The sequence below is a fragment of the Streptomyces montanisoli genome (assembly GCF_017813245.1).
In the GTDB taxonomy this organism is placed as follows: domain Bacteria; phylum Actinomycetota; class Actinomycetes; order Streptomycetales; family Streptomycetaceae; genus Streptomyces; species Streptomyces montanisoli.
Map to the genome: position 1 here is coordinate 1 of NZ_JAGIQL010000029.1, position 55436 is coordinate 55436.

Annotated in this window: 55 protein-coding genes, 3 tRNA genes and 1 pseudogene; 30 read left to right on the forward strand and 29 right to left on the reverse strand. The window is 72.7% G+C overall.

Features of this window, described 5'->3' with window-relative positions:
• The 6 genes from JFN87_RS09900 to JFN87_RS09925 all read left to right on the forward strand — a co-directional run.
• A partial coding sequence (locus JFN87_RS09900) for an acetate--CoA ligase family protein (RefSeq protein ID WP_209339577.1) occupies positions 1 to 1122 on the forward strand: 1122 nt, incomplete at its 5' end.
• 127 nt (positions 1123 to 1249) lie between these two features.
• Complete coding sequence (locus tag JFN87_RS09905; RefSeq protein ID WP_209339578.1) at positions 1250 to 1846, forward strand: DUF5998 family protein; 597 nt, start codon at positions 1250 to 1252, stop codon at positions 1844 to 1846.
• Positions 1843 to 3090, forward strand: coding sequence for an alkaline phosphatase family protein (locus JFN87_RS09910; protein WP_209339579.1), 1248 nt, complete (start codon positions 1843 to 1845; stop codon positions 3088 to 3090). Before JFN87_RS09905 ends, JFN87_RS09910 begins: the two co-directional genes overlap by 4 nt.
• A gap of 70 nt (positions 3091 to 3160) precedes the next feature.
• A complete protein-coding gene (locus JFN87_RS09915) occupies positions 3161 to 3811 on the forward strand; it encodes a thymidine kinase (protein ID WP_209339580.1) in 651 nt (216 codons plus the stop codon).
• A gap of 127 nt (positions 3812 to 3938) precedes the next feature.
• On the forward strand, positions 3939 to 4508 hold the full coding sequence (locus tag JFN87_RS09920) for an NADPH-dependent FMN reductase (RefSeq protein WP_209339581.1): 570 nt from the start codon (positions 3939 to 3941) through the stop codon (positions 4506 to 4508).
• A gap of 27 nt (positions 4509 to 4535) precedes the next feature.
• Entirely contained in the window at positions 4536 to 5387 is an 852-nt protein-coding gene (locus tag JFN87_RS09925) for a sulfurtransferase (RefSeq protein ID WP_209339582.1), read from the forward strand.
• A gap of 76 nt (positions 5388 to 5463) precedes the next feature.
• Here the strand turns inward: JFN87_RS09925 and JFN87_RS09930 are convergent, their stop codons facing one another.
• The 3 genes from JFN87_RS09930 to sepH all read right to left on the reverse strand — a co-directional run bounded on the left by JFN87_RS09930 (position 5464) and on the right by sepH (position 8796).
• On the reverse strand, positions 5464 to 6972 hold the full coding sequence (locus tag JFN87_RS09930) for a DHA2 family efflux MFS transporter permease subunit (RefSeq protein ID WP_307865381.1): 1509 nt from the start codon (positions 6970 to 6972) through the stop codon (positions 5464 to 5466).
• Complete coding sequence (locus JFN87_RS09935) at positions 6945 to 7481, reverse strand: PadR family transcriptional regulator (RefSeq protein WP_209339583.1); 537 nt, start codon at positions 7479 to 7481, stop codon at positions 6945 to 6947. Before JFN87_RS09935 ends, JFN87_RS09930 begins: the two co-directional genes overlap by 28 nt.
• A gap of 214 nt (positions 7482 to 7695) precedes the next feature.
• A complete protein-coding gene (gene sepH / locus JFN87_RS09940) occupies positions 7696 to 8796 on the reverse strand; it encodes a septation protein SepH (RefSeq protein WP_209339584.1) in 1101 nt (366 codons plus the stop codon).
• A 476-nt stretch (positions 8797 to 9272) separates the two neighbouring features.
• On the opposite strand from sepH, the gene JFN87_RS34090 reads away from it, so the two are divergent.
• Positions 9273 to 10205: a hypothetical protein gene (locus JFN87_RS34090; RefSeq protein ID WP_209339585.1), complete on the forward strand. Its 933-nt coding sequence runs from the start codon at positions 9273 to 9275 to the stop codon at positions 10203 to 10205.
• Between the two features lie 26 nt (positions 10206 to 10231).
• Here the strand turns inward: JFN87_RS34090 and JFN87_RS09950 are convergent, their stop codons facing one another.
• Entirely contained in the window at positions 10232 to 11644 is a 1413-nt protein-coding gene (locus tag JFN87_RS09950; protein ID WP_209339586.1) for a D-arabinono-1,4-lactone oxidase, read from the reverse strand.
• The gene (locus JFN87_RS09955; protein ID WP_209339587.1) at positions 11538 to 12857 is read right to left on the reverse strand and encodes an MFS transporter; all 1320 of its coding nucleotides are present in this window, start codon (positions 12855 to 12857) and stop codon (positions 11538 to 11540) included. Before JFN87_RS09955 ends, JFN87_RS09950 begins: the two co-directional genes overlap by 107 nt.
• Positions 12858 to 12991: 134 nt before the next feature.
• Here JFN87_RS09955 and JFN87_RS09960 point away from each other — a divergent pair, with 134 nt between their 5' ends.
• Both JFN87_RS09960 and JFN87_RS09965 read left to right on the forward strand, forming a co-directional pair.
• A complete protein-coding gene (locus JFN87_RS09960; RefSeq protein WP_209339588.1) occupies positions 12992 to 14119 on the forward strand; it encodes a ferrochelatase in 1128 nt (375 codons plus the stop codon).
• 20 nt (positions 14120 to 14139) lie between these two features.
• Complete coding sequence (locus JFN87_RS09965; protein WP_209339620.1) at positions 14140 to 14964, forward strand: inositol monophosphatase family protein; 825 nt, start codon at positions 14140 to 14142, stop codon at positions 14962 to 14964.
• Positions 14965 to 15102: 138 nt separating this feature from the next.
• Here the strand turns inward: JFN87_RS09965 and JFN87_RS09970 are convergent, their stop codons facing one another.
• Positions 15103 to 15276 (reverse strand): hypothetical protein, encoded by a 174-nt coding sequence (locus JFN87_RS09970; RefSeq protein WP_199809937.1) that lies wholly within the window; start codon positions 15274 to 15276, stop codon positions 15103 to 15105.
• Between the two features lie 408 nt (positions 15277 to 15684).
• Between JFN87_RS09970 and JFN87_RS09975 the strand changes: the two genes are divergently transcribed.
• The 4 genes from JFN87_RS09975 to JFN87_RS09990 all read left to right on the forward strand — a co-directional run bounded on the left by JFN87_RS09975 (position 15685) and on the right by JFN87_RS09990 (position 19145).
• Entirely contained in the window at positions 15685 to 16338 is a 654-nt protein-coding gene (locus tag JFN87_RS09975; protein ID WP_209339621.1) for a response regulator transcription factor, read from the forward strand.
• A gap of 5 nt (positions 16339 to 16343) precedes the next feature.
• Positions 16344 to 17579 carry a sensor histidine kinase gene (locus tag JFN87_RS09980; protein ID WP_209339589.1) on the forward strand — a complete coding sequence of 412 codons (1236 nt, stop codon included), beginning with the start codon at positions 16344 to 16346 and terminating at the stop codon, positions 17577 to 17579.
• Positions 17580 to 17985: 406 nt separating this feature from the next.
• Entirely contained in the window at positions 17986 to 18282 is a 297-nt protein-coding gene (locus JFN87_RS09985) for a DUF4193 domain-containing protein (protein WP_030902691.1), read from the forward strand.
• 11 nt (positions 18283 to 18293) lie between these two features.
• Entirely contained in the window at positions 18294 to 19145 is an 852-nt protein-coding gene (locus JFN87_RS09990) for an EcsC family protein (RefSeq protein WP_245179103.1), read from the forward strand.
• A 53-nt stretch (positions 19146 to 19198) separates the two neighbouring features.
• On the opposite strand, the gene JFN87_RS09995 is transcribed toward JFN87_RS09990, so the two are convergent.
• Entirely contained in the window at positions 19199 to 19657 is a 459-nt protein-coding gene (locus JFN87_RS09995) for a DUF3093 domain-containing protein (RefSeq protein ID WP_209339590.1), read from the reverse strand.
• A 57-nt stretch (positions 19658 to 19714) separates the two neighbouring features.
• Here JFN87_RS09995 and dut point away from each other — a divergent pair, with 57 nt between their 5' ends.
• From dut to JFN87_RS10050, 11 genes are all read left to right on the forward strand, one after another.
• Positions 19715 to 20242, forward strand: coding sequence for a dUTP diphosphatase (dut, locus tag JFN87_RS10000; protein WP_209339591.1), 528 nt, complete (start codon positions 19715 to 19717; stop codon positions 20240 to 20242).
• Position 20243: 1 nt separating this feature from the next.
• The gene (locus tag JFN87_RS10005; RefSeq protein ID WP_209339592.1) at positions 20244 to 21050 is read left to right on the forward strand and encodes a DUF3710 domain-containing protein; all 807 of its coding nucleotides are present in this window, start codon (positions 20244 to 20246) and stop codon (positions 21048 to 21050) included.
• A 327-nt stretch (positions 21051 to 21377) separates the two neighbouring features.
• Positions 21378 to 21494 (forward strand): potassium-transporting ATPase subunit F, encoded by a 117-nt coding sequence (locus JFN87_RS34315; RefSeq protein WP_307865382.1) that lies wholly within the window; start codon positions 21378 to 21380, stop codon positions 21492 to 21494.
• A 4-nt stretch (positions 21495 to 21498) separates the two neighbouring features.
• Positions 21499 to 23190 carry a potassium-transporting ATPase subunit KdpA gene (gene kdpA / locus JFN87_RS10015; protein ID WP_209339593.1) on the forward strand — a complete coding sequence of 564 codons (1692 nt, stop codon included), beginning with the start codon at positions 21499 to 21501 and terminating at the stop codon, positions 23188 to 23190.
• Between the two features lie 50 nt (positions 23191 to 23240).
• The gene (gene kdpB / locus JFN87_RS10020; RefSeq protein WP_372449211.1) at positions 23241 to 25370 is read left to right on the forward strand and encodes a potassium-transporting ATPase subunit KdpB; all 2130 of its coding nucleotides are present in this window, start codon (positions 23241 to 23243) and stop codon (positions 25368 to 25370) included.
• A gap of 5 nt (positions 25371 to 25375) precedes the next feature.
• The gene (kdpC, locus tag JFN87_RS10025) at positions 25376 to 26068 is read left to right on the forward strand and encodes a K(+)-transporting ATPase subunit C (RefSeq protein WP_209339595.1); all 693 of its coding nucleotides are present in this window, start codon (positions 25376 to 25378) and stop codon (positions 26066 to 26068) included.
• An 84-nt stretch (positions 26069 to 26152) separates the two neighbouring features.
• Positions 26153 to 26890, forward strand: a complete 738-nt coding sequence (locus tag JFN87_RS10030; RefSeq protein WP_209339596.1) for an ABC transporter ATP-binding protein — start codon at positions 26153 to 26155, stop codon at positions 26888 to 26890.
• A gap of 199 nt (positions 26891 to 27089) precedes the next feature.
• Entirely contained in the window at positions 27090 to 29633 is a 2544-nt protein-coding gene (locus tag JFN87_RS10035; RefSeq protein ID WP_209339597.1) for a sensor histidine kinase, read from the forward strand.
• 26 nt (positions 29634 to 29659) lie between these two features.
• Positions 29660 to 30382, forward strand: a complete 723-nt coding sequence (locus JFN87_RS10040) for a response regulator (RefSeq protein WP_209339598.1) — start codon at positions 29660 to 29662, stop codon at positions 30380 to 30382.
• Positions 30383 to 30439: 57 nt separating this feature from the next.
• Positions 30440 to 30826: an OB-fold nucleic acid binding domain-containing protein gene (locus JFN87_RS10045; protein WP_199809938.1), complete on the forward strand. Its 387-nt coding sequence runs from the start codon at positions 30440 to 30442 to the stop codon at positions 30824 to 30826.
• A 6-nt stretch (positions 30827 to 30832) separates the two neighbouring features.
• The gene (locus tag JFN87_RS10050; protein ID WP_209339599.1) at positions 30833 to 31657 is read left to right on the forward strand and encodes a DUF3159 domain-containing protein; all 825 of its coding nucleotides are present in this window, start codon (positions 30833 to 30835) and stop codon (positions 31655 to 31657) included.
• Positions 31658 to 32460: 803 nt separating this feature from the next.
• On the opposite strand, the gene JFN87_RS10055 is transcribed toward JFN87_RS10050, so the two are convergent.
• From JFN87_RS10055 to JFN87_RS10085, 7 genes are all read right to left on the reverse strand, one after another.
• A complete protein-coding gene (locus JFN87_RS10055; protein ID WP_307865383.1) occupies positions 32461 to 33951 on the reverse strand; it encodes a DHA2 family efflux MFS transporter permease subunit in 1491 nt (496 codons plus the stop codon).
• A 116-nt stretch (positions 33952 to 34067) separates the two neighbouring features.
• Entirely contained in the window at positions 34068 to 34625 is a 558-nt protein-coding gene (locus tag JFN87_RS10060; RefSeq protein WP_209339600.1) for a TetR/AcrR family transcriptional regulator, read from the reverse strand.
• Between the two features lie 175 nt (positions 34626 to 34800).
• Positions 34801 to 35229, reverse strand: coding sequence for a MaoC family dehydratase (locus JFN87_RS10065; RefSeq protein ID WP_209339601.1), 429 nt, complete (start codon positions 35227 to 35229; stop codon positions 34801 to 34803).
• A 4-nt stretch (positions 35230 to 35233) separates the two neighbouring features.
• Positions 35234 to 35698: a MaoC family dehydratase N-terminal domain-containing protein gene (locus JFN87_RS10070; RefSeq protein WP_209339625.1), complete on the reverse strand. Its 465-nt coding sequence runs from the start codon at positions 35696 to 35698 to the stop codon at positions 35234 to 35236.
• Between the two features lie 142 nt (positions 35699 to 35840).
• Positions 35841 to 36005 carry a 50S ribosomal protein L33 gene (rpmG, locus tag JFN87_RS10075; RefSeq protein WP_006347275.1) on the reverse strand — a complete coding sequence of 55 codons (165 nt, stop codon included), beginning with the start codon at positions 36003 to 36005 and terminating at the stop codon, positions 35841 to 35843.
• Between the two features lie 114 nt (positions 36006 to 36119).
• Positions 36120 to 36192: transfer RNA gene (locus JFN87_RS10080), tRNA-Met, on the reverse strand.
• 47 nt (positions 36193 to 36239) lie between these two features.
• A tRNA-Thr gene (locus JFN87_RS10085) sits at positions 36240 to 36312 on the reverse strand.
• 383 nt (positions 36313 to 36695) lie between these two features.
• Here JFN87_RS10085 and JFN87_RS34625 point away from each other — a divergent pair.
• Positions 36696 to 37946 (forward strand): amidohydrolase family protein, encoded by a 1251-nt coding sequence (locus JFN87_RS34625; protein ID WP_209339602.1) that lies wholly within the window; start codon positions 36696 to 36698, stop codon positions 37944 to 37946.
• Between the two features lie 91 nt (positions 37947 to 38037).
• Positions 38038 to 38697: an SDR family oxidoreductase gene (locus JFN87_RS10095; RefSeq protein WP_209339603.1), complete on the forward strand. Its 660-nt coding sequence runs from the start codon at positions 38038 to 38040 to the stop codon at positions 38695 to 38697.
• Between the two features lie 150 nt (positions 38698 to 38847).
• Here the strand turns inward: JFN87_RS10095 and JFN87_RS10100 are convergent, their stop codons facing one another.
• A complete protein-coding gene (locus tag JFN87_RS10100; RefSeq protein ID WP_209339604.1) occupies positions 38848 to 39834 on the reverse strand; it encodes a glycoside hydrolase family 64 protein in 987 nt (328 codons plus the stop codon).
• A 498-nt stretch (positions 39835 to 40332) separates the two neighbouring features.
• Between JFN87_RS10100 and JFN87_RS10105 the strand changes: the two genes are divergently transcribed.
• Positions 40333 to 41415 (forward strand): M48 family metalloprotease, encoded by a 1083-nt coding sequence (locus tag JFN87_RS10105; RefSeq protein ID WP_307865384.1) that lies wholly within the window; start codon positions 40333 to 40335, stop codon positions 41413 to 41415.
• Positions 41416 to 41548: 133 nt separating this feature from the next.
• Here JFN87_RS10105 and JFN87_RS10110 read toward each other — a convergent pair.
• Positions 41549 to 41630 (reverse strand) — tRNA-Tyr (locus tag JFN87_RS10110).
• Between the two features lie 211 nt (positions 41631 to 41841).
• On the opposite strand from JFN87_RS10110, the gene JFN87_RS10115 reads away from it, so the two are divergent.
• From JFN87_RS10115 to JFN87_RS10125, 3 genes are all read left to right on the forward strand, one after another.
• A complete protein-coding gene (locus JFN87_RS10115; protein WP_209339606.1) occupies positions 41842 to 42330 on the forward strand; it encodes a YajQ family cyclic di-GMP-binding protein in 489 nt (162 codons plus the stop codon).
• 84 nt (positions 42331 to 42414) lie between these two features.
• A complete protein-coding gene (locus tag JFN87_RS10120) occupies positions 42415 to 42930 on the forward strand; it encodes a methylated-DNA--[protein]-cysteine S-methyltransferase (RefSeq protein WP_209339607.1) in 516 nt (171 codons plus the stop codon).
• Positions 42927 to 43598, forward strand: a complete 672-nt coding sequence (locus JFN87_RS10125) for an alpha-ketoglutarate-dependent dioxygenase AlkB family protein (RefSeq protein WP_209339608.1) — start codon at positions 42927 to 42929, stop codon at positions 43596 to 43598. The genes JFN87_RS10120 and JFN87_RS10125 overlap by 4 nt, the downstream gene beginning before the upstream one ends.
• 25 nt (positions 43599 to 43623) lie before the next feature.
• Here JFN87_RS10125 and JFN87_RS10130 read toward each other — a convergent pair whose 3' ends face one another.
• The 13 genes and pseudogenes from JFN87_RS10130 to JFN87_RS10190 form a co-directional block, all read right to left on the reverse strand.
• Complete coding sequence (locus tag JFN87_RS10130; protein ID WP_209339609.1) at positions 43624 to 43896, reverse strand: GlsB/YeaQ/YmgE family stress response membrane protein; 273 nt, start codon at positions 43894 to 43896, stop codon at positions 43624 to 43626.
• Positions 43897 to 44061: 165 nt separating this feature from the next.
• Positions 44062 to 44460, reverse strand: a complete 399-nt coding sequence (locus tag JFN87_RS10135; RefSeq protein ID WP_209339610.1) for a YccF domain-containing protein — start codon at positions 44458 to 44460, stop codon at positions 44062 to 44064.
• Positions 44457 to 45320: a zinc metalloprotease HtpX gene (htpX, locus tag JFN87_RS10140; RefSeq protein WP_209339611.1), complete on the reverse strand. Its 864-nt coding sequence runs from the start codon at positions 45318 to 45320 to the stop codon at positions 44457 to 44459. The genes JFN87_RS10135 and htpX overlap by 4 nt, the downstream gene beginning before the upstream one ends.
• Positions 45321 to 45476: 156 nt before the next feature.
• The gene (locus JFN87_RS10145; RefSeq protein ID WP_209339612.1) at positions 45477 to 46091 is read right to left on the reverse strand and encodes a TetR/AcrR family transcriptional regulator; all 615 of its coding nucleotides are present in this window, start codon (positions 46089 to 46091) and stop codon (positions 45477 to 45479) included.
• On the reverse strand, positions 46091 to 46936 hold the full coding sequence (locus tag JFN87_RS10150) for an oxidoreductase (protein WP_209339613.1): 846 nt from the start codon (positions 46934 to 46936) through the stop codon (positions 46091 to 46093). Before JFN87_RS10150 ends, JFN87_RS10145 begins: the two co-directional genes overlap by 1 nt.
• Before the next feature lie 112 nt (positions 46937 to 47048).
• Positions 47049 to 48638 (reverse strand): NADH-quinone oxidoreductase subunit N, encoded by a 1590-nt coding sequence (locus JFN87_RS10155; RefSeq protein ID WP_307865385.1) that lies wholly within the window; start codon positions 48636 to 48638, stop codon positions 47049 to 47051.
• A complete protein-coding gene (locus JFN87_RS10160) occupies positions 48635 to 50365 on the reverse strand; it encodes a complex I subunit 4 family protein (protein ID WP_209339626.1) in 1731 nt (576 codons plus the stop codon). The genes JFN87_RS10155 and JFN87_RS10160 overlap by 4 nt, the downstream gene beginning before the upstream one ends.
• Positions 50366 to 50392: 27 nt before the next feature.
• On the reverse strand, positions 50393 to 52465 hold the full coding sequence (locus tag JFN87_RS10165) for an NADH-quinone oxidoreductase subunit 5 family protein (protein WP_209339614.1): 2073 nt from the start codon (positions 52463 to 52465) through the stop codon (positions 50393 to 50395).
• Complete coding sequence (gene nuoK / locus JFN87_RS10170; RefSeq protein ID WP_209339615.1) at positions 52462 to 52887, reverse strand: NADH-quinone oxidoreductase subunit NuoK; 426 nt, start codon at positions 52885 to 52887, stop codon at positions 52462 to 52464. The genes JFN87_RS10165 and nuoK overlap by 4 nt, the downstream gene beginning before the upstream one ends.
• Entirely contained in the window at positions 52887 to 53528 is a 642-nt protein-coding gene (locus tag JFN87_RS10175; RefSeq protein ID WP_209339616.1) for an NADH-quinone oxidoreductase subunit J family protein, read from the reverse strand. Before JFN87_RS10175 ends, nuoK begins: the two co-directional genes overlap by 1 nt.
• Positions 53525 to 54109 carry a NuoI/complex I 23 kDa subunit family protein gene (locus JFN87_RS10180; protein ID WP_209339617.1) on the reverse strand — a complete coding sequence of 195 codons (585 nt, stop codon included), beginning with the start codon at positions 54107 to 54109 and terminating at the stop codon, positions 53525 to 53527. Before JFN87_RS10180 ends, JFN87_RS10175 begins: the two co-directional genes overlap by 4 nt.
• Complete coding sequence (locus JFN87_RS10185; RefSeq protein ID WP_209339618.1) at positions 54109 to 55077, reverse strand: complex I subunit 1/NuoH family protein; 969 nt, start codon at positions 55075 to 55077, stop codon at positions 54109 to 54111. Before JFN87_RS10185 ends, JFN87_RS10180 begins: the two co-directional genes overlap by 1 nt.
• Positions 55074 to 55436: pseudogene (locus tag JFN87_RS10190) on the reverse strand (hypothetical protein); the annotation flags it as partial. The gene JFN87_RS10185 and the pseudogene JFN87_RS10190, both read right to left, overlap by 4 nt.

Sequence of the window (55436 nt, forward strand, 5' to 3'; positions counted from 1 at the left end):
CGGGTGGTCGGACCGGCCCCTGACGGCGGTGCACCCGCGCGCGTCAGGGACCCCGGGTTCCCCACCGGGCGCCGAACATGCAGGCGCGCCGACCGGGCCGCGACAGGCGCCGTAGGGAACAGCGGTGCACCGGCCGGCCCAGGCCGCGCACCTCGGGTGGTCGGACCGGCCCCTGACGGCGGTGCACCCGCGGGCGGCGACGGGGGCCCCGGAGGGGCCAAAGACCGGCGGGAGGCCGCGCGCGCGGAGCGCGCGCGGATCCCCGCCTACCCCGCCGCGGAGCGCGCCGTGCGCGCGCTCGCCGTGGCCGTGGAGTACGGGCGGTGGCGGCGCGAGGCTGCCGAGATCGGGCGCGTGCCCGCGTACGAGGACATCGACGAGGCGGCCGCCGGCGCCCTCGTCGAGCGCGTCCTCGGCCGGGCGGCCAAGCCGCACGGCGTCGCCCTGACCGACGCCGAGTGCCGCGCGCTCCTCGGCCACTACGGCATCCACGTGCCGGCCACCCGCCCCGCGCCGGGCGCCGACGAGGCCGCCGAGGCGGCACGCGAGCTCGGCTACCCCGTGGCGCTCAAGACGACCGCGCCCCACCTGCGCCACCGCGCCGACCTCGGCGGCGTACGGCTCGGCCTCGGCGACGAGGCGCAGCTGCGCGCCGCGTACCGGGAGCTGACCGGCGCGCTCGGCGGGCCCGCCGAACTGCGCCCCGTCGTGCAGTCGATGGTGCCGCGCGGCGTCGACACGGTCGTCAGGGCCGCGATCGACCCCGCCGCGGGAGCCGTGCTCTCCTTCGGCCTCGCCGGCGCACCGTCCGAGCTGCTCGGCGACCTGGGCCACCGCCTCGTCCCCGCGACCGACCGCGACGTCGCCGGGCTGATCCGCTCCATCAGGGCCGCGCCGCTCCTGTTCGGCTGGCGCGGCGCCGACCCGGCGGACACCGGTGCGCTCGCGGAGCTGCTGCTGCGCGTGTCACGCCTGGTGGACGACCACCCGGAGATCGTCGCGCTCTCCCTGGAGCCGGTCGTGGTGGCCACGCGCGGCCTGTCCGTACTCGACGCGCAGGTGCGCCTCGCGCCGCCGCCCGCCCTCGACGACCTCGGCCCGAGGCGGCTGCCCACCTACTGATCCGGCTCCTGCTCCGGCCTCCGCTCCGGCCCCCGCCCCGGCTCCTGCTCCGGCGCGGGCGAGCCACGCGGTCCGGGCCGTCGCGCGGGTGCCCGGGCGCCTCTCCCGCCCCCGTAGGATGGGCGCCATGGCGAAGAGCGGCATCACGACCCAGGGCCTGCGTACGGCGATCGAGCGCAGTGGCTACTACCCCGCGCTCGTGGCCGAGGCGGTCGAGGCCGCCGTCGGCGGTGAGCGGATCGCGTCGTACCTGGTGCACCAGGAGACCACGTTCGACGCCAACGAGGTCCGCCGCCATGTCACCGTCCTCGTCCTGACCGAGCACCGCTTCATCGTCAGCCACACCGACGAGCAGGCCGCCGACTCCGGCTCGCCCACGCCGTACGCGACGACGTCGACCGAGTCCGTCAAGCGTGACCGGATCTCGTCCGTCGTGGTCAGCCGCGTCGTCGCCAACCCCGAGTCGTACACGCCCGGCGCCCTGCCCCGCGAGGTCGTCCTCACGATCGGCTGGGGCGCGGTCTCCCGCATCGACCTGGAGCCCGCCGCCTGCGGTGACCCCGACTGCGAGGCCGACCACGGCTACACGGGCAACTCCACCGCCGACGACCTCAGCCTCAGGGTCAGCGAGGCGGGCGACGGGATCGACGCCGTCCGGGAGACCCTCAGCTTCGCGCAGGCGCTCTCGGAGGCCACGGCGACCCCGTCGGCCGGCCGCGCATGACCGACGGCGCCGACTGGTACGGGGCCGCGCCCTCACGCCTCGACGCGGACAGCCTCGACGGGGAGCGCCTCGACGGGGGCCGCCTAGACCCGGCCCGCGCCCCCGTCCCCGAGTACGGCAAGGGCTCGCTGGCCGACCTGCTGCCCACCCTCGCGGCCGGCCAGGGCGTGCCCGGCTTCGCCGCCGCCATACCCGAACTCGCCCCGGCCGACCGCAACTGTGTCTTCCTGATCGACGGCCTCGGCTGGGAGCAGATCAGGGCGCACGCCGACGAGGCGCCGTTCCTCGCCTCCCTGCTGGGCTCCTCCAGGGGCGGCACGGGCCGCCCCATCACGGCGGGCTTCCCCTCCACGACCGCCACCTCCCTCGCCTCCGTCGGCACCGGCACCGTGCCCGCCGACCACGGCCTGCTCGGATACACGGTGCGCGACCCGGCCACCGGCGCGCTGATGAACCAGCTGCGCTGGAAGCCCTGGACGGACCCGCACGCGTGGCAGCCGCACGCCACGGTCTTCCGGCTGGCGCACGAGGCCGGCGTGCACACCGCCCAGGTGTCCTCCCCGGCGTTCGCCGACACGCCCCTCACCCGGGTCGCCCTGAGCGGCGGCACGTTCCACGGCAGGCTGAGCGGCGAGGACAGGATGGACCTCGCGGCCGAGCAACTCGCCGCGGGCGACAGGTCGCTGGTCTACACGTACTACAGCGAGGTCGACGGCAACGGCCACCGCTTCGGCGTCGACTCCGACGCGTGGCGCGGCCAGCTGATGTACGCCGACCGCCTCGCGCAGCGCCTCGCCGAGCAACTCCCGCCGCGCTGCGCGCTGTACGTCACGGCCGACCACGGCATGATCGACATCCCGTTCGACGAGGAGTCCCGCATCGACTTCGACGAGGACTGGGCGCTGCGCGCGGGGGTCGCCCTGCTCGGCGGCGAGGGCAGAGCGCGTCACGTGTACGCGGTGCCGGGCGCGGCGGCCGACGTCCTCGCCGTCTGGCAGGACGTGCTGGGCGAGCAGTTCTGGGTGGCGAGCCGCGAGGAGGCCGTCGCCGCCGGCTGGTTCGGCCCGCCCGGCGCGGTGGACCCGCGCACGCACGGGCGGATCGGCGACGTGGTCGCGGCCGCGCGTGACGACGTGGTGGTCACGGCGTCCGTGGCCGAGCCGCGCGAGTCGGTGATGGTCGGCATGCACGGCTCGATGACCCCCGTCGAACAGCTCGTGCCCCTCATCGAAGTACGCTCCTAGCGCCCGCCGCACACGCCGTCCGCGTACCCTCACCCGCGTCCGCACCCGATTGAAAGGGTTCCGTCCCGTCATGCCTGAGCTGGTGTTCTTCTGCGGAACGATGGACTGCGGCAAGAGCACGCTGGCTCTCCAGATCATGCACAACCGCTCCGCGCGCGGCCTGCAGGGCGTGGTCTTCGCGCGGGACGACCGGGCGGGGCAGGGCAAGATCTCCTCCAGGCTCGGCCTCGTCGCGGACGCGGTGGAGGCGATCGCGGAGCTCGACCTGTACGGGCACGTCGTCGACGTGATCACGAAGGGCGGCCGGGCCGACTACGTCGTCGTGGACGAGGCCCAGTTCCTGCTGCCCGGCCAGATCGACCAGCTGGCACGCGTCGTGGACGACCTGGAGATCGACGTCTTCGCGTTCGGCATCACCACCGACTTCCGCACCCGGCTCTTCCCCGGCTCGCAGCGGCTGATCGAGCTCGCGGACCGGATAGAGGCGCTCCAGGTGGAGGCGATGTGCTGGTGCGGGGCTCGCGCCACTCACAACGCCCGCACGGTGGGCGGCGAGATGGTGGTGGAAGGCGAGCAGGTCGTCGTCGGTGACGTGAACGGCCACGCCGCGGAGGTCGGCTACGAGGTGCTCTGCCGACGCCACCACCGCCGCCGCACGACGAGCGCCACCGCCCGAGCCGGCGCGCTCTCACCGGACGTCCTGCCTCTTGCCTCGAATTGACCACGGCGGCCCGAGCCGGGGTGGCCTCTGCCGTGCCGTGTCGGGCGCGTAGGCTCGTTGAACGCGAAATCAAAGTGGCCGCTTGAGCGTTACCCGTACGGAGACCGTACGTATCGAAGGAGCACGCATGCCGAAGCTGGGGATCATCATCGCGAGCACCCGCCCTGGGAGGGTCGGCCTGCCCGTCGCCCAGTGGATCGACAAGGAGGCCCGCGCGCACGGCGGTTTCGACGAGGTCGACCTGATCGACCTGGCCGAGGTCGGCCTGCCGTTCATGGACGAGCCCAACCACCCGAGGCTCGGGCAGTACACGCACCAGCACACGCGTGACTGGAGCGCGCGGATCGACGCCTGCGACGCGTTCGTGTTCGTCATGCCCGAGTACAACTACGGCTACAACGCCGAGTTGAAGAACGCGCTCGACTTCCTGCACAGGGAGTGGCGCTACAAGCCGGTCGGTCTGGCGAGCTACGGCGGCGTGGCGGCGGGCACACGCGCCGCGCAGATGATCAAGCAGGTCGTCACGACGCTCAAGATGACCCCGGTCTTCGAGGCGGTGTCCATACCCTTCGTCCAGCAGTTCCTCGACGACGAGGCGGTGTTCACGCCGAACGAGATGCTCGAGGGCGCGGCCAAGTCGATGTTCGACGAACTGGTGCGCAACGAGGAGACGCTGAGGCCGCTGCGCTCGGCCTGATCGTCACGCGTGGGTGATGATGGCCGCATGACAGCCATCATCACCGCGCGCGAACTCGAGCAGGCCCTGGCGGGGGAGCGCCCGCCCGTCCTGCTCGACGTCCGCTGGCAGCTGAGCACGGCCGCGGCGGCCGGTGCGCCGCCCTTCGACGGGCGCTCGGAGTACGCGGCGGGGCACATCCCGGGCGCCGTCTTCGTCGACCTCGACCGCGAACTCGCGGCCCCGCCGGGGCCGCGCGGCCGCCACCCCCTGCCCGACGTGGCCGAGTTCGGCGCCGCGATGCGCCGCGCCGGGGTGCGCGCCGGCGCCCCGGTCGTCACGTACGACGGCGGGCAGGGCTGGGCCGCGGCACGCGCGTGGTGGCTGCTGCGCTGGACGGGCCACGAGGACGTGCGCGTGCTGGACGGCGGCCTCGCCGCGTGGCGCGGCCCGCTCTCCACCGGCGTCGAGGAAGCGGCCGAGGGCGACTTCCTGCCCGTGCCCGGCGCGATCGGCCTGCTCGACGCGGACGGCGCCGCCGCGCTCGCCCGCGAGGGCCTGTTGCTCGACGCGCGCGCGGCGGAGCGCTACCGGGGCGACGTGGAGCCCGTCGACCGCGTCGGCGGGCACATCCCCGGCGCGGTCTCGGCGCCCACGACGGACAACGTGGCCGAGGACGGCACCTTCCGCCCCGCCGCCGAACTGGCCGCGCGGTTCGAGAAGCTGGGTGCGGCGCGCGCCTCCCGGGTGGGCGGCGTGGGCGTCTACTGCGGCTCGGGCGTCTCCGCGGCGCACGAGGTGCTCGCGCTGGAACTCGCGGGCGTCCCCGCCGCACTGTACGCGGGCTCCTGGTCGGAGTGGTCGCGCGACGAGGAGCGCCCCGTGGAGCGCGGCGCGTAGGCCGCGCCCGGCACGAGACGCGCGGCACGGGGCGTCCGCACGGAGCCGCCAGGCACAGGGCCCCCGGCCGCGCGCGTCACCTGCTCGCGGGGGCGGGCTCCTCCTCCTTGACGTGCGTCTGGCTCATGTGGCGCGGGGTCGCGAAGCAGACCACCGCGATCAGGCCGATCACCAGAACAGCCGCCGGCAGCAGCAGGGAGTTGCCCATGGCCGTGCTGAATCCGGCCCCCAGGGCGGCCGGGAGCTTGCCCGACGCGCCGGCGAACGACTCGGCGGAGCCGCCGGCCGCCTTGCCCAGGTGCGAGACGAGCTGGGCCTGCATCAGGGCGGCGATGCTCGCGCTGCCCAGCACGGCGCCGACCTGCCGGGTCGTGTTGTAGACGCCCGCGCCCGCGCCCGCCTGGTGGATGGGCAGGTTCCGGTTGGCGGTGGTGCCGATCGGTGACCACATGAACGCGTTGGCGATGCCCAGCAGCGCGACCGGCAGCAGGAACTGCCAGATGGGCACGGACGGCGACATGACACGGCTGAGCCACAGCAGCGACACCGGGAACGCCGTCATGCCGATGCCGGCGAGCAGCCGCGGGTGCACCCGGTCGGTGAGGCGTCCCGTCCAGGGGGCCAGGACGCCGGAGAGCACGGCCATCGGCACGAGCAGCAGCGCCGCGCGCGTCGGGGAGAAGCCCCGTACGACCTGCGCCCACAGCATCAGCGGGAACGACATGGCGGTGATGGAGAACCCGACGGTGGTGATGGCGACGTTGGCGAGGCTGAAGTTGCGGTCCTTGAACAGGCCGAGCGGCACCAGCGGCTCGCCCTTGTTGCGGGACTGCCAGACCACGAAGGCGGCCATCACGACGACACCGGCGATGATCAGCCGCCACACGGTGATCGGTCCCGCCAGGGTGCCCCAGTGGTAGGTCTGGCCCTCCTGGATGCCGAACACGATCAGGAACATGCCGAGGCCGCTGAGCGCCACGCCCACCAGGTCGAAGCGGTGCGTGTGCGTCGGCAGCCTCGGCACCAGGCGGACCGCCAGGACGAACGCCACGACGCCCACCGGCACGTTGATGAAGAAGATCCACGCCCAGCCCAGCGAGTCGACCAGGACGCCGCCCACGATCGGTCCCACCAGCGTCGCGATCCCCGCGACGGCTCCCCACAGGCTCATGGCGCGGCCGCGCTGGTGCGCGGGGAAGGTGCGCGTGATGACGGCCATGGTCTGCGGCGTCATCATGGACGCGCCGAGACCCTGGACCACCCTTGCGATGATCAGCCCGGAGATGGTGTGGCTCAGCCCGCACCACAAGGACGCGCCGGTGAAGAGCACGAGGCCGGTCAGGTAGATGTTCTTGGGCCCGAACCTGTCACCGAGCCGTCCGGTCAGCAGCAGCGGCACGGCGAAGGCGAGCAGGTAGGCGCTGGTCACCCAGACCACGTTGTTGACGTCCGCCGAAAGGCCCTTCATCAGGGCGGGGGTGGCGACGGAGACGATCGTCTGGTCGACAAGGATCATGAAGAAGCCCACCACCAGCGCCCACAGCGCCGGCCACGGGCTCACTGGTCGGTCGTCCGGTACGGCCACGGAAGCTCCTCGTTGTGCAGTCGGATGATGAGGGCGCGCAGCCAGTCCCGTTCGGCGGCCTGGATGGTGCGCAGATAGTCGGCGACGAACCAGTACGCCTCGGGCACGTCGCTCTCGCGGAGCCCGGCCAGATAGCGGTCGGCCTCGTCGACCATCTCCGTCAGCCGCTCGGCCCGGTGCGTGAGGTGCCCGACGACCTGGTCGCGCGGGAGGTTGTGCGACTCTCCCAGCGCCAGCGGGAACCTCGGGTACTCGTTGACGGGCGAGTCGAGCATCACGCTGACCTGCTCCGACAGCACGGCCCTGCCGACCTGGGTGATCTCGTACGTCGTACGCTCCGGCCGGTTGCCCGCCTTCGCGGTGCCGCACGAGACGGCCAGGCCGTCCCGGGCCAGCCGCTCCACCGTGTGGTAGAGCGAGCCGGGCCTGACCTTGACGATGTGGTCCTCGTGCCGCTCCTTGAGCAGGGAGAACATCTCGTACGGATGCATCGGCCGTTCGACGAGCACCGCGAGACAGGCGACGGCGAGTGGGGTGAGCGGGGAGATGGCTGCGTTCCCTCAATCCAAGTGAAATATTCCTACTGGAATATTAACCCACTCAGAGGGGCGCGAAGACCCGGGCACACGGGGAGGCCTGGGCACAGGGGAGGCCTGGGCGCACGGGGAAGGGCCCGCCGGTGCCTGCGCACCGACGGGCCCTTCCGCGAGTCCCTGCCCGGTCCTACTCCTTCTTCTTGCGGCGCGTGCCGAAGACGATCTCGTCCCAGCTCGGCACCGCCGCGCGCCGGCCGGGCCGCACGCCGTCGGCCTCCGCCTGACGGTCCGTCGTGCCCGTCAGCCTGTCGCGGTGTCCCGACACGGACCGCGGCATCAGCACGTCCGCGTACGCGGACCCCGCTGAGGCCGCGGGGGCCACCGGCTCCTCGGCCTCCGGCTCCTGAGCGGGCTCGGGCGGCACCGGCTCCGAGGGGGCCGTCCTGTCCGGGACCACCAGATCGCCGCGGAAGCTCGGCACGGCCTCCAGCAGGCTGGTCAGCGAGTCGCGCTCGCGCGGGTCGCGCGCCTCGGCGCCGTCCGCGTCCGGCTCGTCGGACGTGACCGCGGGACGCTCGGGCGCGCGGTCGAGCGCACGCTCCAGCGAGCGGTCGGGGCGCTCGCGCGGCAGCCGGGCGATACGCGGCACGAACGGGAAGCTCGGCTCCTGCGCCGTGACCGTGTCGTCCGTGTCGCCGATCAGCGCGCGCGCCTCGTCGTCCACGGCCTGGACGAGCCGCCGCGGCGGGTCGTACGTCCAGCTCGCCGAGTGCGGTTCGCCGGCGACGCGGTAGACGAGCAGCACCTCCCAGGTGCCGTCGTCGCGCCGCCACGAGTCCCACTGCACGGTGTCCTTCTCGGCGCCGCGCAGCAGCAGCCGCTCCTGCACCGCCTCGCCCAGCTGGGGGCCCGCGTTCTCGCCGGGACGCCGCACGGGGGTCTTCCGCGCGCGCTCGGCCATGAAGGCGCGCTCCGCGAGCACGGGGCCCTCGAAGCGGCGCACCCGGTCCACGGGAATGCCCGCGAGCTGCGCCACCTCTTCGGCCGAGGCGCCCGCTCGTATACGCGCCTGGATGTCGCGGGGGCGGAGATGGCTCTCCACCTCGATCTCGATCTGGCCCAGGCGCGCACGGTCGTTGCGGACGGCGGCGCGCAGCCGCTCGTCGATGGGAAGGGTGTATTCCGTGCTGTCGGCAGCCTTGAGCACCAGTCGTGTGCCGTCGTTGGAGACGGCCACGACACGCAGTTCGGGCATGGGAACCTCCCGGGTGGTGCCTGCCGACGTCACGTGCGTCGCTGCTTCCGCTGGTCGAGTGTGGCCTGCCCGGGTGCAGCCTGCCACAACCTTGCCGTGTTGCCCGGCGTGTCGGGCAGTAGCCCTGGATCGCCGTTATGGCACGGTTACCTGTTTGCGACGCAGAGTGACGTACCTGGTCACTCTGTGCAGCAGGCGCCCGTGCGGTGCAACGGCCCCGCCGGATCGAGTGCCACGTGCGGCCCCCTTCCGAAGGTCCCGGACAACCGCGAGGAGGTCCGGCCCCAGGGCTCCAAACAGTACTCCATTCGGGCCATCGGGGTGGAGGGACGCGCCGCCCGGGTCCGCCGTCGCGCCGCTGCCTCGCCGCCGCCGCGCCGCTGCCTCACCCCGTTCGCTCCGCCCGCTCGGTGGCACTGTTCACACAATCCGCCGAATCGGAACTCCTCGCTTCGCCCATCTGTCCCTATCTGGTGCAAGCCGTGACAGTCGTTCAAGCAGGGGCCGGGATGGATCAGAAGCTGGACAGCGCCGCGAAACGCTACGACAGCGGGACGAACAGCACGGAACCCAGTCAGAGGCGCATCGACCTGAGCCTCCCGCAGGTGGCGGGCAGCGCGCTCGCGGCCATCGCCGCGGCGATCCTGGCGTCGCAGCTCAACGTGTACGGAACGATCATCGGCGCCGGCGTGGTCAGCGTGATCGCCACCTGCGGCGGCTCGGTATTCCACTACCTGTTCCGGCGCACGGGCCACCACCTGCGCGGCGCGGCCGACGGCGTGCGGCCGAGGTCGCGCCAGGTCCCGGTGGTGGACGACCGGACGCTCGCCATCCGCAAGGCGGCCGGGCACCACCCCGGGCCGGGCCATGACGGGCTGCCCGACACCGACGGACTGCCCGACACCCTGGACGTACTGGGCGCGGAGTACGGCGAAGCCACCACGCACGGGAAGCGGCGCCGCGGCTGGAAGCGCCCGGTGCTCACGGCCGTCGCCGTCTTCGCCGTCGCCATGGTCTGCATCACCGGCTACGAGCTGGCCGCGGGGCACGACCTCGCCGGGGACGCCCGCACGACCATCGGGTCCGTTGTCGGCGGCGGTGGCGGGGGAGGGGGCGACGGCAAGCAGACGCCGTCCACGCCCGCCGCGACCCCCTCGGACTCCACCGGATCGGGCGACGCGGGCCGGGGTTCAGCCGGCACGGGCGGCGGGACCGACCCGGCCACGTCACCCGGCACCGGCGGCGCCGGCCAGGGCTCGGCCGACCCGAACGGGCACGCCCCGTCGGGCGACCCGTCGCCCGGCACCTCCCAGCAGGGGTCCACCGGGCAGACGCCCTCCGCGCCCGCGCCCACCCCGTCCACGTCCGCCACGGGCAGCGGCGGTACGCAACAGGCCCCGGACACCGCGCCGAGCGGTGGCGGCGCCGCGGCGGGCAACTGACGCGGGGCCCCGCCCGGCGCCGGTCGTCACTCGCCCAGCACGCGCCGCAGGTAGTCGTTGGCGAAGACCCGGTCAGGGTCGAGACGGTCCCTCAGGGCCGTGAACTCGCCGAACCGCGGGTAGGCGCCCGACAGGTACTCAGCGTCCCGCGAGTGGATCTTTCCCCAGTGCGGTCTGCCGCCGTGCGCCACCATGATCTTCTCGACGGCCCCGAAGTACGCCTGGTGCGGGGTGCCCCGGTACAGGTGCACGGCGATGTACGCGCTGTCCCTGCCCGACGCCGTCGACAGGGCGATGTCGTCCGCCGGGGCCGTCCGCACCTCCACGGGGAAGCTCACCCGCAGCGGCGACGCGTCCACCATTCGCCTCACCTCGCGCAGCGCCGCGGGCGCCGCCGCCCTGGGCAGCGCGTACTCCATCTCCACGAACCGCACCCGGCGCGGTGACGTGAACACCTTGTAGGGGACGTCCGTGTACGTGCGCGCCGACAGGGCGCGGCTCGACACCCGGGCGATCGCGGGTATGGCCATCGGCGCCGCGCGGCCCACCGAACAGGCGACCTTGAACGCCCCGTTGGACAGCAGCTCGTCGTCCAGCCAGCCGCGCAGCAGGCCGGGAGGCGCGGCGGGCCCCTCGCTGCGGTTGTTGCGCTTGGTGTTGCAGTTGTCCGTGTGGGGGAACCAGTAGAACTCGAAGTGCTCGTTGCCCGAGACGAGCTCGTCGAACTCCGCCAGCACGCGATCCAGCGGCATCGGCTCCTCGCGCGCCGTCAGCAGGAAGACCGGCTCCACGGCGAACGTGACCGAGGTGAGCACGCCGAGCGCGCCCAGGCCGATGCGCGCGCAGGCGAACACGTCCGCGTTCTCCTGCGCCGAGCAGCGCAGCGTCGAGCCGTCGGCCGTGACCAGCTGCAAGGCGGTGACCTGCGCGGCGATCGACGCGGACGCCCTGCCGGTGCCGTGCGTGCCGGTGGAGATCGCGCCCGCCGCCGTCTGCGCCATGATGTCGCCCATGTTCGTGAGCGAGAGCCCCGCGCGGGCGAGCGCCGCGTTCAGCAGCCTGAGCGGGGTGCCCGCCGCCACCGTGACCGTGCCGGCCGCGCGGTCCAGCGCCAGGATGCCGGTCAGCCGGTCGGGCCGCACCAGCACGCCGTCGGTGGCCGCGGCGGCCGTGAACGAGTGACCCGTGCCGACCGCCTTCACCCTGAGGCCGTCCTCCGCCGCCCTGCGCACGACGTCCGCCAACTCGTCGGGCCCGCCGGGGGTGACGGTGCGCGCGGGGCGCGCAGACACGTTCCCCGCCCAGTTGCGCCAGGGCGCGGGGGCGGCGGAATCACGCCACGGGCCGCGGGGCCTCCTGCCCGCCCTGCCCTTCGCGCCCGTCGAGCCCGGGCCGCCCCGCGCCGCCGGGGTGCTCGTGGGGGTTCTGCGGGACTCCATCGGCCTCACGCCCTTTCCGCCGGGACACGGTGGCCGGCCTGCGCAGCCGGCGGTAGCCGGCGACCGCCACCACGGCCGCGACCGCACCCGCCACGCCGGGCACCGCGTACCCCGCCCGCGCGCCCGCCGCGTCGACCACCCATCCCGCGGCCGACGAGCCGAGCGCGACGCCGACACAGATCCCGGTGCTCGTCCAGGTCATGCCCTCGGTCAGCGCGCTGCGCGGTACGTGCGCCTCGACCAGGGCCACGGTGGTCACCATGGTCGGTGCCACCGCCAGCCCCGCGACGAAGAGCGCCGCGGCCAGGAGCGGCAGGCTCCCGGCCAGTTGGAGCGGGATCATACTCACGGCCATCGCGCCGACGCCCACGAGCCAGCGCCGCGCGGCCGGCCCCTCCATCCGCAGCAGGCCGAAAACCGCCCCCGCGAGGCAGGAGCCGAGCGCGTACACGGCGAGCACCAGGCTCGCGCTGCTCTTGTGCCCCACCTCGTCGGCGAAGGCGACCGTCACCACGTCGACGGAGCCGAAGATCGCCCCGGTCGCGACGAACGTCACCACCAGCACCTGGAGTCCCCGGGAGCGCAGCGCCGAGCCGCCGGTGAGCTCCCCGGGCGGATGCGGCACCGGCTCCGTCCCGCGCTGGGCGGTCAGCCAGCCCACGCCCGCGAGCAGGAAGACCCCCGAGACGAGCGGGCCCGCCTCGGGGAACCAGGACGTGGACAGGCCGATGGCCACGATCGGCCCGGCGATGAAGCAGACCTCGTCGACGACCGACTCCCACGCGTACGCCGAGTGCAGCCTGCCGGGCGCGTCCTGGTGCAGCGCCGCCCACCTGGCCCGCACCATCGCCCCGAGCCCCGGGACGCAGCCGCTCGCGGCCGCGAAGACGAACAGCGTCCAGTCGGGAGCGCCTTGCTGCGTGCACACCAGCAGCCCGGCCAGGGCGGCGACCGAGACCAGCGTGGCGGGCCGCAGCGTCCTGCGCTGCCCGTACCGGTCCACGAGACGCGACACCTGGGGGCCGAGCGCCGCCTTCGAGAGCGCCATCACGGCGGACAGCGCGCCGGCGAGCCCGTAGCGGCCGGTCAGCTGCGAGACCATCGTCACGACGCCGATGCCGGTCATGGACAACGGCATCCTGCCGAGCAGCCCCGCGGCGCTGAACTTCCAGGCACCCGGCGAGGCGAAGATCTCGCGGTACGACACGGCCACGTCCTCGTGGGATGACTCGTCAGGGACGACTCGGCAGGAACACGACTTGTAAGGGATGAGAGGCGTCCGTACAGGCTACGGTCCCGGCGGTGCCGGTCGCTCCTGAATATCCGCGCGGTGGCAGGATCGAGGCCATGCCCGACGAGTCAGCCACATCCCCCTACGACGCCCTCCTCCTGCTGTCCTTCGGCGGCCCCGAAGGCCCGGACGACGTCATCCCGTTCCTGGAGAACGTGACGCGCGGCCGCGGCATCCCGCGGGAGCGCCTCAAGGAGGTCGGGCGCCACTACTACCTCTTCGACGGGGTCAGCCCCATCAACGAGCAGAACCGCGTCCTCCTCGCCGCCCTGCGCGAGGACTTCGCCGGGCACGGCGTCGACCTGCCCGTCTACTGGGGCAACAGGAACTGGGCGCCGTACCTGACCGACACGCTCCGGCAGCTGACCGCCGACGGCCGCCGGCGCGTGGCCGTCCTGGCGACCAGCGCCTACGCCTCCTACTCGGGCTGCCGCCAATACCGGGAGAACCTCGCCGACGCGCTCGCCACCCTCACGGAGGAGGGGCTCACACCGCCGAAGGTCGACAAGCTGCGGCACTACTTCAACCACCCCGGCTTCGTGCGGCCCATGGCCGACGGTGTCGTCGCCGCGCTGGCAGACCTGCCCGAGGACGTACGCGCGGGCGCGCACATCGCCTTCACCACGCACTCCATCCCGACGGCCGCCGCCGACACCTCGGGCCCCGAGCCCGCGCACGGCGACGGCGGCGCCTACGTGGCCGAGCACCTCGACGTCGCCCGCCTGGTCGCCGAGGCCGTCCGCGAGGCGACCGGCGAGGACCACCCGTGGGAGCTCGTCTACCAGTCGCGCAGCGGCGCGCCGGGCACCCCGTGGCTCGAGCCCGACATCTGCGACCACCTGGAGACCCTGCACGGCAAGGGCGTGTCGGCCGTCGTGATGGCGCCCATCGGCTTCGTCTCCGACCACATGGAGGTCCTCTACGACCTCGACACCGAGGCCACGGCCAAGGCGGCGGAACTCGGCCTTCCGGTGCGCCGCTCGCCCACGGTCGGCGCCGACCCGCGCTTCGCCGCCGCGGTGCGGGACCTCGTCCTGGAACGGGCGGCGGCCGAGCGCGGCGAGCCGCGCGAGCGGTGCGCGCTCGGCACGCTGGGTCCGAGCCACGACGTGTGCCCGGTGGGCTGCTGCCCGGCCCGCACCCCGAGGCCCGCCGCCGCGGGCGCCGACAGCCCCTACGCGTGAAGGAGCCCCGCGTGAGTGACGTGAGCGACACGGCCGGGGCACCCGGCGACCCGGGCCTCGCCTCGGACCTGCTCGGCCTCGCCCTGGAAGCGGCGTCGAGGGCGGGCGCCCTGCTGCGCGACGGCAGGCCGGACGACCTGGCCGTCGCGGCCACCAAGTCCAGCCCCATCGACGTGGTGACGGAGATGGACATCGCGGCGGAGAAGCTGATCACCGACTTCCTCACCGACCGCAGGCCCGACGACGGGATCCTCGGCGAGGAGGGGGCGAGCAGGGAGTCAACCACCGGCATCCGCTGGGTGATCGACCCGCTCGACGGCACCGTCAACTACCTGTACGGACTGCCCACCTGGGCCGTCTCGATCGCGGTGCAGCAGGGCGGCGAGACGCTGGCCGGTGTCGTCGAGGCCCCGATGCGCGGGGAGACCTACCGCGCGGTGCGCGGCGGCGGCGCCCACCTGGGGGAGCGGCGGCTCGCGGTACGCCCCTCGCCCACCCTCGACCAGGCGCTGGTGTCGACGGGGTTCAACTACGTCGCCGACGTACGCGCCCACCAGGCGGAGGTGGCGCACCGGCTGATCCCCAGGCTGCGCGACATCAGGCGTGCCGGCTCTGCCGCGATCGACCTGTGCGACGTGGCCGCGGGGCGTCTCGACGGCTACTACGAGCGCGGGCTGCACCCCTGGGACTACGCGGCGGGCGACCTGATCGCGCGCGAGGCGGGCGCGCTGACCGGCGGCAGGCCCGGCGAACGGCCGCACGACGGGCTCACGGTCGCCGCGTCCCCCGGCGTCTTCGGACCACTCCAGGAGCTGCTGGAGGAGTACGGCGCCTGGCACGACTGAGGTGCGTGACCGAGGCGGAGCCCCGGCGCCCCGGCGCGCGGGACACCTACGCACAGCGAGGGGCCCCGGTGCCTCCCCCGGCACCGGGGCCCCTCACAAGCGCTGCCGCACGGCGGCGGCGACGGTGGACGGCCGGGCTCACGCGCCGGCCGTGCTCACCTCCACGCCGTGTTCGGCGGCGAGCCGGCGCAGGTCGTCCAGCTCCTCCTGCTCGACGTCGGCGAGGAAGTCGTCGCCCGCCTCGCGGGCCCGGCTCATCTCGGTCTCGGTGGTCCTTATGCGCTGCAGAAGCCCTGCTGTGAATGCGTCCATGGGTGCGCCCCCTCGTCGTGGGTCAGTGGCACGGGGGTGTGCCGACGTGGTGGTCGGGTGGCACGGGATGTGCCGACAAGCGGGTGATCACAAGCCCTCTGCCTACTGGAAAGCAGAACGCGGGAGGATACAGCCGCGCTCGGGCGTGATCTGAGGTGTGAGGACCTCATCCCCAAGCCGGGCCGACAGGAAACCTCAACCGCCTCGGCGATGCCGCATATTCCCCGCGGATTCACCCGGGCCCGCCGCCGGGCCCGCGCGGGCCCCACGCGAGATCCCGCGTCGCACCGGCAGCCTGGCTCCGCCTTACCGCCGGTTTATCCGCGAAAAGGGCAGGATGGGGGGCGCAAGGACGTGGTGACGCCTGCCCGGGACGAGGGCACGGGTCCTGAGGGAAGGATGAGCGACGTGCGCGTACTCGTCGTCGAGGACGAGCAGCTGCTCGCCGATGCCGTGGCGACCGGACTGCGCCGCGAGGCCATGGCCGTCGACGTCGTGTACGACGGGGCGGCGGCCCTGGAGCGCATCGGCGTCAACGACTACGACGTGGTGGTGCTCGACCGCGACCTGCCGCTGGTGCACGGCGACGACGTGTGCCGCAAGATCGTCGAGCTCGGCATGCCCACGCGCGTCCTGATGCTCACCGCGTCGGGCGATGTCAGCGACCGCGTCGAGGGGCTCGAACTGGGCGCCGACGACTACCTGCCGAAGCCCTTCGCCTTCACCGAGCTGACCGCCAGGGTCCGCGCGCTCGGCCGCCGCACGACGGTGCCGCTGCCGCCCGTCCTGGAGCGCTCCGGGATCAAGCTCGACCCCAACAGGCGCGAGGTGTTCAGGGACGGCGGCGAGATCCAGCTCGCGCCCAAGGAGTTCGCCGTCCTCGAGGTGCTGATGCGCAGCGAGGGCGCCGTGGTCTCCGCCGAGCAGCTGCTGGAGAAGGCGTGGGACGAGAACACGGACCCGTTCACGAACGTCGTCAGGGTGACGGTGATGACGCTGCGCAGGAAGCTCGGGGAGCCTCCCGTCATCGTCACCGTGCCCGGCTCCGGCTACCGGATCTGACGGCCGTGGCCTCCCATCCCGCGCCGCCCGGCACGCCCCCGAAACCGACCTGGGACCCGCGGTGGCCCGCCGAGCAGGTCGTTCCGTGGCTGCGCCCCACGATCCGGATACGCCTGACGCTGCTGTACGGCGGCATGTTCCTGATCGCGGGCATCCTGCTCCTGTCGATCATCTACCTGCTTGCCGCGCAGGCCCTGCACGTCGGCAGCGAGCTTCCCTTCACGATCGTTTCCGGCCAGGTCACCAGCAACATCTGCAACTTCCCCGGCCACGCGACGGCCGACGAGATCAACAGTGCGATGAACCAGTGCGTGAACCAGGAGCGCGCGCAGGCGCTGGACGACCTGCTCACCCGCTCGCTGTTCGCGCTCGTCGGCCTGACGATCATCGCGTTCGCCTTCGGCTACGCGATGGCCGGCCGCGTACTGTCGCCGCTCGGCCGGATCACGCGCACGGCGCGCCGCGTCGTCGGCACGGACCTCTCGCGCCGTATCGAGCTGGACGGCCCCGACGACGAGTTCAAGGAGCTGGCGGACACCTTCGACGAGATGCTGGAGCGCCTCGAACGCGCCTTCTCCTCCCAGCAGCGCTTCGTGGCCAACGCCTCGCACGAGCTGCGCACGCCGCTGGCGATCAACAGGACGCTGCTCGAAGTGCACCTCTCCGATCCGGGTGCCCCGGCCGAGCTCCAGCAGCTCGGCAAGACGCTGCTGTCCACCAACGAGCGCAGCGAGCAGCTCGTCGAGGGGCTGCTGCTGCTCGCCCGCAGCGAGAACCAGCTCGTGGAGCGAAAACCGGTCGATCTCGCGGAGGTCGCCGCGCGCGCCGTCGACCAGGCGGCCGCGGAGGCCGAGCAGACGGGCGTCGAGATGCGGACGCGGTGCGTGGCGGCGGTCGTGCAGGGCAACGGCGTGCTGCTCGAGCGGATCGCGCTGAACCTCGTGCAGAACGCCGTCCGCTACAACGTCCGGGAGAACGGCTGGGTGGAGGTGTGCACGGATGTCCGGCAGGGGCAGGCGGTCCTCGAGGTGTCGAACACGGGTCCCGTCGTCCCCGCCTACGAGATCGATAATCTGTTCGAGCCGTTCCGCAGGTTGCGGACGGAGCGCACGGGTAGTGACAGGGGTGTCGGCCTGGGACTTTCCATCGCGCGCTCGGTCGCGAGAGCGCACGGCGGACGCATCTCGGCCGAGCCGCGTGAGGGAGGCGGGCTCGTGATGCGTGTCACGTTGCCGATGTGAGCGGCTCCGCCCGCGGTCCCGGTGACCGTGAGGCTGTTCGCTTTGAGCGGAATTTCCGTCATCGCGAGTGATCGGTCTTTTGTGCGACGGATCACAGGAATGTTTGTGCACCCTCCTACGTTCAGTGATCAAACACCTGTCGGAAGGCCGGTAAAGTCCGGGTTTCCGAGGGGTGGGATCACGGGAAGTACACGGGGTGGTGCCTGCGAAGTACTACCTCGGGACCGTGTACGGTCCCCCTCGCCACCCGAAGCCGATCATTCGTGAGCGGCGCCGTCGGGTGTCGATTGAGTAACAGACCTTGATGTGAGGCAAAATCTCCGCTTCGGGTCGGGCACAAGTCCGGCCTCTCATGCGTTACGTGCGCTGAAGACATCACAGACACCCACAGGGGGAGAGCACCGAGATGGCTACCGACTACGACACTCCACGCAAGACAGACGACGACGTCGACCAGGACAGCCTGGAAGAGCTGAAGGCGCGTCGCAACGACAAGTCGACCTCCGCGGTCGACGTCGACGAGTTCGAGCAGGCCGAAGGTCTTGAGCTGCCGGGCGCCGACCTCTCCAACGAGGAGCTGTCGGTCAGGGTCCTGCCGCGCCAGGCCGACGAGTTCACGTGCATGAGCTGCTTCCTCGTGCACCACCGCTCGCAGCTCTCCAGGGAGAAGAACGGTCAGCCGATCTGCCGCGACTGCGACTGAGAGCCGTCGCGATGGTGGCAGGCGACCCGTTCAGGAAGCGGCGCTTCCGGCCGGCACCGAGCCCGGACGGAGAGCCGTCGCAGGACCGGCCCGGCGGTACGGACGCCGTACGGGACGGTGACGCCGCGCAGGACGGTAAGGACCGGCTCCCCTCGACCAAGGGCCGGTTCGAGCGCGTCAGGCGCGGCGTGCGCAAGGGCGGCTCGGGCGCCGCGGCCGGCCTCGGATTCGTGGCCGACCGGATCCTCGAGATCGCTCCCCGCATCCCCGTCCGCGATCTCGCGACGCTGCGGGGGCAGTTCCCGGGCCTCGGCCCGGAGGAGATCGCCGACAAGCTCGTGGCGGGCGCCGCGACGAGCAGCGCGACCGTCGGCGCGGGCGTCGGCGCGGCCGCCATGCTGCCCGTGCCACCGGCCCTGCCGGCGGAGCTGGCCGCCGAGATCACGGCGGTGGCGGCGATCGAGATCAAGCTCATCGCCGAACTGCACGAGGTCTACGGGCAGCGGCCCCCCGGCTCCCTCAGACAGCGCGGCATCGCCTACGTGCAGTCCTGGACCGAGGAGCGCGGGGTGGACGTCACAAAGCCCGCGACGTTCAACGGCGCGCTCAGCGGCCGCATGAAGCGCGAGCTGCGCCAGCAGATCATGAAGCGCACGGTGCGCAGCCTCCCGAACCTCGTCCCCTTCATGATCGGCGCCGCTGTCGGCGCGATGATGAACCGGAGGGACACCAAGCACGTCGCGGAACACGTCCGCGACGACCTGCGGCGCAAACAGGTCGCCTGGGACGCGCTGCCTGCCCTGCCGCCCCTGGAGCGCCCGGCGGACCCGCCGCCCGAACTCCCCGGCGACCTGCACCACTGACGCCCGCGCGGGCGTCAGGCCGGGGCGCTGTCCGGCGCCGCCTCAGGCCGCTGTCAGGCCGCCCTGGCGCCTTCGAGGGCCGCCGCGAGCCCCTGCGGGTCGCGGGTCGAGAGATAGACGTACGGCGTCGGGTCCTGCGGGTCCGTGACCACCACACGCACCGCCGTCGGCACGTAGCTGCGCAGCAGCATGAACGCCCGCGGGTCGGCCTTGTGCAGCCGCCAGGCCCTCGTCTCCTCCGGGTCGAGCACCTCGGGCTCGCCCAGCGCCGACAGCGGGATCCTCGCGTCGCCCGCCACCAGCGAGTCGCCCAGCACACGCACGCGCGCGGAACCGTACGAGCTGACGCAGCCCATCGCGATCGCGCCGGCGCCCACGAGGCCCGCCAGCATCGGGATCGGCCCGAGCGGCAGCAGGATCAGCGCCCCGCAGACCCCCAGCAGGCCGGCGATGATCCACCAGGACGTGGGCGCGGTGAGGCGTTCTTCGTAGCGCGGGGCGGAAGGCTGCATGAAGCAAGCTTGACACGGGGGCCTGTGGGCGCTTCCGCGCGGGTAAGGTCTGCGCATGTGAGCCACACCCCACAACGATCCCCTGTCGACGTCCTCATCCGCCGGGTCGACCCCGAGGCGCCCCTCCCGGCGTACGGGCACCCCGGCGACGCGGGCGCCGATCTCGTCACGACGCTCGCGGTGGACCTCGCCCCCGGCGAGCGCGCCGTGCTGCCGACGGGGGTGTCCATCGCGCTGCCCGACGGGTACGCGGCCTTCGTGCATCCTCGCTCCGGCCTCGCAGCGCGCTGCGGAGTGGCTCTCGTGAATGCCCCCGGCACGGTGGATGCCGGGTACCGTGGAGAGATCAAGGTGATCGTGGTCAATCTGGACCCGCGCGAGAGCGTGCGGTTCGCTCGGTTCGACCGGATTGCCCAACTGGTCGTCCAGCAGGTCGAGAAGGTCCGCTTCCACGAGGTGGCGGAGCTTCCCGGATCCGCGCGGGCCGAGGGGGGCTTCGGGTCCACCGGTGGTCATGCCGCCACGGACGGTGCACAGGGTGGGAATCGATACGCTTCGGTCGTATCCGACCGGGAAGGACAGTGACGTGTTCGGACGTCGCAAGAAGAACGGCTCCGCTCAGGACGCGACGGACGCAGCGGGCGAGGACGAGCTCCTCGACGGCACTGACGCCGGCGAAGAAGGCGGGGACGGCACAGACGCCGAAGAAGCGGCGGCTGACGAGGCCGGCGGCGCCCGCGTGAACCTTCCTCCGGCTCCCCGGCCGGACGGCCCGTGGGACAGCGCGGAGGTCTCCAAGCCGGACGACGGCAGGGTCGACCTCGGTGGCATGTTCGTGCCGGGCGTCGAGGGCATGGAGCTGCGCGTGGAGGTCGCGGGCGACGCGATCGTCGCCGCCACGGTCGTGCTGAACGACAGCGCCGTGCAGCTCCAGGCGTTCGCGGCCCCCAAGAAGGAGGGCATCTGGGGCGAGGTCCGCGAGGAGATCGCCACCGGAATCACCCAGCAGGGCGGCATCATCGACGAGGTCGAGGGCCCGCTCGGCTGGGAGCTGCGCGCCCAGGTCCCCGTGCAACTGCCCGACGGCACGGGCGGCGTGCAGCTGGTGCGCTTCGTCGGCGTCGACGGGCCGCGCTGGTTCCTGCGCGGCGTGATCTCCGGGCAGGGCGCTGCCCAGCCGGAGACGGCGGGCCTGCTGGAGCAGGTCTTCAAGGACACGGTGATCGTGCGCGGCGAAGGTCCGATGGCCCCCCGCGACCCGATCGTGCTGAAGCTGCCGAACGACGCGCAGATGGTGCCCGAGGGCGTGCAGCAGGAGGAGCAGGAGGGCTCCCGCTTCTCCGGCGGCATGGGGCAGCTGCAGCGGGGCCCCGAGATCACCGAGGTGCGCTGACGGCGACGGCTGTGTGAGCCGGCACAGACGGCCGGCGACGGGCCGCACTCCCTTGGCGGGGGTGCGGCCCTTCGCCGTTCCCCGTCGCCGCTGGTGCCGCGTTCGCGCTGGTCACGGCCGTCCACGTAAGGGGTGCGTACAGGACGCGCCCCAGGCCGTATGGGACCCGTCAACGCGCGTCGCGCGCGGCGGAAGCGGAGGTTTCCTCGATACGTCAGGAACCCTCCTCCCTCCCTAGGAGCACACGATGGCCGACGTGGCCTTCGTCCTCACCGCGTGCGCGACCTTCGCGCTGGTGGCCGTCATCGCGAAGGCGGTGGCGAAACTGTGAGCGCCTCATCCCCCGAGATCGCCGAGATCGCCGAGAACGCGATCGGGCTCGCCGTGGCCGTCGCCGTACTGGTCTACCTGGTATTGGCGCTGGTCTTCCCGGAGAGGTTCTGAGGGGATGGGTCCCGTACCCTCGGCCGCGCTCCAGCTCCTCGCCATGGCCGCGGTGCTCGGCCTGGTCCACCGGCCGCTCGGCGACTACATGGCCGGCGTCTACCGGTCGCACAAGCACCTCAGGGTCGAGAGGTGGGCCTACCGGTGCGTGGGGGCCGATCCCGACCGCGGGATGCGCCGGGGCGCCTACCTGCGCGCCGTCCTCGCCTTCTCACTCGCCGGCGTGATCCTCCTGTACGTGCTGCAGCGCCTGCAGGGCGTCCTGCCGGGCTCGTCGGGCCTCGCGTCCGTCGGCCCGGCCCAGGCGTTCAACACGGCAGCCTCCTTCGTCTCCAACACCAACTGGCAGTCGTACGCGGGCGAGCGGACGATGGGCGCCGTCGTGCAGGCCGGCGGCCTGGCCGTCCAGAACTTCGTCTCGGCCGCCGTCGGCATGGCGGTCGCCGTGGCGCTCGTCCGGGGCTTCGCCGCGTCACGTGACGACGGCGAGCTCGGGAACTTCTGGGCCGACCTCGTGCGCGGCACCGTCCGCATCCTGCTGCCGATGGCCTTCGCCGGCGCGATCCTGCTCGTCGCCACGGGCGTCATCCAGAACTTCGCGGGCGTCCACGAGGTGGGGCAGTTCACCGGCGGCCCGCAGCAGTGGAACGGCGGCGCCGTCGCCTCCCAGGAGGCCATCAAGGAACTCGGCACCAACGGCGGCGGCTACTTCAACGCCAACTCGGCGCACCCCTTCGAGAACCCGAACGGCCTGTCCAACCTGCTGGAGATCTTCCTCATCCTGGTCATCCCGTTCTCGCTGACCCGCACCTTCGGGACCATGGTCGGCTCCGTCAGGCAGGGCTACGCGATCCTCGCGGCCATGGCAGCCATCTGGATCGGCTTCTGCGCGCTCATGATGTGGACGGAGTTCCACCACGGCGGCCCCGCGCTCCAGGCCGCGGGCGGCGCGCTCGAAGGCAAGGAGACCCGCTTCGGCGTCGGCGGCTCCTCGCTGTTCGCCACCTCGACCACCCTCACCTCGACCGGCGCCGTCGACTCCTTCCACTCCTCGTTCACCGGCTTCGGCGGCGGCCTCACCCTGCTGGGCATGATGCTCGGCGAGGTCGCGCCCGGCGGCGTCGGATCCGGGCTCTACGGCATGCTGGTCCTGGCCGTCATCGCGGTGTTCGTGGCCGGCCTGATGGTCGGACGTACACCCGAGTACCTGGGCAGGAAGATCGGCTCGCGCGAGATCAGGTTCGCGGCGCTCTACATCCTCGTCACGCCGGCGCTCGTCCTCGTCCTCACGGCCCTGTCCACGGCGCTCGCCTCCCCGCCGCACTCGGTGCTCAACTCCGCCGCGACGGCGGTCTCGCACTCCCACGCCCACGCGTTCTCCGAGATCCTCTACGCGTACACCTCGGCCGCCAACAACAACGGCTCCGCCTTCGCGGGCCTGAACGCCGACACGGACTGGTACAACACGACCCTCGGCATCGCCATGCTGCTCGGCCGCTTCCTCCCCATGGTCTTCGTGCTCGCGCTCGCGGGATCCCTCGCCGAGCAGCGGCCCGTACCCGAGACCGCGGGCACCCTGCGTACCCACAAGCCGCTGTTCGCGTCGCTGCTCGTCGGCACGACCGTCCTCGTCAGCGGCCTCACGTACTTCCCCGCACTGGCCCTCGGGCCCCTCGCCGAGGGGCTCGCGTCATGACATCCCCCCGTCTTGAGCAACGTCTGAAGCAAGAGGACGCACCCATGTCCATGTCCACGTCCACGTCCACGTCCACCTCCACCGCGGCCGGGGCCGCGCGCCGCACCACCTCTTCGGGCCGCGACCCGGGCGGCGGCCGCGTGGGCGGCGGCCTCTTCGACCCGGCGGCGCTGCTGCGGTCCCTGCCCGAGGCGTGCAGGAAGCTCGACCCGCGGGTGATGGTCAAGTCGCCGGTCATGTTCGTCGTCGAGATCGGCTCCGTACTGACCACGGCCTACGCCGTCGCCTCGCCGGGCGACTGGTTCGGCTGGGCGGTCGCCGCCTGGCTGTGGCTGACGACGCTCTTCGCCAATCTCGCCGAGGCCGTCGCCGAGGGGCGCGGCAAGGCGCAGGCCGACACCCTGCGCAGGGCGAGGACCGGCACGGTCGCGCGCCGGCTGACCGGCGGCGCCGAGGAACGGGTGCCCGGCACGGCGCTGCACGCCGGCGACCTGGTGGTCTGCGAGGCGGGCGACACCGTCCCCGGGGACGGCGACGTCGTCGAGGGCGTCGCCTCGGTCGACGAGTCGGCCGTCACCGGCGAGTCCGCCCCGGTCATCCGCGAGTCGGGCGGCGACCGCAGCGCCGTCACCGGCGGCACCAAGGTCCTCTCCGACCGCGTGGTCGTACGCATCACGGCCGAGCCGGGCGACACGTTCATCGACCGCATGATCAGGCTGGTCGAGGGCGCCGCGCGGCAGAAGACACCCAACGAGATCGCGCTGAACACCCTCCTCGCGTCCCTCGCCGTCGTCTTCCTGATCGCGGTCGTGACCCTCCAGCCGTTCGCGTCCTTCGCCGGCGACCCGCAGACCGTCATCGTGCTGGTCGCCCTGCTCGTCTGCCTGATCCCGACCACCATCGGCGCCCTGCTGTCCGCGATCGGCATCGCCGGCATGGACCGCCTCGTGCAGCGCAACGTCCTCGCCACGTCGGGGCGAGCCGTCGAGGCCGCCGGCGACGTCTCCACGCTGCTGCTCGACAAGACGGGCACCATCACGCTCGGCAACCGGCAGGCCCACGAGTTCGTGGCCGTGGACGGCGCCGACGAGTCGCGGCTCGCGGAGGCAGCACAGCTCTCCTCGCTCGCCGACGAGACCCCGGAGGGCCGCTCGGTGGTCGTCCTCGCCACGGAGCGCTACGGGTTGCCGGAGCGCGACCGGTCCGACGTGCGCGGCGCCGAGTGGATAGCGTTCACCGCCGGTACCCGGATGTCCGGCGTCGACCTCGCCGCGGACGGCGCCGTGCGCAGGATCCGCAAGGGCGCCGCGGGATCCGTCGCGGCCTGGGTCCGCGGCAACGGCGGCACGGTGCCGGACGCCGCGCGGGCCCTCACCGACCGCATCGCCGAGGCCGGCGGCACCCCGCTGCTCGTCGCGGAGGCGGACGCGCGCGGCGCCCGCGTGCTCGGCGTCATCCACCTCAAGGACGTCATCAAGTCCGGCATGCGCGAGCGGTTCGCCGAACTGCGGCGCATGGGCATCAGGACCGTCATGATCACCGGCGACAACCCGCTGACGGCCAGGGCCATCGCGGACGAGTCCGGCGTGGACGACTTCCTCGCCGAGGCCACGCCCGAGGACAAGCTCGCGCTGATCAGGCGGGAGCAGTCAGGCGGACGCCTCGTCGCCATGACCGGCGACGGCACCAACGACGCACCCGCACTCGCGCAGGCGGACGTCGGCGTGGCCATGAACACCGGCACCTCGGCCGCCAAGGAGGCCGGGAACATGGTCGACCTTGACTCCGACCCGACGAAACTGATCGAGATCATCGAGATCGGCAAGCAGCTGCTCATCACGCGCGGCGCCCTGACGACCTTCTCGATCGCCAACGACGTCGCGAAGTACTTCGCGATCCTGCCCGCCATGTTCGCCGCGGCCTACCCCGGCCTCGACAGGCTCAACGTCATGCGGCTCGACTCGCCGCAGTCCGCGATCATGTCGGCGGTCGTCTTCAACGCGCTGATCATCGTCGCGCTGGTGCCGCTGTCCCTGAAGGGCGTGCGCTACCGGCCGCGCAGCGCCGACCGGATGCTCCGCCGCAACCTCCTCGTCTACGGCCTCGGCGGACTGGTCACGCCGTTCGCCGGCATCAAGATCATCGACCTGGCCCTCTCCACCGTCCCCGGCGTGAGGTGATCACCATGAACCCCGCAAGCACCCGGGCGGGCGCCACCGTCCGGCTCCTGTGGGCGGCGCTTCGCGCCCTGCTCGTCCTCACCGTCGCCACCGGCGTCCTCTACCCGCTGGCCGTGACCGGCGTCGCGCAGGCCGCCTTCCCCCACCAGGCCAACGGATCCGAGATCAAGGACCACGGGAAGGTCGCCGGCTCCTCCTCCATCGGGCAGAGGTACGACCTGCCGCGCGGGAAGGACGGGCAGGCCGCCGCGCCCGACCTCCACTGGTTCCAGCCCCGCCCCTCCGCCGGCCTCGGCTCGGCCCGGGTGGGTGGGCCGGGCGCGCGGAGCGACCTGCTGGTGTCCGGCGCCTCCAACCTCGCGGCGGACAGCAAGACCCTGATCGCCGCGGTCAGGGCGCGCAAGGCCGCCGTCGTCAGGGACAACACCGTGCCCGGGTACACCGTGCGCCCCTCGCAGGTGCCGCCTGACGCCGTCACATCGTCGGGCTCGGGGCTCGACCCGGACATCTCGCCCGCGTACGCGCGCCTCCAGATCCACCGCGTCGCGCGGGAGAACGGTCTCGCCGTCGCGCGCGTGCGCGAGATCGTGGACGACCACACCAAGGGCCGCGCACTCGGCTTCGTGGGCGATCCCCGGGTCAACGTCCTCCAGCTCAACATCGCGGTACGCGACCTCGTCACGCATGCGAAAGACTGAAAGCATCCGGCTCCGGCGGGCCGTGTGCGCACGGCCCGCCGTCCGCCATACTGGCGCGGTGCGTGGACCAGACAGGGGGGAATCATGAGCGGCAACGAGAGCGCCGGCACGGCAGCGGGCACGGCACTGGCCGATGGCCCGGGCGGCGAGACCATGGTGCGGGTGGCGGACCTGCACCGCTCCTACGGCACCGGCGCGGCGGCCGTGCACGCGCTGCGCGGCGTCTCCTTCACCGTGCCGCGCGGCGAACTGGTCGCCCTCAAGGGCCGCTCGGGCTCGGGCAAGACGACCCTGCTCAACCTCGTCGGGGGCCTCGACACCCCCGACAGCGGCACCGTCACCGTCGACGGCACCGACCTTTCCACCCTCGGCGAAAACGGCCTGCTCGCCCTGCGCAGGGACCGCATCGGCTTCGTCTTCCAGTCCTTCGGCCTCATCCCCATCCTCAGCGCCGCCGAGAACGTCGGCGTCCCCATGCGGCTGCGCAGGACCGCCGCCCGCGAGCGGGAGGAGCGCGTCGAGCTGCTGCTCGCCCTCGTCGGCCTCGCCGACCACGCCGCCCAGCGGCCGGGCGAGCTCTCCGGCGGCCAGCAGCAGCGCGTCTCGATCGCCCGCGCCCTCGCCAACCGGCCCGCGCTGCTCATCGCCGACGAGCCGACCGGGCAGCTCGACGCCGAGACCGGGCTCGCCGTCATGGAGCTGCTGCGCGCGGTCGTACGGGCGGAGGGCGTCACCGCGCTCGTCGCCACGCACGACGCCCAGCTCCTCGGCCTCGCCGACCGCGTCATCGAACTGAGCGACGGGGGCATCACCGAGACGTGACCGGCGGCCGCCCCCTCCGAGCCGTGCCCGGGCATCAGGGACGTGTCAAGACCTGCCCGCACCCCCCGCTCGCCCCCTTCCACCGTGGTCAGGCGCTGTAGCGTCGAAGGAGCCGGCGCGCCGCACGCGCGCCGGCCCGGCCGGGACGCACCGGCCCGGCGCCGGGATCCACCGGCCCAGCCCGGAAGACAATGGAGCCATGGGACGCGGCAAGCTTCGTATCTACCTCGGGTCGGCTCCGGGCGTCGGCAAGACGTACGCGATGCTCTCCGAGGCGCACCGCCGTGCCGAACGCGGCACCGACGTCGTGGTCGCCTTCGTCGAGCACCACGACAGGCCCCGCACGCAAACGCTGCTGAGCGGCCTCGAAGAGGTGCGCCGCAAGGAGATCGAGTACCGGGGCTCCGTCTTCACCGAGATGGACGTCGACGCCGTGCTGGCGCGGCGGCCCGCCGTCGCGCTCGTGGACGAGCTGCCGCACACCAACGTGCCGGGCTCGCGCAACGCCAAGCGGTGGCAGGACGTCGAGGAACTCCTCAAGGCGGGCGTCGACGTCGTCTCCACCGTCAACATCCAGCACCTGGAGTCGCTGGGCGACGTCGTCGAGACGATCACCGGTGTCAGGCAGCGCGAGACCGTGCCCGACGAGTTCGTCAGGCGCGCCGACCAGATCGAGCTCGTCGACATGTCGCCCGAGGCGCTGCGGCGCCGCATGGCGCACGGCAACATCTACAAGCCCGACAAGATGGACGCCGCCCTCTCCCACTACTTCAGGCCGGGCAACCTGACCGCGCTGCGCGAACTGGCGCTGCTGTGGGTCGCCGACCGCGTGGACGCGTACCTCCAGCAGTACCGCGGCGAGCACGGCATCCGCTCCACCTGGCAGGCGAGGGAGCGCATCGTCGTCGGCCTGACCGGCGGCCCCGAGGGGCGCACGCTGATCCGCCGTGCCGCCCGGGTGGCCGCGAAGGGCTCGGGCAGCGAGGTGCTCGGCGTCTACATCGCGCGCAGCGACGGGCTCACCGCGCCCTCCCCGAAGGAACTCGCCGTCCAGCGCACCCTGCTCGAAGACCTCGGCGGCACCTTCCACCACGTCATAGGGGACGACACGGCCTCCGCGCTGCTGGAGTTCGCCCGCGGCGTCAACGCCACGCAGGTCGTGCTCGGCTCCAGCCGCCGCAAGACCTGGCAGTACGTGTTCGGGCCCGGCGTCGGCGCGACCGTCGCCCGCGACTCGGGGCCCGACCTCGACGTGCACATCGTCACCCACGACCGCGTCGCCAAGGGGCGCGGCCTGCCCGTCGCGCGCGGCGCGCGGCTCGGCCGCCCCCGGATCATCTGGGGCTGGCTGCTCGCCGTCGTGGCGCCCGTGCTGCTGACGCTGCTGCTCTCGTCGCTCTCCGACCCGCTGGGCCTGTCCAACGACGTCCTGCTCTTCCTGTTCCTGACGGTGCTCGCCGCGCTGTTCGGCGGGCTGCTGCCCGCGCTCGCCTCCGCCGCCCTCAGCTCGCTGCTGCTGAACTTCTACTACACGCCACCCACGTACACGCTGGACATCGCCGAGCCAAGGAACGTCGTCGCGCTCGTGGTGTTCTTCGCGGTCGCGGTCTGCGTCGCGTCCGTCGTGGACCAGGCGGCCCGGCGCACCCACCAGGCCGCGCGGCTGCGCGCCGAGTCGGAGATCCTCTCGTTCCTGGCGGGCAGCGTCCTGCGCGGCGAGACCACCCTGGACGCGCTGCTCGAACGCGTGCGGGAGACGTTCGCGATGGACTCGGTCGCCCTGCTGGAGCGCAAGAGCGACGTGGAGCCGTGGACCTGCGCCGGCAGTGTGGGGCCCCAGCCGTGCAGGCGCCCCGAGGACGCCGACGTCGACATGCCCGTGGGCGACCACATGGCGCTCGCCCTGTCGGGGCGCGTCCTGCCGGCGGAGGACCGGCGCGTGCTGGCCGCGTTCGCCGCCCAGGCCGCCGTCGTCCTCGACCGGCAGCGGCTCGTCGGCGAGGCGTCCAGGGCCCGCGAGCTCGCCGAGGGCAACCGCATCCGCACCGCTCTGCTCGCCGCCGTCAGCCACGACCTGCGCACTCCGCTCGCCGGCATCAAGGCCGCCGTCACCTCCCTGCGCTCGCAGGACGTCGAATGGTCCCAGGAGGACGAGGCCGCGCTGCTCGAAGGCATCGAGGAGGGCGCCGACCGGCTCGACCACCTCGTCGGCAACCTGCTCGACATCACCCGCCTGCAGACCGGCACCGTCACCCCGATGATCCGCGTCGTCGACCTCGACGAGGTCGTACCCCTCGCGCTCGTCGGCGTCCCCGAGGACAGCGTCGAGCCCGACATCCCCGAGACGCTCCCCATGGTCGCCGTCGACACCGGCCTGCTGGAGCGCGCCGTGGCCAACATCGTCGAGAACGCCGTCAAGTACAGCCCCGAGGGCTGCCGCGTCACCGTCGCGGCCAGCGCCATCGGCGACCGCGTCGAGGTACGCGTCGCCGACCGTGGACCCGGCGTCCCCGACGACGGCAAGGAGCGCATCTTCGAGCCCTTCCAGCGCCATGGCGACGCCCCGCGTGGAGCAGGCGTAGGCCTCGGCCTCGCCGTCGCACGCGGCTTCGTCGACGCCATGGGCGGCACGCTCTTCGCGGAGGACACCCCCGGCGGCGGCATGACGATGGTGCTCACACTCAAGGCGGCGGCCGGCGTGGTGCCGGTGCGCCCCGAGCTACCCGCCGAGGTCACCTCGTGACCCGGCCCGCAGAAAGGCAGGCAGGAATGCAGCACCCCGCCGGGGAGCAGCCCCGCACCCCCGTACGGGTGCTCGTGGTGGACGACGAACCGGGGATCGTCCGTGCCCTGGTGATCAACCTCAGGGCACGCAAGTACGAGGTGGACGCGGCGTCCGACGGCACGTCCGCGCTGGAGCTGGCCGCCGCCCGCCGCCCCGACGTGGTGGTGCTCGACCTGGGCCTGCCCGACATGGACGGCGTCGACGTCATCAGGGGGCTGCGCGGCTGGACGCGCGTGCCGATCCTCGTGCTGTCCGCACGCCACACCTCGGACGAGAAGGTCGAGGCGCTCGACGCGGGCGCCGACGACTATGTCACCAAGCCGTTCGGCATGGACGAGCTGCTGGCGAGGCTGCGCGCCGCGGTCAGGCGCGCCGAGCCGGTCGGCGCGGAGGGCGACGAGGGCGCGGCCGTCGTGGAGACCGACGGCTTCACCGTCGACCTCGCGGCGAAGAAGGTCAACAGGGACGGCCGCGACGTGCGGCTCACGCCGACGGAATGGCACCTGCTCGAAGTGCTCGTGCGCAACACGGGGCGGCTGGTGAGCCAGAAGCAGCTGCTGCAGGAGGTCTGGGGGCCCTCGTACGGCACCGAGTCCAACTACCTTCGCGTGTACATGGCGCAGCTGCGGCGCAAGCTGGAACAGAACCCGTCCCACCCGCGGCACTTCGTCACCGAACCGGGCATGGGCTACCGCTTCGAACGCTGATCCGGCCGGCGTGTGAGCCGGGGTATACGGCGCCCAGGCGCCCGGTACGCTCTACGTATGAGTGCTGAGAAGGCCACCGGCCGGTTCCGGCGGATGCTCGACAGGCTCTCCAGCTCCCAGGAGGATCTCGAGTCCGAGGAGCTGCGCGAGGACGCCCAGGCATCCGGCTGCATGCGGATCTCCGAGTGCGACGACCGCCAGATGGTGCGGGTCGCTGGTACGTTGCGGACGGTCACCCTGCGGCCGAGGGCCGGAGTGCCGGCCCTGGAGGCGGAGCTGTTCGACGGCACCGCCCTGCTCGACGTGGTGTGGCTCGGCCGGCGCTCGATCGTGGGCATCGAGCCCGGACGCAGGATGACCGCGTACGGCCGGATCTCGATGAGCCACGGCCGCCGGGTCCTGTTCAACCCCCGATACGAGCTGCGACCGCTCGGACAGGAGTAGTAGCCGGTGACGTCACTGGACAAGCCCGCGGAGCCGGCGGATTCGGCCGAGCTCTCGTCAGGCGGTTCCTCCGACGACGCGAGGGCGGTCACCGAGGCCGCGCTCTTCGAGGCGTTCGGGGGGCTGCGGGGGATGGTGGAGACGGTCCTGCCGGGCCTGCTCTTCGTCACCATCTACACCATCGACCAGTCCCTGAAGACGTCCGCGATCGCCGCCGTCGCGGTGTCGGTGGTCCTGCTGGTGGTGCGGCTGGCGCGGCGGGACACCGTGAAGCACGCCTTCAGCGGCGTCTTCGGCGTCGCGTTCGGCGTCGCCTTCGCGATGGTCACAGGCAACGCCAAGGACTTCTACCTGCCGGGCATGCTGTACACGCTCGGCCTTGCGCTCGCCTACATCGTCACCGCGCTCGCGGGCGTGCCGCTGATCGGGCTGATCCTCGGCCCGATCTTCAAGGAGAACCTCTCCTGGCGGACGAGGAACCCGGGCCGCAAGAGGGCGTACACCAAGGCCAGCTGGGCCTGGGGCCTCGTCCTGCTGGCCAAGAGCGCGATCCTCTTCCCGCTCTACCTGTGGGCGGACACGAAGCAGCTCGGCTGGGTGCTCGTGTCGCTGAAGATCCCGCCGTTCCTGCTGGCGGTCTGGCTGACGTGGCTGTTCCTGGCCAAGGCGCCGGCGCCGATCGACGTGTTCGCGGAGATGGAGGCGGCGGAGGCCGCGGAGAAGGCGGAGGCGGAAGCCTCCGCCACCGAGGCGCCGTCGTCGCCGTCGTCGGTGTCGGCGGAGGACGCCGACACCGCGAAGCCCCCGGCCCGCCACCGCCGCACCGGCTGACGGGGTCGCCGGCCCGTGGCCGCACGCGCCGACCGGTCGCGCACACCGTGGTGCGGCCGGCGACAGGAGTCGTACACGGGGCGCCGCCCACACCCGGGCCCGATGCGCGGGCGCCCCGATGACAGGCCCCGACGGGCTGCGGCGGCCCGCGGCGTCCCACGGCTGTGCACCAGGGGCAGGCACCTGGCCGGGCGGAGTTCTGTGCGACGCGCCGAACGGGGCACCGGTGCGGCGACCACGCCGCCTGGCGTGGTCGCCGCACGGCGGGGCCGCCTCCCGTGCCGGGCCGGGACCTCAGGACGTGCCGAGCCCCGGGGCACTCGGCACGGAGAGCACGTCCGTCCGACGCCTCCACGCTGCCCCGCCTCGGCGTCCTCGCGCCACACCTCGGCGTACGCGGGTGGGGGCGGCCCGGGGGCCGGGCCGCCTCGCGTGGCGGGCCGGGAACCTCAAGACGGGTCGAGCCCCGGGCCACTCGGGCCAGAGAGCACGTCCGTCCAACGCCTCCGGGGCGCCCTCGCGCCACACCTCGATGTACGCGGGTGGGGCGGTCCGGGCGCCGAGGGCTGCGTCCGGCGGAGCGTCACCGGAGTCACGCCGCCGGACGAGGCATCCCGTCGGGGCCGGGCCGCCGAGCCGCTGAAGGGCTCGGCGCTGGGGAGCGCGCGGGGCGCCACACGCGCACCGCTGCGGCGACCGCGTCGCCTGACGCGGTCGCCGCAGCACCCGGGGCCGGGTCTCGTGGCAAGCCGGGCACGTCCTGGCCCCGGGCCGTGCCGCGGAGGCCCCCGCGGCACGCGGGCTCAGTGGCCGGCGGGCTCAGCCGCGCGCTCCCGCCGTTCCGGGACGTCCCGGGCCTCCCCTGTGGCCCGGGCGCCCACCGGCACACGCGCCGCCCCGGGCGCCCTGCGTCCCCGTACCGCCAGCGCCGCCAGCGACGCCGCCGCCACGATCCCCGCGCCGAGCCACAGCGCGGGCTGCGTGCCGTCCACGAAGGCCTGCGCGCTGCCGTAGCCGCCCCGCGAGGAGAACACCGCGCCGAGCGTCGCCACGCCGAGCGCCCCGCCGACCTCGCGCAGCGCGTTGTTCGTGCCGGACGCGATGCCCTGCTCGCCCGGCTCGACGCCCGCCATAACGAGCGCGCCCGCGGGGGCGAAGTACAGGCCCATGCCGACGCCGCTGAGGATCAGCGCGGGCAGCTGCGTGCCGTACGAGACGCCGGGCGCGATCACCGCCGCGAACCACGCGAGCCCCGCCGCCTGCAGCGCGAGCCCCGCGGCGACCACGAGCCGGCCGCCGAACCGGTCGTGCAGCACGCCCGCTATCGGCGAGACGATCAGCGGCATCGCGGTCCACGGCAGCATGCGCAGCCCGGCCTCCGTGGGCGAGTAGCCCAGCGCGTTCTGGAGGAACTGGCTCAGCAGGAAGATCGAGCCGAACATGCCGACGAACATCAGCAGCGACGCCGCGTTGATCCCGGCGAACGTTCGGTCCCTGAACAGCCGGAGCGGCAGCATCGCGTTCGGGTTCCGGCCGCTGTGCACGAGGAACGCGGCGACGAGCGCGGCGCCGAGCACCAGCGGAAGCAGGACGTGCGCGCTGGCCCAGCCGTCGGAGTTGCCCGTGACCAGCGCGTACACGACGCCGAACAGGCCCGTGCTGATCAGTATCGTGCCGACCACGTCGAGCCGCGGCCTGGCGCCGCGCGACTCCGCGAGGCGCAGCCGGGCGAGCGGCAGCAGCGCGGCGCCGACCGGCACGTTCAGCCAGAAGATCCACTGCCAGGACAGGTGTTCGGTGAGGCTTCCGCCGACGAGCGGCCCCGCGGCGACCGCGAGGCCCGAGACCGCGCTGAAGACACCCAGGTACGCGCCCCTCCGCGCGGCCGGCACCGCGGCCGTGAGCAGGGTCAGCGCGAGCGGCATCATGAACGCCGCTCCCACACCCTGCACCGCGCGCGCCGCGACCAGCGCACCGATCCCGCCCGACAGCGCGGCACCCGCCGACGCGGCGGTGAAGGTGGCGACGCCGGCGAGGAAGAGCCTGCGCCGGCCGAACCTGTCCCCCAGCGCCGCGCCGAACATGAGCAGGACGGCGAAGGTGAGCGTGTACGCGTTCACCGTCCACTCCAGGTCGTCGAGCGAGCCGCCCAGATCCGCCCGGATGGACGGGAGCGCCGTGGTGACGACGAGGTTGTCGAGCGCGGCCATGAACCCGGCGACGCTCGTGACGACGAGCGCCCAGACGGCCCCGCGGCCGCCCCCGCTCCGGTCTTTGCCGACGTTGTTCTGCACTTCCTGCCCCCTGATGACGAGCTGTTGATTAGTTATCGATCAATAACTTTCGCGGACATGAATCGGCGCAGGAGACGGCCGCCAGGGCCGCCGCCCGTCCGCCCTGCTACCCCTGTCTACCCCTGCGGTCTCGCCGACTCGTAGACCGTCTCCCAGATCCGGTGCTCCGCCGGAAAGCCGAGCGACACGAGCGTGTTGATCAGCATCCCGTAGGCCATGAACTGCGTGGCCTCGTCCGGGTCCGACCCGAGCTTCTCCGCGGCCGTGTCCCAGACCTCCATCCAGGCGCGCCTGAGCCGCTCGCCGAACGTGCGGTCGCCCGCCGCGTCGGCCGCGGCGACCGCCGCGTACATCTGCATCTGCATCCGCAGGCGCTCCGGCCGCTCCGAGATGCCGCGCTGGTACGCCGCACCCATCGCGTGGACCGCCTCCTCCCCCTCCAGACCGTCGGCGGCCTCGTGGAACTCGCGCACCATGTCGCTCAGGCACCGTTCGCACGCCGCGAGGAAGATCTCCCGCTTGTCCGGGAAGAGCCGGAAGAGGTAGGGCTGCGAGACACCGACGCGCCGCGCGATGGACTCGGTGGTGGTGCCGAGGTATCCGCCGCGCGCGAACTCCGTGACCGCCGCCCTGATGACGCTCTCGCGCCGCTCCTCCGCGCTCATCCTGACCATGCGAGCTAAGTTATTGGCCAATCACTACCTTTGTCAACCGTGAAGGCGCCGCCCACGCTCACCGTGGACGGCGCCCGCGCTCTTCGCCCCCAGCCGGAATCCGGCACCGCCGGCCCAGCCGGAGTCCAGCACCACCGGCGCAGCCGGCCCAACTGGGGGGCGCGCCACCGCCGGCTCAGCCGAGGCGCACCACGGCGCGCGCCATGCCCAGGACCTTCTGCCCGCCGCTCGTCGCCGTGATGTCGACCCTGACCTGGCGGTCCGCCAGCTTCTCCGCGACCTTGCCGGAGACCTCGACCACCGCTCCCCTGCCGTCGTTCGGAACGACGACGGGCTTCGTGAAGCGGACGCCGTACTCGACGACGGCCCCCGGGTCGCCCGTCCAGTCCGTCACCACGCGGATCGCCTCGGCCATGGTGAACATGCCGTGCGCGATGACGTCCGGCAGCCCAACCTCCGTGGCAAACCGCTCGTTCCAGTGAATGGGGTTGAAGTCCCCTGACGCCCCCGCATAGCGCACAAGCGTGTCGCGGGTGACCGGGAAGGTGCCCGCGGGCAGTTCCGTGCCGACCTCGACCTCGTCGTAACCGATCTTCGCCGTCATGCCCTCACGCCTCCGCCGCGCCGTCGTCGGCGGCACGCGCCACCAGCTTCATCCACGCCGTCGCCACCAGCTCGCCCGACGCGTCGTGCACATCGCCGCGCAGGTCGACGAAGTCGCTGCCCGCGCGGGTGGTGGCGGCCTCGATCGTGGACGTGACGGTCAGCCGGTCACCCGCCCGCACCGGCCGTACGTACGCGAACCTCTGGCTGCCGTGCACGACCCTGCCGAAGTCGAGTCCGAGCTTGGGGTCGGCGATCACCTCGCCCGCCGCCCGGTAGGTGATGGTGAACACGAAGGTCGGAGGGGCGATCACGTCCGGGTGCCCGAGCGCCTTGGCCGCCTCGGGGTCCGTGTGCGCGGCGGCGGTCTCACCGATCGCCTCCGCGAACTCGCGGATCTTCTCCCGGCCGACCTCGTACGGCGCGGTGGGCGGGTAACTCCGTCCCACGAAGGACTGGTCGAGCGCCATGAACCGCCGCTCCCTCCTGGTGTCTGTCTTCACCTTGTTGTCGTCGTCGCCGTCCGCGCATCGGGGCGTCCGGCGACGAGCCGTGAACGCGAAGCGAGGCCGCCCCCTGGGTGCCGGGGGCGGCCTCGCGTTCGAGCCTGGGTCAGCGCGTCTCTCGATGCGCCGTGTGCGCCTTGCAGCGCGGGCAGTGCTTCTTCATCTCAAGACGGTCCGGGTTGTTACGCCGGTTCTTCTTGGTGATGTAGTTCCGCTCCTTGCACTCCACGCAGGCCAGCGTGATCTTCGGGCGGACGTCGGTGGCAGCCACGTGAGTGCTCCTTGACGAACGGATGGGATGAATCAGATGAAACGAATTCCATCAGGTTGTACGCAAAGAAGAGTAGCCGATCGGAGGACCGACCCCGCAATCGGCTACTGTCTGTAGCGGTGACCGGACTTGAACCGGTGACACAGCGATTATGAGCCGCTTGCTCTACCGACTGAGCTACACCGCTGCGATGCAGGTTCTCCCCGCCCGAGGGCGGGGATCACCGGACATCAGAGCCCCAATACGGAATCGAACCGTAGACCTTCTCCTTACCATGGAGACGCTCTACCGACTGAGCTATTGGGGCGAGCGATGAAGACATTACACGCTCGGTCGTCGTTCGCCCAAATCCGTTTCCATGCCGTCGCCGAGGGCTTCGCCAGGGCTTCGTCCTCCCCACTGCCCCGCCACCGCCACGGCCGTCACACGGGCCACTCGGGCCCGCTCCTCGCCTGCCTCGACCGCGCTGACCAGCGACGCCTGGGCGCGTCTGCCGGTACGTCCGCCGGCGCGCGGTCGATGCGCTCCCGGCTCGCGGTCCCCTCGCGGTCGGCAGCCATCGCGGCCGGCGGCTCCTCCGGTACGACTAATGCGCTCCTCCGCGAAGCCGCCCCGGCACGGACCTACGCTCGGAACCCGCTGCGTGATCTTGAGCGCGCGGCCTCCGTACGTGATGCGAGCAGGAGCGCGATGCCTTTCAGCCGGCCGCAGCCGTCCGACGGCGACCCCGTCGGCGCCGCCGCGCTGGTCCTCACGTCCGCACGGCTCGCCGACGGCAGGACCGTCGACGTACGCCTGAGCGGCGGCCGCGTCGAGGCCGTCGGCACGGCGGGCAGCCTCGACCGCGACGGCGCCCGTACGGACCCCGGCTGCGCGCGCATCGACCTCGGCGGCTACCTGCTGATGCCCGCGCCCGTCGAGGCGCACGCCCACGCCGACACGGCCCTGTCGGCGGGCGGGCCGCCTCCCCGGTACACCGTCGAGGACGTGCGGCGGCGGGCCACGGAGGCCGCGCTCGTCCACCTCGGCCACGGGGCGACGGCCATGCGCTCGCACGTGCGGGTCGGCGACGGCTTCGGGTCGGCCAGGCTCGAATCCCTGCTCCTGGCGAGGCGTTCGATGCGCGGCCTGTGCGACCTGACGACCGTCGCGGTGCCGCGGCTGCTGACCGGCGCGGCGGGCGCCGCGGGCGCCGACGGACTGGCCGCGCTGCGCGACGCGATGGCGATGGGCGCGGACGCCGTGGGTGGCTGTCCCGACCTCGACCCGGACCCGGCGGCCCACACGGAGACGGTTCTCGGCCTCGCGGCCGAGTACGGCCGCCCCGTCGACCTCCACACGGACGGGAAGGACCCGGAGCAGCTGATCCGCCTGGCCGCCATGGCACGCGGACTGCGGACCGGGGTGAGCGTCGGCCCGTGCGCCGGTCTCGCCCTGCTGCCGCCCGAGGTCGCGGCGCGGGCGGCGGAGTCGCTCGCCGCGGCCGGGATCGGCGTGACGTGCCTGCCGCAGGGCGGCTGCGGCGACGCGACGATCAGGGCCGGCGCGCCCGTCCGCCTGCTCCGTGCGGCGGGCGTGCGGCTGGCGGCCGGCAGCGGGGCGCTGCGCGACGCGTCGAACCCGGTGGGGCGCGGGGATCCGCTGGAGGCGGCGTACCTGCTCGCGTCGCAGGGCGGGCTGCGGCCCGCCGAGGCGCTCGCGGCGGTCGGCTCGGCGGGGCGTGCGGCGCTCGGCCTGCCGGAGGTGCGGGTGGAGGCGGGCTTCCCCGCGGAACTGCTGGCCGTACGGGGGGACGATCCTGCGGCGGTGCTGTCGCAGGCGTACAGCAGGATCGTCATCCACCGCGGGCGGGTGGTGGCGCGGACGAGCGCGGTGCGGGAGTACTGCGACTCGGACAGCGAGGCGGGGGCGGCGCTGCCGCGCCAGGGACGGCCGGGGTGACGGCCTGCCTGTGACCGACGGAGCCGCGCGTGCCGCGCGTGCCGAGTGTTCCGCGCGCCGCGACCGGTCACACCGACGTACGGTCGTGACCATGCGCATTGTCATCGCAGGAGGACACGGTCAGATCGCGCTGCGGCTCGAGCGGTTGCTCGCCGCGCGCGGTGACGAGGTCGCGGGCATCATCCGCAAGCCGGAGCAGGCGGAGGACCTGCGGGCCGCGGGCGCCGAAGCGGTCGTGCTCGACCTGGAGTCGGCGTCGGTCGACGAGGTCGCCGGCGCGCTGGAGGGGGCCGACGGCGTGGTGTTCGCCGCCGGGGCGGGCCCCGGGTCCACCGTCGAGCGCAAGGAGACGGTGGACAAGGCGGCCGCGGTGCTCCTCGCGGACGCCGCGGAGCGCGCGGGCGTGCGCCGGTACGTGATCGTCTCGTCCATGGGCGCGGACGCCGGGCACGAGGGCGACGAGGTGTTCGACGCGTACCTGAGGGCGAAGGGCGCGGCGGACGACGCCGTACGGTCCAGGCCGGCGCTCGACTGGACGGTGCTGCGCCCCGGGATGCTGACGGACGACGCCGGCACGGGCCTCGTCCGGTTGGTGGAGAAGACCGGGAGGGGGCCGGTGCCGCGCGACGACGTGGCGGCGGTGCTCGCCGAACTGCTGACGACGCCGGGCGCGGCGGGCCGCACCGTCGAACTGATCAGCGGCCCCACGCCGGTGGCGGACGCGGTGGCGGCGGTCGCCGGAGGCCGCTGAGGGGCCGTCCGAGGGCCGGCTGACGTGGCAGTGCCCGGGACGCACACGGCGCCCCGGGCACACTGCTCGGCACTGCTCGGCACTGCTCGGCACTGCTCAGCCCGGAACTGTCACTCGGTCACCAGGTCACTCGGTCACCGGGCAGCCCGTTCACCAGCCGACCGCGACCTCCAGCCACTGCGGGTCGGCGTGCGAGACGAACGACGAGCGCCCGGCCACGTCGTCGTACGGGAAGCCGTACGCGAGGCCGTTGATGGCGTGGTCGTGCCAGAACTTGGCGTAGTAGTTGGCCGGTCCGGCCTGGTAGTAGTTCGACGGCGTCGACCACTGGTCCTTGGGCAGTTGCGCCACGTGCCGGTTGAGCGCGGCGCACATGTCGGCGTTCGAGGCGAGCGAACCGGCGCAGCCCGTGATGTTCGACGTCGACTCGTTGACGCCGACCGACTGCGCGTAACTCGTGAAGTAGCCGGCGTACTTGCCGCCCGCCTGGAAGTCGGGCGAGCTGCCGGGCGCCGGGATGCGGTACGGCGCCTGGATGTCGGCGAGGCCCTGGAACTCGGTGGGCACCTCGCTCTTGAACTGCTGGAAGACCGCGTCCCTGTCCTGCTGGAAGAGGTCGTAGCCGTCACCGACCTGGACGTCGGAGCCGTCGTTCGAGTGCAGCCTCATGGCGAGCGGCAGCGCCCAGCCGTCGACGCGGGTGGTGTTCCCGTTGAAGACGTCGTCGCCGACGGTGAACTCGATGAAGTCCTGGTACTTGCTGTCGGGCGAGCCGACGTAGAAGTACATGCGCCCGGCGGAGTTGGCGGGCATGTCGACGTAGGGCTGCTCGGCGATGGAGTGCTCCTGGCCGCCGAACTTCCAGTACACCTGGTCGTCGGGGTACTTCCCGTTCGTGCGGTTGAGGATCTTGACGGTGAGGACGTTCTGCGCGGGCGGTATGGAGCCGGTGTCGCCCCAGAAGGAGTCGGGCGGGTTCTCGGCGGCGGGGGCGGCGGCCACGGGCGCGACGGCGGCGTGCGCCGACGGCGACCCGGCGGCGCCGGCCGCGCCGAGCATGCCGAACGCCAGCGCGAGGGCGGCGGCGAGCCGCACGGCGGTGCGGTGGTGGAAGCCTGTGAGAGCTGTGGGGGGCATGGATTTCCTCCCTGGCTGCGGAGAGGTACGACGCGGACGCTGCGGCCGCCCAGCCAGGTGACGGCCTCGTCCGACCCGGAACGAACACGCCGACAGCGCGTCAGGAAGGCCGAGTGGGGCGGCGATCCCGCACTGAGAGCGCTCTCAAAGCCTCAACGTCATGCATGTACTTGTCAAGGGATCACACGGGAGAGTTCGCCGCGCGGTGTGTCTTATCATTCGGCGCCGGCATGAACATTCCATGCGGCACAGGGGGCGGCCTGCGTAAGCGGCCGCGCGGGACGAGGGGGGGCCTCGGCAGTGAGCGACACCATCGGGCAAACCACACAAGTATGCCCGGATTGCGGGACCGAGATACACGGAGACAGCCGGTTCACCGTCTGGTGCCCCGCCTGCGACTGGAACGTCGATCCGTCAGGGCCGAGGGAACAGCCGGGCGGGCTGGAGCGTCGGCGGCGGAGGGCAGCCGACGCCTACGGGGAGAAACTCTTCGCCGAGGTGACGCACGGCCGATCGCTTCGTCCGCGTCGCGACGCCGCCGGTATCGCGGCCTACGCCGTCGCCCTCTGCGTCCACGCCCTGACCCTGGCCCTGCTCGTGGGCGGCGTCCTGCTGCTGGTGTACGGGTGGGGCATCGTGATGCCGGTCGCCGGTGTACTGATGCTGGGCTTCGCCTGGCTGCTGCGGCCGCGATTCGGACGGCTGCCGGACGACGAACCCGTGCTGCACCGGGCCGAGGCGCCGCGGCTGTTCGCCCTGGTCGACGAGGTCGCCGCCGTCGCGGGCACCCGCGGGGTCGACGCGATCGTCGTCACGGCCGAGGTCAACGCGAGCGTGACCACGTACGGGGTGCGCGGGCGCCGGCTGCTCAGCATCGGTCTCGGCCTGTGGGAGATCACCACGCCCGGACAGCGCGTCGCACTGCTCGGGCACGAACTCGGGCACTACGCGAACGGCGACAGCCGCCACGGCCTGATCATCGCGAAGGCCCTGGGCTCGCTGACCACTTGGTGCCGGCTGCTGGCACCCATCAGCAGCCCCACCGGGTGGCAGGTGGCGCTCACGGCGATGTACCTGCTGCCCCGCTGGCTGTTCGCGGGAACGCTGGTGCTGCTCGACGGGCTGACTCTCCGCGCCGCCCAGCGGGGCGAGTACCTGGCGGACTCGCTGGCGGCCAAGGCGGGTTCCAGTGACGCGGCCGCCACACTCATGGACCGCCTCACCGTCGCCGAGTCGGCGGAGACGGCGCTGCGCCGCGAGGCCAACTCCGGCCGGATCAGGGGCGCAGGCGAGGCCTCGCGGACGGAGCCCTGGCAGGGCCTGTGGAAACGCCTGGCGGCCCACATGGATTCGATCCCCGAGAGCGAGTACGAACGGCGGCGGCGCGTCGGAGCCCTCAGGGGACACAGCGTCGACTCCACCCACCCGCCGACGCACCTGCGCCGCGCCGCACTGCTCGCCGCAACGCCGGTCGCGGCGTCGGTCGTCACCGACACGGCCGCCGAGGAGGCGATCGCGACCGAACTCGCCCCGGCGAGGGAGCGGCTCGCGCGCGAGCTCTTCAGCGGCTGGCAAGGATGAGCCAGGGCCCGTCGACGCGCCGCCTGGCGAGCAGCACGTCGACGTGCGGCACGTCGACGGGCCTCGCGGCCCGGGCATGACGAAAGCGGCCCCTGCACCGCGTTTCCGCAATACAAGGGCCGCTTTTCGCGCGTGGCGGCACCAGGATTCGAACCTGGGAAGGCTAAGCCGGCGGATTTACAGTCCGCTCCCATTGGCCACTCGGGCATACCGCCATGGGATTGCCGCGTCCACAGGCCCACCTGGGTGAGGCCTCCGTCGCGACGTCGTAAACGATACCTGATGCCCAAGGGTGCTCCGCCACCGGATTGATCCGCGCTGCGGGCGGGCGCGGGTGGCTAGGCTTGCGCGCGGCGGCCGGGGCGTGCGCGGCCGTGACCGAGCAGCTGAGAACCGATACAGACCGATACAAGGAGCCACAAGGACATGGCCGACTCCAGTTTCGACATCGTCTCGAAGGTCGAGCGGCAGGAGGTCGACAACGCCCTCAACCAGGCCGCCAAGGAGATCTCGCAGCGCTACGACTTCAAGAACGTGGGCGCCTCGATCAGCTGGTCGGGCGAGAAGATCCTCATGGAGGCGAACTCCGAGGAGAGGGTCAAGGCCATCCTCGACGTCTTCCAGTCGAAGCTCATCAAGCGGGGCATCTCGCTGAAGGCGCTGGACGCGGGCGAGCCGCAGCTCTCCGGCAAGGAGTACAAGATCTTCGCCTCCATCGAGGAGGGCATCTCCCAGGACAACGCCAAGAAGGTCGCGAAGATCATCCGTGACGAGGGGCCCAAGGGCGTCAAGGCGCAGGTGCAGGGCGACGAGCTGCGCGTCAGCTCCAAGAGCCGGGACGACCTCCAGAGCATCATCGCCCTGCTCAAGGGCAAGGACTTCGACTTCGCGCTCCAGTACGTCAACTACCGCTGACGCCGGCGGCCACGCGTCGTCCGAAAACCGCCGGTCGTGACCGCGGGTCAGGGCCAGACTCGGCACCGGAGGAAAGGAGCCGACATGACCACGACCCTGTACACGACGGTCGGCAGCCCCCTGGGTGAGCTGCTGCTCGCCGGCCGGTCGTCGACGACCGCGCCGGGCGGCACGGCGCTCGTCTCGCTCTCGCTGCCGGGGCAGAAGGGCGCGGCGGTCGTCGAGGACTGCTGGGCGCGGGACGAGGCGGCGTTCGCCGGGATCGCCCACCAGCTCACGGCGTACTTCGCCGGCGAGCGCACGCGCTTCGACGTCGAGTACGCCGAGGGGGCGGGCGCGACGGACTTCCGGCGGCGTGTGTGGCGGGCCGTCGAGTCCATCCCGTACGGCACGACGGCGACGTACGGGCAGATCGCCGCGGCGGTCGGCGCCTCCGGCGCGGGCGTCCGCGCCGTCGGCACGGCCATTGGGCGCAATCCGCTGCTCGTCGTCCGGCCCTGCCACCGCGTGATCGGCTCGGACGGCGCGCTGCGCGGCTACGCGGGCGGTCTGGCCCGCAAGGAACACCTGCTGGGCCTGGAAGGCGCGCTCACGGCATGACCGGGGACGTGACCGGGGAGTTGTTCCCGCGCCCGCGCGCGGTCGTGGCCCCCGGGGCCGTGCACGTTCCCGGGTGGCTGTCGCCGGAGCGGCAGCGGGAGCTGGTGGCGGTCTGCCGGTCGTGGGCGGCCGGGCCGGTGCCGATGCGGCAGACCCGGCTGCCGCGCGGCGGCGTCATGTCCGTCCAGACGGTCTGTGTGGGATGGCACTGGCGCCCGTACCGCTACACGCGCGAGGCCGGGGACGTGAACGGCGAGCGCGTGGTCGACTTCCCCGACTGGCTCGGCGCCCTCGGGCGGGAGGCGCTGGCCGCCGCGTACGAGGGCGTCGAGGAGTCGGAGTCGTACGCTCCTGACACCGCGCTCGTGAACTTCTACGACGGCGCCGCGAGAATGGGCATGCACCAGGACAAGGACGAGAAGTCCCGGGCGCCCGTGGTGTCGCTGAGCATCGGCGACCGGTGCGTGTTCCGCTTCGGCAACACGGAGGACCGGGGCCGCCCGTACACGGACGTCGAGCTGGGCTCGGGCGACCTGTTCGTCTTCGGCGGGCCGTCGCGTCTGGCGTACCACGCCGTGCCGAAGGTGTACGCGGGCACGGCCACACCGGACAGCGGGATGAGCCGCGGCCGCCTGAACATCACCCTCCGCGAAACCGGGCTGCGGTGAGCCCGGACCGCGCTGAGCCCGGCCGTCAGCGGCGGTCGCGCGAGTTGCCGAAGATCAGCCGGTAGGCGATCAGCAGGACGAGCGACCCGCCGATCGCCGCTATCCACGTCGGGCCGTCGAAGAAGCTCTTGTTGATGGGGTGGTCGAGCCACTTGGCGGAGATCCAGCCGCCCAGGAAGGCCCCGGCGATCCCGATGAGCGTCGTGCCGATGAAACCGCCCGGGTCCCTGCCGGGAAGCAGGATCTTCGCGGCCATGCCCGCGAGCAGCCCGAGGATGATCCAGCCGATGATGCCCATGCCCTGTACCCGTCTCTTCCGTGCGTGCCGCGTCCGTGCGCGCCGTCGTCTCTCAGGACGCGGCCCGCACGCCGTGCGGTTGCGCGGCGTGCGTGAACCCCGTGTCGCCATCATGATCGACGGCACTGACCATCATGGACGGTGGCACTGACAACGCGGCTCGCGTCACCAGCGGGTCGTCGCGAACGCCTGGTCCGTCGGGACGATCTCCTTGCCGAGCGGCATCAGCGACAGCGGGATCAGCTTGAAGTTGGCCAGGCCCAGCGGGATGCCGATGATCGAGATGCACAGGGCGATTCCGGTGAAGACATGGCCGAGCGCCAGCCACCAGCCGGCGAGGATCACCCAGAGCACGTTGCCCACGAGGGAGCCCGCGCCCACGCCCTGGCGGTCCACGGCGGTGCGCCCGAAGGGCCACAGGGCGTACACGCCGATGCGGAACGCGGCGATGCCGAACGGGATGCCGATGATCGTGATGCAGAGCACGAGCCCCGCCACGAGGTATCCGAGGAACATCCAGAAGCCGCAGAGTACGAGCCAGACGATGTTGAGGATTGTCTTCATGGTCGGCGTCCTGCCATCTGTTCGAGACGGGCGATGCGTTCAGCCATCGGCGGGTGCGTGGAGAACAGCTTCGAGAAGCCCTGTCCTGGGCGGAAGGGGTTGGCGATCATCATGTGGCTCGCCGCTTCGAGGCGCGGCTCCGGCGGCAGCGGTAGCTGCTTCGTGCCCGCGTCCAGCTTGCGCAGCGCGCTCGCGAGGGCCAGCGGGTCGCCCGTGAGCTGGGCCCCCGAGGCGTCCGCCTGGTACTCGCGCGAGCGGCTCACGGCCAGCTGGATGACGGACGCGGCGAGCGGACCGAGCAGCATGATCATGAGGAAGCCGACGATGCCGGGGCCCTCGTCGTCGTCCGAGCGGCCCACCGGGATCAGCCAGGCGAAGTTGACGAGGAACATCACCACGGAGGCGAGCGCGCCCGCCACGGACGAGATCAGGATGTCGCGGTTGTAGACGTGGCTGAGCTCGTGGCCGAGGACGGCCCGCACCTCGCGCTCGTCGAGGATCTGCAGGATGCCCTCCGTGCAGCAGACGGCGGCGTTGCGTGGGTTGCGGCCCGTGGCGAACGCGTTGGGCGCCTGCGTCGGCGAGATGTAGAGCCTGGGCATGGGCTGGCGCGCGGCCGTCGACAGCTCGCGGACGATCCGGTACAGCTCCGGCGCCTCGAACTCGCTGACGGGACGCGCGCGCATCGCGCGCAGCGCCAGCTTGTCGCTGTTCCAGTACGCGTACGCGTTGGTGCCGAGCGCCACGAGGACCGCGACGATCAGTCCCATACGGCCGAAGAAACTGCCGATGACGATGATGAGTGCGGACAGTCCCCCGAGGAGTACGGCGGTCCTCAACCCGTTGTGCCGGCGGTGCACGGTACGCCCTCCAAGTCCTGCGGCAGGGGAACCCTTCGCTTGCTGATCTCCACTCCCTACAAGTGGACCCTTCCGTACTGGTCAACGCCAGGCGGGGGCGTCCGGTTCCCCGCACTCGGCGGGGGTGTGTGCGCCGTACGGGTGGCGGTCAGGCGGTCACGCGGTCAGGCCGGCGCTGATCAGCCAGATGTGTTCGCAGGTCGAAGACGCCTCCCGCAGCACCTCGGGGGAGCCTTGCGACGCGTGGTAGAAGGTCCGCTCGATCATCCAGCACAGGGCGCGCGCCATCGCCGGCGCCTGTTCGGGCTCGGCGCCGGCCCGGACGCCGGCTCGTTCCAGTACGGCGGTGATGGCCGCGATGAAGAGGTCGGCCGTGTGGTTCCACAGCTCGCCGATCTCCGGGACGGTCAACGACAGGTCGATGGCCGTGCGCATGACCAAGCCGTGCTCGTTCCACAGCTCGACCGTGCGCCGCATGGCCGTCGCGATGGCGCGGCGCGGATCGTCGGCCTCGGCGGTCGCCCGCGAGCGCTCCCACAGGTGCTCGACGGTCCGGGCGACGAGTGCCGTGACCACTTCCGGCTTGGAGCCGAAGTAGAAGTACAGGGCTCCGCGTGTGATGCCGGCGCCCTGGGCGATGTCGCCCACCGTCATGGCGTCGTAGCCCTTCTGCGAGAGCAGGGCCTCGCAGGTGTCCAGAATGGCCCGCTCCCTGACGTCGCCCTTGCGTTCTGTGCCGCGCCGGCTGCGCGCGGGTCGGTCGGCGGGCATCAGAGCTGGGCGCCGTCGGCGAAGTCCGTCGTACGGGAAAGCTCCTCCCACGCCCGGATGTCCTCGTCCACGGACGCGCGCGCGGCGGCGACAAGGCGCAGCGCGTCCGAGCCCAGGACCAGGTGGGCCGGCGGCTTCTCCACCGAGGCGACGCGCACGACGGCCTCGCCCGCCCTGGCCGGGTTGCCCAGCTGATTGCCGCTCGCCTTCTGACGTGCTTCCCGGATGGGGCCGAACAACTCGTCGTAGTCGTCGACGGACCGCGCGGCGCGTGTCATGGAGCGGCCGGCCCAGTCGGTACGGAAGGAGCCGGGCTCGATCGCCGTCACGTGGATCCCGAACTGCGCGACCTCCTTGCCGAGCGCCTCCAGGACGCCCTCGAGGGCGAACTTGCTGCCGCAGTAGGCGGACATGCCGGGCACGGCCATAAGCCCTCCCATGGACGTGACGGCCATCAGGTGCCCGCGCCGGCGTCGGCGCATGTACGGCAGCGCGGCCTGCAGGGTGGCCATCGCCCCGAACACGTTGACCTCGAACTGCCGGCGCACCTCGGCCTGCGATGTCTCCTCGAAGGTGCCTTCCAGGCCGTAGCCGGCATTGGCCACGACGACGTCGAGTGGGCCGACCTCCCGCTCGGCCTCCGCGACCACACGTGAGACGGCATCGGCGTCCGTGACGTCGAGGACGCGGCCGTGCGCGTGTCCGGGTTCGAGCGCTTCGTAGGCCCGCAGGTCGTCCACGGAGCGCACCGTTCCGACGACGGTGTGCCCGGCGGCGAGGGCGGCTCGGGCGAAGGCGTGGCCGAGACCGCTGCTGACGCCGGTGATGAGCCACTTCTGCTGCATCGTTCCTCCTGACAAGGTCGCGGAGGGCTGAGGCGGCCCTCGGTCAAAAATCTACACCACGTCGAGTTTTATCGCCGCCGTGTAGATTCTGGCCCTGCCGTCCCGGCGCTCGTCAGAACAGGTTCGTGTCGGTGAAGCGCAGCACCAGCTGCGGCGCCCCCGACAGTGCGAGCCCCACCACGGCCGCCAGGGCGACGGCCGCGACGAGGGGGCGCGGCGCCGCCTCGGGCGTCGCGACGGCCGGTGCGTCCGGCGCGGAGGCACCCGGCTCGGAGGCCCCCGGCTCGGAGCCACCTGGCGCGGAGGCACCCGGCGCGCGGAACAGCAGTGCCGTCCAGCGCAGGTAGTAGTACAGCGCGCACACGACGTTGGCGGCCATCAGCACGGCGAGCCAGCCGAGTCCCGCGTCGACGGCGGAGGAGAACACCGTGACCTTGGCGAACAGGCCGATGATGCCGGGCGGCAGCCCCGCGAGGCAGAGCAGGAAGAACGCGAGTGCGAGGGCCGTGAGCGGGCGGCGGGCGTAGAGGCCGCGGTAGTCGTCCAGCCGGTTGAACGGGCGCGCGCGTGCCACGAGGGCCGCGACGCCGAAGGCGCCGAGGTTGACGGCCGCGTACATGAGCGCGTACGCGACGGTGGACCCGACGCGCTTCTCGCCCGCGTACGCGGCGGCCGCGATCGGCACCAGGAGGTAGCCCGCCTGGGCGACCGACGACCAGGCGAGCAGTCTGACGGCGCCACGCGCGCGCGTGGCGGACTGCCGCAGGGCGGCCGCGTTGCCGACGGACATGGTGAGGGCCGCGAGCACGGCGAGCGCCGGGCCCCACAGGTGCGCGTACGGCGGGAAGGCGACGACCGTCACGAGGATGAGCCCCGAGAAGCCGACCGCCTTGCTGACGACGGACAGGTAGGCGGCGATGGGCAGCGGGGCGCCGACGTAGGTGTCGGGGACCCAGAAGTGGAAGGGCGCGGCGGCCGTCTTGAAGGCGAAGCCGACGAGGGTCAGGAGCACCCCGGCCGCGGCGACGGCCTGAAGCTGACCCGGGACGTGTGTGAGGCCGGTGGCGACGGCGGACAGGTGCAGGCTGCCCGTCGCCGCATACACGAAGCTCACGCCGAGGAGCATGATGGCGGTCGCCGCCACGGAGGAGAGGAAGAACTTGAGCGCGGCCTCGGCGGAGAGGCGGTCGCCGCGGCGGATGCCTACGAGGGCGAAGGCTGGCAGCGACGCGACCTCCAGGGCGACGACGAGGGTCGCGAGGTCGCGGGCGGCGGGCAGCAGGGCAGCGCCGGAGGCGGACGACAGCAGCAGGAACCAGTACTCGCCGGGGAAGCGGTCCGCTTCCCCGGCGGGGCCGCCACCTGCGCCGCCGTCTGCGCCGCCGGCCATGGAGAGCAGCGCCGTGAGGAGCGCGCCGCCGAGCACGAGGAGCTGGATGACCAGCGCGAAGTGGTCGGCCGTGTAGCTGCACAGGTGATGGCCGCCGCCGACGCAGAAGGTGGCGCGGTCGCCCGATCGCAGCGGCAGCAGGGACAGCAGCGCGAGGACGAGCCCCGTGACCGACACCGCGCCGAGCAGAGGCTTGCGGCGCTCCTCGACGAAGAGGTCCGCGACGAGGACCACCAGCGCCATGAGGGCGGTGATCCCGGGCGGTGCGACGGCGAGCCAGTCGACGGACTGGACGAGGGCCGCGGCGCTCACGAGGCACCTCCCGCGAGGAGCCGGTGCACGGCCGGGTCGCTGAGGCCGAGGAGCGCCGCCGGCCACAGCCCGGCGAGGACGGTCAGGGCGACGAGCGGGCTCCAGGCCGCGAACTCGTAACCACGCACGTCAGGGAGGCTGGGCAGCGGCGGAAGACTGGGCAGCGGCGCGGGTGGAGCGCCGGCTCCGGCAGATGGAGCGCCCGCTCCGGCAGGTGAGCCAGGGGCTCCCGCTCCGGCAGGTGAGCCAGGGGCTCCCGCTCCGGCGGGTGCGTCGGGGGCTCCCGCTCCGGGTGCCGCGCCCAGGCCCGTCTCGTCGTGCAGTGCGCCCATGCACACCCGGCGTACGACCGTGAGCAGGTACGCGGCGGTGAGCAGGGTGCCCGTGGCGGCGGCGGACATGAAGACGAGGAACGCCGGGCGGCTGAGGGCGTGGGCGGGGTGGAAGGCGCCGAACATGGTGAGCATCTCGCCCCAGAACCCGGCGAGGCCGGGCAGCCCGAGCGAGGCGACGGCGGCGAAGGCGAGCAGGCCGCCGAGGCGGGGCGCGCGGCCGTACAGCGCGGCGCCCGTGGCCCCGGCGAGTGTGTCGAGGTCGGCGGTGCCGTACCGGTCCTTGACCGCGCCGACCAGGAAGAACAGCAGTCCGGTGATGAGTCCGTGCGCGACGTTGGCGAACAGCGCGCCGTTGACTCCCGTGGGCGTCATGGTGGCGATGCCGAGGAGCACGAAGCCCATGTGGCCGACAGAGGAGTAGGCGATGAGCCGTTTCAGGTCGCCGCCGGCGCCGCGCCGGACGAGGGCGAGGCAGGCGAGCGATCCGTAGATGATCCCGGCGACGCCGAACGCGGCGAGGTACGGCGCGAACGTCCGCATGCCGTGCGGGGCGATCGGCAGGACGATACGGACGAAACCGTACGTTCCCATCTTCAGCAGCACCCCGGCGAGGAGGACGGAGCCGACGGTCGGTGCGGCCGTGTGGGCATCGGGGAGCCAGCTGTGCAGCGGCCACATCGGGGTCTTGACCGCGAGCCCGACGCCGATCGCCAGAACCGCGATGACCTGCACGGACGCGCTGAGGCCCCGGCCGTTGTCAGTGGCGAGTGCCACCATGTCGAATGTGCCTGACCGCAGTCCGATCAGGAGCAGTCCGAGCAGCATGATCACGGAGCCGAGCACGGTGTAGAGGACGAACTTCCAGGCGGCGGCCTGCCTGCCGCCCGGTACGCCCTCGCCGCCGCCCCAGCGCGCGATCAGGAAGTACATCGGGATGAGGACGGTCTCGAAGGCGAGGAAGAAGAGGATCAGGTCGAGGACGGCGAAGCTGGCGAGCGTTCCGGACTCGAGCAGCAGGAGCAGCGCCACGAAGCCCTTGGCGGGAGGGCCCTCGGGGGGCTTGAAGTAGCTGTGGAGCGCGCAGAGGAACGACAGCAGGGCCGTCAGCAGGAGGAGGGGGAGTGAGATGCCGTCGATGCCGAGGTGGATGCGGATGTGCATCGCCGCGATCCAGCTGGTGTCCGTCGTGGCCTGCATGGTCGAGGCGTGGTCCCGGTCGAAGCCGAGGGCCAGCGCGATCGCGGCGGCGAGGACGACGCCGCTGACGAGCACGCCGTGGCGGAGCACGGCGTGCTCGGGGCTCCGGCCGCGCAGCCCTGGGGGCGCGGGCAGGAGGGCCGCGGCGGCCCCGGCCAGCGGGGCGAGCAGGATCAGTACGAGCAGGGACTGCATCACGGGTCCGCTGATATCGAGCACGGCTCACACCCCCGCTGCGAAGAGCACGGCGGCGATCGCAAGGACGACGGATCCGGCGAGCAGCGCGCTCAGGTAGGACTGGACGTTTCCGGTCTGCGCCCGGCGGGCCGCGGCGCCGAGCCATCGGGCGCCGGTGCCCGCTCCCCGTACGTAGGCGTCGACGACCTCCCGGTCCAGGAAGCGGACGAGGCGGGCGCCGGCCTGGGCGGTGCGCACGAAGAGGAGGTCGTAGAGCGCGTCGAGGTGGAAGCCCGCGGCGGCGTGCCGGTGCAGCGGCCCGAGCAGGATCCGGCCGGGGTCGGCGGGGTCGGGCGCGTCGGCGATGTCGCCGTACACGACGGGGTGGGCCTCGATGGCCGCCGCCTCGGTGAGTGCGGGCTCCTCGTCGGGGTGCGCGGCGACGGCGCCGAGCGGGGTCCGTTCGAGGCGCGGGGCGGCGCGGCGCCAAGCGCCGTACAGGGCGCCCGCACCGACGACGGCGACGCCCGTGCCGAGCAGGGAGGTGTTCAGGGCCGGGGTGAGGCGCTGCCCGTCGAACCAGTCGCCGAGGTACCAGGCGAGCGCGCCGAAGCACGCGGTCGGCACGGCGAGCAGCCACAGGGTGGCGTTCATGGCGAGGGGCTGCCTGCCGTGCCCGGGGGCGGGTGCGCCGCGCCCGCGGAAGGCGAGGAGCCAGAGGCGGGCAGCGTAGGCGCCGGTGAGGAGCGCGGCGACGAGGCCGGCGAGCAGCACGGTCCAGCCGAGGGCCGCCGAGGCGGTCGGGCCGATGGCACCTGCCGCCACGGCGCCGTCCGCCGGCGTCACGCCCGCAGTGCCCGATGGCGGTACGGAGCCGCCGAGCGCGGCGTTCTCGGCGGCCCCGAGCACCGACTCCTTGGAGAAGAAGCCGGCGAAGGGAGGGATCGCGGCGAGGGAGAGCAGCCCGAGCGTCATGGTCCAGAAGGCGGTGGGGATGCGCCGGGCGAGGCCGCCCATGCGGGAGGTGGCGGCGAGCGAGTTGGTGCCGGCGGCGTGGATGACGACGCCGGCGCCGAGGAAGAGGAGCGCCTTGAAGGCGCCGTGCGACAGGAGGTGGAAGACGGCGGCGTCACGGTCGCCGAGAGCCAGCGCGCCCGACATGTAGCCGAGCTGACCGATCGTCGAGTACGCGAGGACACGCTTGATGTCGTCCTGGGCGAGCGCGGCGAGCGCCGAGCCGACCATCGTGACGGCGGCGGACACGGCGAGGACGACCAGCGCGGCGGTGGACGCCGTGAAGACGGGGAGGAGCCGGGCGACGAAGTAGACACCGGCGGCGACCATCGTCGCCGCGTGGATCAGCGCCGAGACGGGGGTGGGGCCGGCCATCGCGTCGGGGAGCCACGTGTGCAGGGGGAACTGGGCGGACTTGCCCGCGACCCCGGCGAGGAGGAGGAGCGCCACGAGGGTGGGGTGGTGCAGGCCGCCGCCGGCGACGGTGTCGAGGATGCGCGGGATGCGGAAGCTGCCCGCGTCGCCGGCGAGGGCGAACAGCCCGATGAGGAAGGGGACGTCGCCGAGCTTGGTGACGAGGAAGGCCTTGATCGAGGCGGCGCGCGCCTCGGGGGTCTCCCAGTAGTGGCCGACGAGGAAGTAGGAGCAGATGCCCATCACTTCCCAGCCGACCAGCAGCACCATCAGGTCGCCCGAGTAGACGACGAGGAGCATCGCGGAGGTGAACAGGGAGACGAGAGCGGCGTACGAGGGGTAGCGCGCGTCGTGGCGCAGGTAGGCGGTCGAGTAGAGCTGCACGCAGACCGCGACGACCCCGACCAGCACGGCGACGAGCGCGGCGAATCCGTCGACGTGCAGGGAGAGGTCGACGGGGACGGAGCCGGTCGGCGTGAGCCGGGTGGCAGCGTCCAGTGGCGGCGTGCCCCCGCCGGCACCGCCGCCCTGCCGGAAGGCGACGAGCACGGCGCACACGGCGGCGAGCAGGGTCGGCAGCAGCGCGAGGGGACGCGCGAAGCGCGGGGCGGTGCGGCCGGTGAGGAGGCCGAGTGCCGCGCCGAGGAACGGGAGGAGGGGGACGAGTACGGCAAGGGTGGTGGTGGTCACGCGCCGGCCTCGGCATTCGTCGCCGCGGGTCCGGCGGGGTCGTCGGGGCGCGCCGGTGCGGCGCCCGATGGGTCGGTGCCCGAGAGGCCGGTGCCGTCCGGGAAGCGGTCCATGGCGGGCTCCGACGTGTCGCGGAGCCGGTCGATGTCCGAGGTGCCACGGGCGCGGTGGACCATCAGGACGATCGCCAGGCCGATGCCGATCTCCGCGGCCGCGATGGCGATGACGAACAGGGTGAGGGCCTGGCCCGCGTGCAGGCTGTCGCGGAGCCAGGCGTCGAAGGCGACGAGGTTGAGGTTGACGGCGTTGAGCATCAGCTCGACGGACATCAGGACGAGGATCGCGTTGCGCCGGGCCAGTACGCCGTACACGCCGGTGCAGAAGAGGAGGGCCGAGAGGACGGCCGGATAGACGAGATGCATCAGCTCTGCCGCTCCCCGGTGCGCGGCGCCCGGCCGCCCGCGTCGGTGCCTGCACCGGCGTCCGGGCCTGCGCCTGCCTCTGCCGCGTATTTGCGGGAGAGGACGATCGCGCCGACCAGCGCGGCGAGCAGCAGGACGGACAGCGCCTCGAAAGGCAGCACCCAGTGGCGGAACAGCGCCTGCCCCGTCACCTTGGTGGACCCGTGCGCCGGTCCGTCCAGGTCGATCCAGGTGGCGCGGAACGCGTCCGTCACGACCCAGACGAGGGTGGCCGCGGCCGCGACGGCCACCGCCAGGGCGGCGGGGCGGCCCGCCGAGTCCGCGTCGGGTGAGCGGCCGATGGGGGCCTTGGTCAGCATCAGCCCGAACAGGAGGAGCACGACGATGGACCCGACGTAGATCAGGACCTGCACCCAGGCGATGAACTCGGCCGTGAGCAGCAGGTACTCGACGGCGAGGCCGCCGAGCGCGACGACGAGCCAGAGCGCGGCGTGCACGAGCTGACGGGTCGTGACGGTCAGGACCGCCGCGCCGAGGGTGACGACGCCGACGAGGAGGAAGACGATCTCCACCCCGCTCGGCGACAGGAAGCCGTGCCCGGCCGCGGCCTGGAGGGCCGCCCCGTGGGTCGCGAGGTTCACGAGCCGTCCTCCCCCGCCTCGTCCGCCTCGCCCGGCCGCGCGTCTTCGGCGGCCCGGCGTTCGGCGGCGTGGCGGTCCGCCGCCTTGCGGGCGGCCGCCACCTCCTTGGGCTCCTCGGCGGCCGGGTCGAGCGCGGGCGGCTCCGGCACGGTCCACATCCACTCGCGGAGCTTGTCGCGCTCGTGCGTGAGTTCGCGGATGTCGGTCTCGGCGTACTCGAACTCGGGCGACCAGAACAGCGCGTCGAAGGGGCAGACGTCGACGCAGATGCCGCAGTACATGCAGAGCGCGAAGTCGATGGCGAAGCGGTCGAGCACGTTCCTGCTGCGCTCGCGGCCCCCGGGCGCGACGGGCGGCACGGTCTCCTTGTGGGAGTCGATGTAGATGCACCAGTCGGGGCACTCGCGCGCGCACAGCATGCACACCGTGCAGTTCTCCTCGAACAGGCCGATGACGCCGCGGGAGCGCGGCGGCAGCTCGGGGAGGGCCTCCGGGTACTGCTCGGTGACCGTCTTGCGGGTCATCGTGCGGAGGGTGACGGCGAGGCCCTTGGCGAGCCCGCTGCCGGGGATCGGGGACATCAGCTGATCACGACCTTGACGACGCCGGTGAGGGCGATCTGGGCGAGGGCGAGCGGGATGAGGACGGTCCAGGCGAGCTTCTGCAGCTGGTCCTCGCGCAGCCGCGGGTAGCTGACGCGGAGCCAGATGACGACGAACGCGAGCACGGCGGTCTTGAGCAGGGTCCACAGCCAGCCGAGCCCGTCGGAGCCGAACGGCCCGTGCCAGCCGCCGAGGAAGAGGACGGCGGTCAGCCCGGACAGGACGACGATGCCCGCGTACTCGGCGAGCAGGAACAGCGCGAACCGCAGCCCCGTGTACTCGGTGTACGCGCCGAAGATGATCTCGGAGTCGGCGACGGGCATGTCGAACGGTGGCCGCTGCAGCTCGGCGAGCCCCGCCACGAAGAACACGGCGCCGCCGACGATCTGCCAGGGCACCCACCACCAGTGGAAGGCGTCCAGCACGCCGATGAGCGACACGGTGCCCGCCGCCATGGCGACGGACGCGGCGGCGAGCAGCATCGGCAGCTCGTAGGCGAGAAGCTGTGCGGCGGTGCGCAACCCGCCGAGCAGGGAGAACTTGTTCGCGGACGCCCAGCCGGCCATGAGCGAACCGAGCACGCCCACGCCCATGACGGCGAGCACGTAGAAGAGACCCGCGTCGATCGCCTGGCCCACGGCGCCCTCGCCGGGGCCGACGGGGATCGCGATCAGCACGAGCAGGTACGGCAGGAGCGCGACGGCCGGGGCGAGCCGGAAGACACCGCGGTCGGCGTCCGCGGGGACGATGTCCTCCTTCTGGGCGAACTTCACCCCGTCCGCGACGAGCTGGGCCCAGCCGTGGAAGCCGCCCGCGTGCATGGGCCCGAGGCGGCCCTGCATGTGCGCCATGACCTTGTGTTCGGCCTGGCCCACGAGCAGGGGAAACGCGAGGAAGACGACGAACACGGCGATCAGCCGCAGGACGACGTCGAGAGCGCCGTTCACGCACCCTCCCCGCGGGGGCCCGCGTCACCGGGCGAGTCCGGATCCCGCGGGCCGTCCGTGCCGTGCGCGTCGGCGTCCGCGCCTCGGCCGTCCGGGTCGTGCGGGGCGTCCGGGGCGTCCGGGTCCTCCGGGGTGTGTGCGCCGTCAGGCACGCCCGACGCGTCGGAGCCGTCGGGGGTCTCGCCACCGGGGCGCCCGGACGCCGGCCTGTGCCACGGCGCGTCGGAGCGCGGGGCCGGGCCTCGACCTGCGCGGTCGGCTTCCCGGTCCGTCGGCCGCTCGGCCGGGGCCGTATCGGCGGGAGGTGTCTGCCGCTCCGCGGCCGCATCGCGCTGCGTGGCCGAGCCGGCCGACATCTC

Excerpts from the sequence above, each read along its gene's own strand:
- JFN87_RS09905 (WP_209339578.1), top strand. The coding sequence starts at position 1,250 with ATGGCGAAGAGCGGCATCACGACCCAGGGCCTGCGTACGGCGATCGAG.
- JFN87_RS09910 (WP_209339579.1), top strand. The coding sequence starts at position 1,843 with ATGACCGACGGCGCCGACTGGTACGGGGCCGCGCCCTCACGCCTCGAC.
- JFN87_RS09915 (WP_209339580.1), top strand. The coding sequence starts at position 3,161 with ATGCCTGAGCTGGTGTTCTTCTGCGGAACGATGGACTGCGGCAAGAGC.
- JFN87_RS09920 (WP_209339581.1), top strand. The coding sequence starts at position 3,939 with ATGCCGAAGCTGGGGATCATCATCGCGAGCACCCGCCCTGGGAGGGTC.
- JFN87_RS09925 (WP_209339582.1), top strand. The coding sequence starts at position 4,536 with ATGACAGCCATCATCACCGCGCGCGAACTCGAGCAGGCCCTGGCGGGG.
- JFN87_RS34090 (WP_209339585.1), top strand. The coding sequence starts at position 9,273 with ATGGATCAGAAGCTGGACAGCGCCGCGAAACGCTACGACAGCGGGACG.
- JFN87_RS09950 (WP_209339586.1), bottom strand. The coding sequence starts at position 11,644 with ATGGAGTCCCGCAGAACCCCCACGAGCACCCCGGCGGCGCGGGGCGGC.
- JFN87_RS09960 (WP_209339588.1), top strand. The coding sequence starts at position 12,992 with ATGCCCGACGAGTCAGCCACATCCCCCTACGACGCCCTCCTCCTGCTG.
- JFN87_RS09970 (WP_199809937.1), bottom strand. The coding sequence starts at position 15,276 with ATGGACGCATTCACAGCAGGGCTTCTGCAGCGCATAAGGACCACCGAG.
- JFN87_RS09985 (WP_030902691.1), top strand. The coding sequence starts at position 17,986 with ATGGCTACCGACTACGACACTCCACGCAAGACAGACGACGACGTCGAC.
- JFN87_RS09990 (WP_245179103.1), top strand. The coding sequence starts at position 18,294 with ATGGTGGCAGGCGACCCGTTCAGGAAGCGGCGCTTCCGGCCGGCACCG.
- JFN87_RS09995 (WP_209339590.1), bottom strand. The coding sequence starts at position 19,657 with ATGCAGCCTTCCGCCCCGCGCTACGAAGAACGCCTCACCGCGCCCACG.
- kdpA (WP_209339593.1), top strand. The coding sequence starts at position 21,499 with ATGGGTCCCGTACCCTCGGCCGCGCTCCAGCTCCTCGCCATGGCCGCG.
- kdpB (WP_372449211.1), top strand. The coding sequence starts at position 23,241 with ATGTCCACGTCCACGTCCACGTCCACCTCCACCGCGGCCGGGGCCGCG.
- kdpC (WP_209339595.1), top strand. The coding sequence starts at position 25,376 with ATGAACCCCGCAAGCACCCGGGCGGGCGCCACCGTCCGGCTCCTGTGG.
- JFN87_RS10030 (WP_209339596.1), top strand. The coding sequence starts at position 26,153 with ATGAGCGGCAACGAGAGCGCCGGCACGGCAGCGGGCACGGCACTGGCC.
- JFN87_RS10035 (WP_209339597.1), top strand. The coding sequence starts at position 27,090 with ATGGGACGCGGCAAGCTTCGTATCTACCTCGGGTCGGCTCCGGGCGTC.
- JFN87_RS10040 (WP_209339598.1), top strand. The coding sequence starts at position 29,660 with ATGCAGCACCCCGCCGGGGAGCAGCCCCGCACCCCCGTACGGGTGCTC.
- JFN87_RS10045 (WP_199809938.1), top strand. The coding sequence starts at position 30,440 with ATGAGTGCTGAGAAGGCCACCGGCCGGTTCCGGCGGATGCTCGACAGG.
- JFN87_RS10060 (WP_209339600.1), bottom strand. The coding sequence starts at position 34,625 with ATGGTCAGGATGAGCGCGGAGGAGCGGCGCGAGAGCGTCATCAGGGCG.
- JFN87_RS10065 (WP_209339601.1), bottom strand. The coding sequence starts at position 35,229 with ATGACGGCGAAGATCGGTTACGACGAGGTCGAGGTCGGCACGGAACTG.
- JFN87_RS10070 (WP_209339625.1), bottom strand. The coding sequence starts at position 35,698 with ATGGCGCTCGACCAGTCCTTCGTGGGACGGAGTTACCCGCCCACCGCG.
- JFN87_RS34625 (WP_209339602.1), top strand. The coding sequence starts at position 36,696 with ATGCCTTTCAGCCGGCCGCAGCCGTCCGACGGCGACCCCGTCGGCGCC.
- JFN87_RS10095 (WP_209339603.1), top strand. The coding sequence starts at position 38,038 with ATGCGCATTGTCATCGCAGGAGGACACGGTCAGATCGCGCTGCGGCTC.
- JFN87_RS10100 (WP_209339604.1), bottom strand. The coding sequence starts at position 39,834 with ATGCCCCCCACAGCTCTCACAGGCTTCCACCACCGCACCGCCGTGCGG.
- JFN87_RS10115 (WP_209339606.1), top strand. The coding sequence starts at position 41,842 with ATGGCCGACTCCAGTTTCGACATCGTCTCGAAGGTCGAGCGGCAGGAG.
- JFN87_RS10120 (WP_209339607.1), top strand. The coding sequence starts at position 42,415 with ATGACCACGACCCTGTACACGACGGTCGGCAGCCCCCTGGGTGAGCTG.
- JFN87_RS10125 (WP_209339608.1), top strand. The coding sequence starts at position 42,927 with ATGACCGGGGACGTGACCGGGGAGTTGTTCCCGCGCCCGCGCGCGGTC.
- JFN87_RS10130 (WP_209339609.1), bottom strand. The coding sequence starts at position 43,896 with ATGGGCATCATCGGCTGGATCATCCTCGGGCTGCTCGCGGGCATGGCC.
- JFN87_RS10135 (WP_209339610.1), bottom strand. The coding sequence starts at position 44,460 with ATGAAGACAATCCTCAACATCGTCTGGCTCGTACTCTGCGGCTTCTGG.
- JFN87_RS10145 (WP_209339612.1), bottom strand. The coding sequence starts at position 46,091 with ATGCCCGCCGACCGACCCGCGCGCAGCCGGCGCGGCACAGAACGCAAG.
- JFN87_RS10150 (WP_209339613.1), bottom strand. The coding sequence starts at position 46,936 with ATGCAGCAGAAGTGGCTCATCACCGGCGTCAGCAGCGGTCTCGGCCAC.
- JFN87_RS10160 (WP_209339626.1), bottom strand. The coding sequence starts at position 50,365 with ATGCAGTCCCTGCTCGTACTGATCCTGCTCGCCCCGCTGGCCGGGGCC.
- nuoK (WP_209339615.1), bottom strand. The coding sequence starts at position 52,887 with ATGCATCTCGTCTATCCGGCCGTCCTCTCGGCCCTCCTCTTCTGCACC.
- JFN87_RS10180 (WP_209339617.1), bottom strand. The coding sequence starts at position 54,109 with ATGTCCCCGATCCCCGGCAGCGGGCTCGCCAAGGGCCTCGCCGTCACC.